Origin of the sequence: Stenotrophomonas sp. FR012 (assembly GCF_047520565.2) — a bacterium.
GTDB classification, from domain to species: domain Bacteria; phylum Pseudomonadota; class Gammaproteobacteria; order Xanthomonadales; family Xanthomonadaceae; genus Stenotrophomonas; species Stenotrophomonas sepilia.
This window is the reverse complement of the sequence record NZ_JAXBQL020000006.1, coordinates 1-52,355: the sequence shown is the minus strand read 5'-3', so window position 1 is coordinate 52,355 and position 52,355 is coordinate 1. Positions and strand designations below refer to the sequence as shown.

Sequence of the window (52,355 nt, the reverse complement as noted above, 5' to 3'; positions counted from 1 at the left end):
GGGGGGGGGGGGGCGGGGGGGCCCCCACACCTCTGCCTGCGGTAGAGCCGAGCCCATGCTCGGCTGCTTGCTGCCGGCCAGCCGAGCATGGGCTCGGCTCTACATGCATTCACAATTTGCTACACCGGCCCCGCTAGGCTGGTTTTCCACCGAGCGCGGCCGGGTGACAAACCCGGCAACTTTCGGCACTGTCGGGGTGTCTGAACACCCTGCAGTCTCCCCCTTGGCAAGGCGCCTTCGAGCACGTCAATGAAATTCAAAGCCCCCGCATTCCTGATGGCCCTGGCGCTGGTCGCGCCGCTGGCGCTGGCGGCCAAGGCCGACTCGCCTGCATTGCCCGCTGCGGCGACTGCCGATCAGGTGACCACCTCCAAGCTGGTGTATGGCCTGTTGTCCGACAGTCGTTACGCCTACCGCCCGCGTGCGCTGGACGAGGCCACCTCCAAGGACGTGTTCAAGCGCTATCTGGAGACGCTGGACGGCGCCAAGCAGTATTTCACCCAGGCCGACGTGGCGCGCTTCGCGCCCTTCGAAGCCAACATCTCCTCGGCCATCCGTGGCGGCGAACTGGAACCGGCGTTCCAGGTGTTCGCGGTCTACAAGCAGCGTGTCGGCGAACGTGTGGCCTTTGCGCGCAAGCTGCTCAAGCAGGAGCCGGACTTCACCACCGACGAGCGCTTCGAGTACGACCGCAAGAAGGTGCCGTGGGCGGCCAGCAGCGCCGAGCTGGATGAGCTGTGGCGCAAGTCGGTGAAGAACGACTGGCTGCGCCTGAAGCTGGCAGGCAAGAAGCCGGACGATATCCGCAAGACGCTGGACAAGCGCTACGCGACGCTGGAAAAGTCGGTCAACGAGCTGAAGGGCGAAGACGTCTTCCAGTTCTTCATGAATTCGTACACCAGCGCGGTTGATCCGCACACCGATTACTTCACCCCGCGCACGGCCGAGAACTTCAACCAGGCGATGTCGCTGTCGCTGGAAGGCATCGGTGCGCAGCTGCAGCGCCAGGACGACGTGGTGGTGATCCGCGAGATCATCGCCGGCGGCCCGGCTGCGGTGGACGGCACGCTGAAGCCGGGTGACCGCATCGTTGGCGTTGGCCAGGGCAAGTCTGGCCAGGTCGAGGACGTGATCGGCTGGCGCATCGACGATGTGGTCGCCAAGATCCGCGGCGCCAAGGACACCCAGGTCAAGCTGGAGTTCATTCCGGCTGCCGAAGGTGCCGATGGCAAGCACCACACCCTGGTGCTGACCCGGCAGAAGGTGCGCCTGGCCGAACAGGCCGCCAAGGGCGAGACCATGACCATTCCGGCCGCCAACGGCGAGCCGGCACGGAAGATTGGTGTGATCAAGCTGCCGACCTTCTACCAGGATTTCGAAGGCCGCCGCCGCAACGCCGCCGACTATGCCTCGGCCACCCGCGACGTGGCCAAGCTGCTGGCTGGTTTCAAGAACGACAAGCTGGACGGCGTGGTGCTGGACCTGCGCAACAACGGCGGCGGTTCGCTGGATGAAGCCATCGAACTGACCGGCCTGTTCATCGAGCAGGGCCCGGTGGTGCAGGTGCGCGAGTCCGGTGGCCGCGTCACCGTCAACAGCGACCGCAACCAGGGCGTGGCGTGGGATGGCCCGCTGGCGGTGCTGATCAACCGCGGTTCGGCTTCGGCCTCGGAGATCTTCGCTGGTGCGATCCAGGATTATGGTCGTGGCCTGGTGATCGGTGAAACCAGCTTCGGCAAGGGCACCGTGCAGAACATCGTCGACCTCGACCGCTGGCCGAGTGGCGAGACCCAGCGCTTCGGCCAGGTCAAGCTGACCATCGCCCAGTTCTTCCGCATCAGCGGCAGCAGCACCCAGCACAAGGGCGTGGTGCCGGACCTGGCCTTCCCGGCCAGCGTCGATGCCACCGAGTTCGGCGAGAGCACCTACGATAACGCCCTGCCGTGGACCCGCATCGCCGCCGTGCCGCACACCCAGTACGGCAACTTCGCGCCGCTGCTGCCGAAGCTGGAGGCCCGCCACGACGCGCGAATCGCCACCGACAAGGAATTCCAGTGGTGGAACGAGGACGTGCAGCAGTTCCGGACCGAGGCGGCGAAGAAGTACATCTCGCTCAACGAGGCCACCCGTCGCGCCGAACGCGAGCGCCAGGACGCCCAGCGCAAGGAACGCCAGCTGCAGCGCAAGGAGCTGGGCCTGGCCCTGGACCCGCTGGCCGATGACAGCAGTGATGATGGCCTGACCGGCAACGAGCGCGACATCGTGAAGGATGCCGCCCGCGAAAAGGCCGCCGAAAAGCGTCCGGACCCGCTGCTGCGCGAGTCGGCCTCGATCCTGGCCGACGCGGTGAACCTGCTGGCCAATGACCGTCCGCTGTCGGCCCAGGTGCTGCCGCAGTCCACCGGCGCGGGGCGTTGGGCGGACTGAGCCGGAGACGGCGCGCGACATTCGCAGGGGCCGGCATTGCCGGCCCCTTCTTGTTTGGGAAGCCCATTCCCGGTCGCGCCGGGCCATGTCCGGACCAGTGAAGTGCCGCAAACGACTTGATCCCCTCCGTCCCCTTTTACGTGCATGAACCGGGAGCAACGTGGGGGGCCATATCGACCTGCCGCACACGGGGGCGGGACTACCCTTGGTGCTTCCGTTCTCGCAGGAGTACCCATGCGGGCCTCCCGTCTTTCCAGCGCTGCCGTGGCGTGCGCCAGCGCCTTGATCCTTTCGGCCTGTGGTGGCCGCGCCGCCGACAGCACCGTGCTGCGCGAGTCTTTCGATTCCGGCGATACCTTCTCGCGCACCGTTGAGGGACGCCCCGGCGAAGCCTGCGAGGCCGCGCGCCGCACGCTGCTCAGCCAAGGCTATGCCATCGCCCGTTCCGATGATGCACAGGTGGAGGGCAGCAAGAACTTCCAGCCGCGCGAGGATGACCATGAGCAGCTGGTGCTGCGCATCTCGTGCGCCCCGCGCGGCAGCCAGACGCTGGTATTCGTCAGTGCCGTGCAGGACCGCTACGCGCTGAAGAAGAGCCCGACCTCGGCCAGTGTCGGCGTGGGTGCGCTGGGCTCGGTGTCGCTGCCGTTCGGCAGCAACGACGACTCGCTGGTGAAGGTGGCCAGCAGCACGGTCACGGATGCCGAGTTCTATCGTCGCTTCTTCCAGCGCCTGCAGCAGTATCTGCCGGCCGCGGCGGGCACGCCATCGCCATCGCCGGCCGCGGCGCCGGAACCCGCACCGGCGGTTACGGACCAGGGCTGAGAGTGCGCGGCAGGTGGCTGATTGCAGCCCTGCTGCTGGCGCCCGCGTGGGTCGTGGCAGCGCCATCCCCGGACTGTACGCAGGGCCTGCTGCAGCGGTTGGGGTGGCGCTTCGAAGAAGCGTCCCTCACCGCGCCGCAGGTGCGCGGTGGTCCCGTATGTACGCGTGCCTCGCTGGCTGATTCACAAGCGGCCGGCGACCTGCAGGTGCGGTGGCCGACGGCGTTGCCCGCTGCTGCTCGGCACGCACTTCTGCAGCAGCTGCTGGATGACCCCGCCACCGTCTGCGCCTATGCCTTTGAGCTGGGGGCGGCCACGCGGCGCGCGACTTCGGCATTGCAGGGCAATCCCACGTTCCGCTTCTCCGGCCCGCAGCTGGGATGGATCGGCTTCGGATTGCAGGGCGCACCGGCACAGGGTTGGCAGCGTACACGCAGTTTCGGTCGTGGCTTCGTGCCCCGCGCGGGCAACAGCCATGCGCTGGAGGCGTTCTACAGCGGTGCCGTGCGTGCCGAATGCGGTGTCGGCCGCCAGGTCGCACAGCTGGCCACCCAGCGCGAGCTGTATGGCGATGCTGCGTTCGACACAGGGTTCGCAGCGGAGGAACTGTCGATCGGCACCTTCCTCGCGCTGCACGACACCGACAGCATCCTGCTCGGCGCGCATGCGGGCGACTTCTTCGCCGATGGCAAGGCGGTGCGCACCTCGGCGATGGGGCGGCAGGCGTTCGTGGGCGTGCCCGGTTTCATCGAACATGTGTACGACAAAGGCACGCTGGACGACCTGAGCAACCAGGCCGAGAACTTCGTGGTGGTCGAGGTGGGCGAGGGCGCTGCGCAGGCGCTGGCACTGCACGCTGGCCTGGCCTGGTACGACCAGCGCAATGCCGAGCTCTGGAAACTGGCGCAGGACATCCCGCGCATCGGCCAGCGCTATTTCGAGCGCCTGCTGTTCGAGCGCGATCCACAGCTGCGCGCGCGCCTGGCACCGCGCTACCACGCGGCTCTGGTGCGCATGGATCAGCTGCTGGACGATCCGTTCTACCAGCAGTTCGTGATCTACGTGCATCCGCGCGGTATACGTCCTATCGGCTACCACATCGTCCGCCTGCTCGATCGCAACCCGAGAACGCCGTTTTCGATCGACCTGGCGGTGCACAATCTGCATACCACGCTCTACCGGCGTTGGCGCGAGGCGCAGCTGCGCCACTGCGCGGCTACCGGCAGGCCAGGCAGCCTGACCCTAGACCCCAACTGAAGGTGAAACAATGGATATTGCAATGATCGGCCTCGGCCGCATGGGCGCCAACATGGCCCAGCGCCTGCATCGCGGCGGCCACCGCGTGGTCGGCTACGACCCGGGCGAAAGTGCGCGCCAGCGTGCTGCAGAGGCCGGCCTGGAGGTGGTTGATTCGCTGGCCGCCGCCGTGGCCGCGCTGCCGGTGCCGCGCGTGGTGTGGCTGATGGTGCCGGCGGGTGAAACCGTCGACCAGACGCTGGGACAGCTGACCCCGCACCTGGCCGAGGGTGACATCGTCATCGACGGCGGCAACTCCAACTACCAGGACTCGATCCGTCGCGCCAAGGCGCTGGCGGAGGACGATCTGGGCTACGTCGACTGTGGCACCAGCGGCGGCGTGTGGGGCCTGCAGGAAGGCTACAGCCTGATGGTCGGTGGCGAAGCGCCGGTGGTGGAGCAGATCGCACCGCTGCTGCGCACGCTGGCACCGGCTGAAGATCGTGGCTGGGCGCGTGTTGGTCCATCCGGCGCCGGCCATTTCACCAAGATGGTCCACAACGGCATCGAGTACGGGATGATGCAGGCCTATGCCGAAGGCTTCGCGCTGATGGAGCGCAAGCAGGAGATGGCGCTGGACCTGGCCCAGGTAGCCGAGGTGTGGCGTCACGGCAGCGTGGTGCGCTCGTGGCTGCTGGACCTGAGCGCCGAAGCCCTCAAGCGCAATCCGTCGCTGGATGGCATCGCGCCATACGTGGAGGATTCCGGCGAAGGCCGCTGGACCGTGGCCGAAGCCATCGCACTGGACGTGCCGGCACCGGTGATCACGTTGTCGCTGCTGGAACGCCTGCGTTCGCGGGAATCCAATTCGTTCACCGACCGCCTGCTGTCGGCGATGCGCAATGAATTCGGCGGCCACGCCATCAAGAAGTCGTAAGCACTGCGGTGGGGTCAGAGCCCTTCGGCGTTGCCGAAGGGATCCGACCCCGGGCAGATCAGGGTGGGATCCCTTTCCGCAGGAAAGGGTTCTGACCCCATACAGCCAGTCGAGCATGGCTCGACTCTACAAAAGCCGTCTCCGATCGTTGCCACGTCATCCACGCATGGCGTGGATCTACTGGTCAGTGCAACGCGATCCGCCGCCCTTCGCGCGCGCTGTCCATGCCGGCCTGCAGCAGCCGCATCAACTGCAATGCCTGCATCGGGCTGACCGTCGCTTCGCCGTCGCCGTGCATCGCCGCTGCGAACTGCGCATACAACCGACGATAGTCGCCGGGCAGGTTGTCGACGGTGCTGCGCAGAACATTGTCTTCTGCATCACAGTGCACCAGTTCGCCATGCCGGGGATCGATGCCCCATCCGGGCGCACCCGGCGCTACGCCGCGGCGCAGCTGGGCCTCCTGCACATCCAGGCCGTACTTGATCCAGCTGGCCTTGCTGCCATGCACGCTGAAGTGCGGGGCAGGGGCAGCCACCAGCGAACCGGCATGCACGATGGCGCGATGCCGTGGGTAGTGCAGTACGGCGTGGAAGTAGTCGATGCCGGCGCCACCTTGGCGCTGCACGGCCAGATCCGCATCGATGGCGTCGGGCCAGCCGAACAGCACCAGCATCTGGTCCAGCAGGTGCGGGCCGAGGTCGTACCACAGGCCACTGCCTGGCCCGTCCTGTTCGCGCCAACGGTCGCGCACCTGCGGCCGGTAGCGGTCGAAATGCGCATGGCATTCGGCCACCTCGCCCAGCGTGCCTTCGGACAGCAGCGCCTGCAGCGTGAGGAAGTCGGCATCGAAGCGCCGGTTCTGGAACACGGTGGCGATGCGGCCGGCGTCGCGTGCTGCGGCCAGTACTGTTTCCGCTTCGGCCACATCCAGCGCAAAGGGTTTGTCGACCAGCACGTGCTTGCCGGCGGCCAGCGCGGCCATCGCCAGCGGCGCGTGCTGTTCGTTCGGCGTGGCGATCACCACCGCATCCACCGCTGGATCGTCGAACACGTCCTGTGGCGTTGCACGCACGTGTACGTTGCTGAACGTGCGCAGCAACGTGTCGCGCTGCGAGCTGACGATGCTGTGCAGGACAAGGCCGGGCGTGTGCTGGATCAGAGGGGCATGGAAGACGCGGCCGGCGAGGCCGTAGCCGATCAGGGCCAGGTGCAGGTCGGGGCGCATGGCAGAGCTCCGGCAGGGGGGAAGGGCAGGGTAAACGACAGATGCGGACAGCCCAAAACTGAACCGTTGCCGTTGGAAACGCTTCGATTCACGGCGGCATGACCACGACGCCACGCCTGCTCCACGTGCGCTTGTCCAGACTGGCAGCACATCCCGAAGGAGAACGACACGATGAGCAATACCACTCGCACGCTGATTGCTTCTGCCCTGACGCTGGGCCTGGCACTGTCCTCCTCGGCCGCATTCGCCAAGGACCCGGCCGCGAAGAGCCCGCCGACCACCAGCGCACATCCGGCTACCCACGCGGATCGCCATGATTCCAACGAACCGGTGACCGACAGCTGGATCACCACCAAGGTGAAGGCGGACCTGCTGACCAGCAGCAACGTCCCGGGCACCGAGATCAAGGTGGAAACGGTGAACGGCGTGGTCAGCCTGAGCGGCACCGTGGCCACCCAGGCCGAGAAGGACAAGGCGGTCACCACCGCCAAGGGCATCAAGGGCGTGACCCGCGTCGATGCCGCCGCATTGAAGGTCAGCGCTGCCGCCAAGCGCTGAACCGGTTGGGCGCCCCGCGTGGGGCGCCCGCTGACCTGTAGACCCGAGCCATGCTCGGCTGGCACTCCAAGGCAGCCGAGCATGGGCTTGGCCCTACAGGTCTGATTGCCAACCCGTTCAGCCGACCGCGCTGGAAATTCCAGAGTTGTGACCGCCTGCGCTATATTGCCGGTTCCGCCGCAACCGGGCTCGACCCGGCCAACGCGTCGCGGCAGAGCTGACGAGGAACTATGGCGCTGGTTTTCAGTGACGACATCTGGGACCGCTGGCGGTTGCCGGCCTTGGCGCTGGCCGCCGCCGCGATCATCGTGGTGCCGTGGTTGACCCTGCGTAAACTGCAGCAGGACAGCGAACAAGCGATGGCCTGGGTCAACCACACCCAGGCCGTGGGCGTGGCACTGCAGCAACTGCAGGCCGATGTGCGCGATGTCGAATCGGCCGCGTTGACCCTGTCCAAGGGCGTGGATGCCCCCGGCCTGCGCGAACGCATGGCCCGGGCCGATGAAATTCCCGGGCGCCTGGCCGAACTGGGCCGGATGACCCGCGACAATCCCGACCAGCTGATCCGCATCGGTCGGATCGAATCGATGCTGGAAGGCCGCATGGCACTTGCCCGCGAGTTGGCCAGGTCCGAACCGAACAGCGACCAGCGCGAGCTGGTGCAGGACCTGAGTACGCGCTATCCCATCCGCGGGCTGGTGGAAGAACTGCAGGCCAGCGAGCAGAAGCTGCTGGCGCTGCGCGCCGAGCAGGCGGCACGCCAGCGCAAGCAGACCGAACTGGTGTCGTGGAGTTCGCTGGTGATCCAGCTGGCGCTGCTCGGCCTGGTGCTGTGGCTGCTGCAGCGGCAGATCGGCCGTCGCCTGCATGCGGAGCGGCAATCGCTGCGCTCGGCTGCACGTGCGGCGTCGGTGCTGCAGACCGTGCGCGAACCGATCGTGCTGCTCGACCGCGACCTGCGCGTGCAGCTGCACAATCCAGCATTCGCTGAGCTGTACGGCCTGCAGGACGAGCGCGCCGACGGCCTGCTGCTGGAAAACGTTGGCGACAACGCATGGCAGGACCCGGTGGTCCGGCAGCGCCTGGCCGACGTACTGTCGCGCGGTCGCGAACTGTGGGACTTCGAGCACGAGCAGCGCACCGCCGACGGCATGGTGCGCTACATGCTGCTCAACGCGCGGCGCATGCCGCTGCCCGACAGCGATGACGAGGTGGTGCTGCTGACCATCAGCGACGTCACCATGCAGCGCGCAGTGCAGCTGCGCGTCGAAGAGCTGAACCGCCAGCTGGAAGGCAAGGTTGCGCAGGTGTCCGAGGTCAACCGCGAGCTGGAGGCCTTCAGCTATTCGGTCTCGCATGACCTGCGTGCACCGCTGCGCCACGTGGCAGGATTCTCCGACAAGCTGTCGCGCCACCTCGGCGACCAGGCTGATGACAAGAGCCGCCACTATCTGGACGTGATTTCCAGTTCGGCCCGGCGCATGGCAGCGTTGATCGACGACCTGCTGGTCTACTCGCGACTTGGCCGTGCGGCGATGCGGCAGCAGGCGGTGGACATGCAGTCGCTGGTGGCCGACACCCGCGCCATGCTCGATTCCAATCTGCAGGCCGAGGCCGAGAACAGCGGCCATGCGCACCAGGTGGAGTGGAGCATCGCGCCGCTGCCGATCGTGGTGGGCGACGAAAACATGATCCGCCAGGTCTGGCTCAACCTGCTCGGCAACGCAGTGAAGTACTCGGGCAACCGCGAACCGGCGAAGATCCGCGTTGACTACCAGCAGCAGCCCGACGGCGGCCATCAGTTCACGGTCAGCGACAATGGTGCAGGCTTTGACATGGCCTACGCCGGCAAGCTGTTCGGTGTGTTCCAGCGCCTGCACAAGGCCAGTGACTACCCGGGGACCGGCATCGGCCTGGCCAGCGTGCGCCGCGTGCTGACCCGCCATGGTGGCCGTATCTGGGCCGAGGCCGAACCGGACGTCGGCGCTGCTTTCCACTTCTACCTGCCCCCCGCGACCGACGCGGACAAACAAGGTCCCTCTGCATGACGACTCTGCGCACCATTCTTCTCGCCGAAGACAGCCCGGCGGATGCCGAAATGGCGATCGACGCCCTGGAAGAAGCGCGTCTGGCCAATCCCATCGTGCACGTCGAGGACGGCGTGGAAGTGATGGACTACCTGCTGCGCCGCGGCGCCTTCGCCAACCGCGAGGAAGGCTTGCCGGCGGTGCTGCTGCTGGACATCAAGATGCCGCGCATGGATGGCCTGGAAGTGCTGCGGCAGATCCGCGAGCACGAAGAACTCAAGCGCCTGCCGGTGGTGATCCTGTCGTCTTCGCGCGAGGAAAGTGACCTGGCCCGCAGCTGGGACATGGGCGTGAACGCCTACGTGGTCAAGCCGGTGGACGTGGACCAGTTCTTCGGCGCGGTGCAGACGCTGGGCAAGTTCTGGGCATTGATCAACCAGGCACCGGAACTCGAGTGAGCCCATGCCCCTGACCGGTCCCGCCCTGGGGGCGCTGCGCATCCTGCTGGTGGAAGACTCACCGGAAGATGCCGAGCTGATGTCCGAACAGATGCTCGACGCGGGCCTGGAGGCCCGCTTCGAGCGTGTGGAGAGCGAGGCGGAACTGCGCCAGGCACTGGCTGTGTTCCAGCCGGACATCGTGCTGTCCGACCTGAGCATGCCGGGGTTCTCCGGTGACGACGCGCTGCGTATCGTGCGCGAGACCTCACCGGAGGTGCCCTTCATCTTCGTCTCCGGCACGATGGGTGAGGAGAATGCGGTAGCGGCGCTGCAGAAGGGCGCCAACGACTACATCATCAAGCACCAGCCTGCGCGCCTGCCTTCGGCGGTCGCGCGTGCGATCCGCGATGCACGCAGTGCGGTCGAGCGCGCACGCGTGGAAACCGAACTGATGCGTGCGCAGCGCCTGGAAAGCCTGTCCCTGCTTGCCGCCGGGCTCAGCCACGACCTGCGCAACATCCTGCAGCCGTTGCTGATCATGCCGGACCTGCTGAAGGCCCGCACCGAGGATCCGCAGCTGCACCACCTGGCCGACGTCATCGCCGAGTGTGGCCGCCGCGGCCATGAGATGGCCGAGTCGATGCTGTCGTTCGTGCGTGGTTCGCGCAAGCCGAGCGAGCGCATCGAGATCGACGGCCTGTTCGACGCGGTGGCGCTGCTGTTGCGCAGCAACGTGCCCGATGCCGTGCGCCTGGAACTGCAGGTGCTGGACGAAGGCCTGGTGGTCGACGCCAACTACACCGAACTGCAGCAGGTAATGCTGAACCTGGCGCTCAACGCGATCCAGGCGATGCCCAACGGTGGCCGCCTGAGCCTGACCGCCAGCCATGCCGGGCAGCGCGATGGTGTGGACTGGATGCAGATCTGCGTGTCCGACGAAGGCATCGGCATGGATGCGGACACGCTGTCGCACCTGTTCAATCCGTTCTTCACCACCAAGGCCGATGGCACCGGCCTGGGTCTGATTTCCTGCAAGCGCATCGTCGAAGGCGCCGGCGGCAGCATCCATGTCAGCAGCCAGCCGGGGCAGGGCACCTGCTTCGAGCTGCGCTTGCCGATGCACGAAGCCAGCGACGGCAGCGAGCCGATCGAGCAGCTGGTGGCCCTGGGCAGTGGCCAGTCGATCCTGGTGGTCGACGGCGAAGCTACGCGCCTGTCGCTGCTCGGCAACGCGCTGTCCAGCCAGGGGTATCAGCTGCAGCTGGCCTCCGATGGCCCGGCGGCGCTGCGCTGGATGCAGCAGGAGGCGATGCCGGCGCTGGTGATTGCAGACGCCGGCTCAAAGCTGCTGCCGGCCAGCCAGCTGCTGGGCGAGATGGCTGCGCTGGGCTATCGCGGCCCGGCGCTGGTGCTGGAGGATGCGGCGGTGGCGGTGCCTGCCGATGCCTTCCCGGCCGGCGTGGACGTCCATGTACTGCGCAAGCCGCTGCAGATGCAACAGGTGTTCCGCGCAGTGGCCGAGGCGCTGGGCTGACAAAGGGTAGTGCCGGCCGCTGGCCGGCATCCCCGTGCGGTGGGATCATTGCGGTTGCCGGCCAGCGGCCTGCACTACCGGTCCAGCGTTTCCCAGGGGAACCGCGGCAGGGCGTCCACCGCCTGTTCCAGGCGCCGTGACCAGTTCTGGTGGATATCGGCGTACAGCGCTGAATCCGCGCCCAGCCGCAGTTGCTGGCCGATGCGCAGTTCACCGTCGCGCAGCAGCGCCAGGTCGATCGGCAGGCCTACCGACAGATTGGAACGGATGGTGGAGTCCAACGAGACGATCGCCGTGCGGGCGGCATCCTCCAGGCGCGTGGCGGGGCTGAGGATGCGGTCGAGGATCGGCTTGCCGTACTTGGATTCACCGATCTGCAGGTAGGGCGTCTCCGGTGAGGCGGCGATGGCGTTGCCGAGCGGGTAGATCATGTACAGCCCAGGCCGCTCACCGGCAATCTGGCCGCCGAAGATCAGCGTGGCCTGGGTATTGACCCCATCGTGGCCATGTTCACTGTGGCTGCTGTGCACCTGGCTGTCCACCAGCAACTGGCCAACGTACGCGGCGGCCTCGAAAAGGTGAGTCATGTCGCGCAGGTTGGGTGAGCGCCGTTCGTCGGCATCGCGCCCCAGGCGCGACACCAGCAACTGGGTGGTGGCCAGGTTGCCAGCCGCCATCAGCACGTAGGCTGCCTGGCCGGGATATTCGAACACGTGCAGCTTGCGATGCACGCGTACATCGTCCAGCGAGGCATTGGTCCGGGTGTCGGCAGCGAAGACCAGGCCCTCGTCCACCTCGATTCCAACGCAATAGGTCATGTCGGTGCCCTATCATGTGCGTCCCGGATTGTAGGCAGGCCGCCGTGACGACGGCATGTCCACGCCCCCATCGCTGCCACCTGAACCGCATGACGACCGTGCTCCTGAGCCTGGGCAGCAATGTCCAGCCCCGCCGCTACCTCCACGCCGCGGTGGCGGCCCTGCGCGAGCGCTTCGGCGCGCTGCAGGTCTCGCCGGCCTACCGTACCGCCGCGGTCGGCTTCGACGGCCCGGCCTTCCTCAACAACGCGGTGGCGATCGAGACGGACTTGCCGCTGCAGGAACTGGACGACTGGCTGCATGCGCTGGAAGACGCGCACGGCCGCGACCGCAGCGGGCCGCGCTTCTCCGACCGCACCCTGGATATCGACGTGGTGTTCTACGGCGACCTGGTGGTGGAAGGTCCCGGCCACCTGCGCATTCCCCGTCCCGAACTGAAGCATGCCTTCGTGCTGAAGCCGCTGGCCGACATCGCGCCAGACTTCATCGATCCGGTCAGCGGGCTGGACCTGGCCACGCTGTGGCGCGCGCACGCGCAGTTTGGCGAGGCGTTCGAGGTGGTTGACCTTGAGTGATGGGGTCAGATCCCTTTTCCCGGCGGGAAAAGGGATCTGACCCTGTTGTGGATCCCGGCAGCGCCTCAACTTACCGTGCGCCCGCCATCCACGCGCAATGTGTGGCCGGTGACGAAGCTGGCTTCGGCCACCAGCCAGTACACCGCTTCGGCAATCTCCTCGACCGTACCGATCCGCGCCAAAGGCGTGCGCGCCAGCAGCGCCTCGCGGGCGAAATCGTCCTTGCCCTGTTCGGGCCACAGGATCGCGCCGGGCGCCACCGCATTGACCCGCACTTTCGGCGCCAGCTCCAGCGCCAACGAACGGGTGGCCATCTCCAGCGCGGCCTTGGCCATCGTGTAGGCGATGTGGTCGCGCATCGGATCGGTGCCGTGCAGGTCGGTCAGGTTGACGATGCAGCCCTGCTGGCGGCGCAGGTAGGGCGCGGCCGCCTGTGACAGCAGCAGTGGCGCGCGCGCATTGACCGCATACAGCTCGTCCATCGCCTCGGCCGTGACCTGGCCGAGCGGGGTGGCATAGAAGTTGGAGGCGTTGTTGACCAGCGCGTCCAGGCGGCCGAAGTGGGTAACGGCCTGTTCCACCAGGTCGGGCAGGGCGTCGGCGTCACGCAGGTCGGCCTGCAGCGCAAGCACGCTGCCCGGCCGCACATTGTCGAAATCGAACGCGGCCTGCTGCAGTTCGGCGCTGGAGGTGTTGGCATGCAGTACCACCGACCAGCCACAGGCGTGGAACTGGCGGGCGATGGCCGCACCGATCCGGCGCGCGCTGCCGGTGATCAGGACCACGGGGTGGGTATCGCTCATCGAGGGTCCTCCAAGGCTCGGCTATCCTGTGCACCATTGTCACCGCATTCGAAGACGCCATGCAGCCCACCTTCCCCCTGCCCGAAGCCGATGCCCTGGCCCACAGCGACCAGCTGGCGGCCGCCCTGCGTGCCGAAATCCTTGCGCAGGGCGGGGCGATGCCGTTCTCGCGCTTCATGGAGCTGTGCCTGTACACCCCCGGCTGGGGCTACTACAGCGCCGGCGCCAGCAAGTTCGGTGGCAGCGGCGACTTCACCACCGCACCCGAGCTCGGCAGCCTGTTCGCCGGCAGCGTGGCCAATGCGCTGGCGCCGGTGTTCGCGCAGCTGGGCGCGCAGGCCCGCATGCTGGAACTGGGGGGCGGTACCGGCGCATTCGCCGAGGCCGTGCTGCTGCGCCTGGCCGAACTGGACGCGCTGCCGTCGCGCTACGCCATCCTCGAACCCAGCGCCGACCTGCGCGAGCGCCAGCAGCAGCGCCTGCAGCAGAACCTGCCGGCCGAGTTGGCCGCGCGCGTGGACTGGATCGACCGCCCGTTCGAGGAGGAGTGGGAGGGCGTGGTGTTCGCCAACGAGGTGATCGACGCGCTGCCGACCCCGCGCTTCCTGATCCGGGACGGCGAGGTCTACGAGGAAACCGTCGAGCTTGATGGCGAAGGCAACTTCATCCGTGGCGCGCAGCCCGCTGACATCCTGCTCAACGGTGCGGTGCGCCACATCGAGCGTTACCTGGAAAAGCCCTTTGCCGACGGTTACCGCTCCGAGGTGCTGCCGCAGCTGCCGTACTGGCTGCAGGCAGTGGCTGGCGGCCTGCAGCGTGGTGCGATGCTGTTTGTCGATTACGGCTACAGCCGCAGCGAGTTCTACCAGCACGACCGCGACGATGGCACGGTCCGCGCGTTCTACCGCCACCACGTGCATAACGACGTGCATCGTTGGCCCGGCCTGCAGGACATCACCGCGTCGGTGGATTTCACCGCGATGGCCGAGGCGGGCATGCACGGTGGTTTCGAATTGGCGGGGTACTGCAGCCAGGCCAGTTTCCTGCTCGGCAACGGCCTGGACCAGGTGCTGCTGCTGGCCGAAGAGCGTACGGATGAGGTCGGCCGCATCCAGCTGCGTGACCAGGTGAAGAAGCTGACCCTGCCGACCGAGATGGGCGAGCGCTTCCAGGCCATCGGCCTGCAGCGTGGTGTCGATTTCGAGCCGGCGTTCGAACTGGGCGACCTGAGCTGGCGCCTGTGAGCAATGCGTTGCCGCTGATCAAGCCGCTGCGGCGGCAGCGGCTGTGGACCGCGCTTTGGACATTGGCGGTGTTGCTGGTGATCGTGGTCTGCCTGATCCCACCACCGCCGATCCCGCTGCCGGAAAACAGCGACAAGGGCGAGCACTTCCTCGCCTACTTCATCCTGGCCGGCAGCGCGGTGCAGCTGTTCCGGCCGGGGCGCCCGCTGCTGTGGGTGGGCGTGGGGCTGGTGCTGATGGGCGTCGGCATCGAGTTCGCGCAGGGTGCGCTGACCAGCAACCGCACTGCTGACCCGATGGATGCGCTGGCCAACACGATCGGCGTGCTGGCCGGCATGGCCACGGCGCTGACCCCGTTGCGCGATCTGCTGATGCGCTGGCGGGGCTGAGGTTCCTGTAGAGCCGAGCCCGTGCTCGGCTCCCTCCCGAAAGGCAGCCGAGCATGGGCTCGGCTCTACAGTAGATCCACGCCATGCGTGGATGGATTGCGCCAGGACAGGCTTGCGGTTACTTCTTCAGCGTGACCTCATCCAGCACCCACATCGCCGGGCGCGTATCGCCGGTGAAGTTGATGCACAGGTCACCCGTGCCCTGCGTGCCCTTCGGCAGCGCCGCACGCAGGGTCACGAAGCCACCGGCATCGGGCGTGGCCGGCAGCGGTACCTGAGCCAGCACCTTGCCCGTGCAATCACCGCGGCGGATCAGCATTTCGCCATGTGCGCTCCGGGCCTTTTCGAAGCGACGCTTGGGTTCATCGTGGGCCAGCTGGAAGTAGTACGGAATGCGGCCCGCGCGGACCTCCACGCTGCCGATGCCGTCCAGCTGCGCCTGCGGCCAGCGCCAGCATGGCTGGAAGATGTCGACGTTGAACACCGCACGCGTTCCCTCGCGCGGGCCGTCGTCTTCCAGGCGCAGCACCAGCCCCTTCTTGCCCACGCAGCTGAGCAGCGCATCGCTGCGGCGGCTGAGCAGCGACTGCGCGGTGAACGTGGCGATGGTCGGCTTCGCGGCCAGCATCTGGCCCTGGTAGAACGCGGCGGCCTGCACGGTGGTCGGCAGCGTCGCGGTCAGCGGCTGCTGGTACAACGGCGACTGCCCGGTCACCGGCTGGCCATCGGTGCTGTAGCGCACTTCATAGCCCAGCGGGTTGGCCAGCGATAGGGTCACGGAGTTTTTCGCGCGATCATCGGTGTAGTCCACGCCCACTTCGAACGGGGTCTGCGCGTAGGCCAGGCCCCAGGCACGGTAGCGCTGCAGCTGCGCGGGCAGGCGCGCGAGGAAATCGCGGAAGTCGCGATGTTCCGGCGTACTCCAGCCGGTCTCGGCCACGGCGGCCAGGCGCGGGAACAGGTTGTGCTGCAGGCGCGCGTAGGTGCGCGTGTGCTCGGTAAACATGTTGGCCTGCAGGCCGAGAATGTGCTGGCGCTTGTCGGCCGCCAGCTCGGCCGGCACCGGCTCGAAGTTGTACAGCTTGCCGAGGTTGACCTGGGTCGGGCGGCCCGGCGGTTCATTCGGCGAGGCCGTCTGCAGGTAATCCAGGTACAGGTACCCCACCGGCGACATGACCACGTCATGGCCGGCACTGGCTGCAGCCAGGCCACCTTCGGTGCCCTGCCACGACATCACCGTGGCCTGCGGTGGTAGGCCGCCTTCGAGGATTTCGTCCCAGCCGATCAGGCGCCGGTCGTGCTGCTCCAGGAAGGTCTCCAGGCGCTTGATGATGTGGCTCTGCATGGCCATTTCATCCTTGATGCCCAGCGCACGCATGCGCTGCTGCACCTGTTTCGAGGCTTCCCACTGGTCCTTGACCGCCTCGTCGCCGCCGACGTGCACGTACTTCGCAGGGAACAGCGCGATCACTTCTTCCAGTACGTTCTCGAGGAAGGTGACGGTGCTGTCCTCCACGTTGAACAGGTTCGGGAACACGCCCCATTCGCTGATCGGCTTCAGCGGGGTGTTGATCGAACCCAGTTCCGGGTACGCGGCGATCGCCGCGGTGGCATGGCCGGGCACATCGATTTCTGGAATCACCTGGATATGCAGCCTGGCGGCATAGGCGATCACTTCGCGGATCTGCTCCTGCGTGTAGAAGCCGCAGTAAGGATGCTCCTTGCCACTGGCCAGATCGATGCCACTGTCGCCGGCCGGCAGGCGGCAGCTGCCCACCTCGGTCAGCTTCGGGTAGCGCTTGATCTCCATGCGCCAGCCCTGGTCATCGGTGAGGTGCCAATGGAAGGTATTGAGCTTGTGCGCGGCCATGGCATCGAGCACATGCTTGATCTCGTCCAGGCTCTGGAAGTGCCGCGCCGAGTCGAGCATGAAACCGCGCCAGCCGAAGCGCGGCGCGTCCTGGATCTGCACCGCCGGCAGCACGCCGTTGCTGCCACCCGTGGCCAGCTGGGCAAGCGTGGTTGCGCCGTAGAACAGGCCGGTTTCGTTGCCGGCCTGCACCAGCACGCCCTGCGCGGTGCTTTCCAGCGTGTAGCTCTCACCACTGTCGCGGAAGGTCGGGATGATCTGGAAGCGGATGCTGCCCGACGTGCCTGCCGCCTTGCCTTGGGCCGGCGTAAGGCGCGGACCGCCGCTGCGGGCCAGCAGGTCGGCGAACTGGGTGGCGACGCGCTGCGCGGCTTCGCCTTCGGCGTGCAGCGCGGTATCGGCGCGTACGGTGATGCCGCTACCCAGGCCGGGCTGCACCGTGGCCGGGGCGGGAATCAGCATCAGGCTGCCGGCACGCAGCTGCGGACCCGGTGCTTCAGCGGCCGGCGTGGGATCGGCGGCGAGTGCGGGCAGTGCCGGCAACAGGGCGAGCAGGCTGCCCAGCAGCACTGCGCTGCGCATCCGGGCGCGGGAAGGCTTGACCATCGGAACGACTCCTTGGAACGGTGCGATGAACGCTATACATGAAAAACGCCGGGCCCGGAATGACCCAGGCCCGGCGTGCGTGCACGACTCGGCGATGTTGCTGCCGCTGGATCAGTACTTGAAGCGGAAGTTGAGGTAGTACTGGCGACCGTTGCTGTAGAACGAGGTCGGGATGGCCGCGGTCTGGTAGTACTTGTAGGTCGGGTTGTTGAGGTTCAGGCCATCCAGGCTGATGCTCAGCCAATCGGTGGCCTTGTAGCTCAGCGATGCCGACAGCGTGCCGAAATCATCCTGGTAATACGGGTTGGTGCCCGACAGGCTGATCAGGAACGAGGAACGGCGGGTGTAGCTGACCCGGGCGCCAAAACGCTCGTTCTCGAAGTAGGCACCCACGTTGTAGGTGTTCTTCGAGGTGCCCAGCAGGTTGTGCGAACCATCCGACCAGGTGTGCGAGGTGGTGCCGTTGGCGTAGGTGTAGTTGGCATTGATGCCGAAGTACTCGCCGATCGGCTGCTCGTAGGCCACTTCCACGCCGGTGACCTTGCCGTCGGCATTGATCGGGGTGGAGATCTGGTAGGTCTCAAGCTGGTTGGTCAGTTCGCTGTAGAGCTGGCGCGAGACCACGTCGAAGGCGATGTAGTCCTTCAGCTTCATGTGGTACGCACCCACCGACAGCAGGCCGCGCGGCATGAAGTACCACTCCAGGTTGGCATCCAGGTTGGTCGACAGGGTCGGCTTGAGGTTCGGATTGCCGCCGCCGCCGGTGCGGTTCAGGTCCGAGCCGTACGAGGACGCGCCCAGTGCCGAGTAGTCCGGCAGGGTCTGGGTCTGCGAGGCGGCGACACGCAGCACCAGCGAGTCGTCCAGGTCGAACTTGATGTTGGCGCTGGGCAGGACACGGTTGCGCTTGTTCTGGAAGGCCAGGCGCTCCCACATGCCGAACAGGCTGCTGACATCGGCATCGGCGGCCTTGCTGACGGCGTTGTAGGTGTCGATGTCCTGCTTGATGTTGACGTAGCGCAGGCCGACGTTGCCGCTCCACCAGTCGCCGCGGAAATTGGCCTGCACGTAGCCGGCGAAGTTCTTTTCCTTCACCTTCCACTCGGCGCCATAGTTGTGGCGACCGGTCGGGCCATCATTGCCGGCCAGCCAGGTGGAATTGTTGGTCACCGCGTCCTTCAGCGCGCCCGGGGTGAAGTACCAGAGGTTGCGCGGGAAGGTGCCGCCGATGTCGCCGGCAAAGCCGCTGGGGTAGTTGGCCGTGGCACCGTTCTTCAGCGCGCTCCAGATGTCACCCGGGGTTGCACCTTCCGGCGACAGCGCTTCGCGCTTGTGGTCGGCGAAACGCAGGCCGAAGTCGATCGAGCTCAGTACGCCGCCATCGTTGAAGTACTGGTTGAAGTCGAGCGTGGCCCACTTCTCCTTGTCTTCGGCGGTGACCTGCTGGTTGCCCCAGGTGCCGAAGCTGGTCACGCCGTTGGGCGAGAGGTCGCCGCCGACGTTCCAGTCGATCGGCGAGCCATTGCCGTGGGTGGCCCAGCTGGCGCCGCCGCCGTTGGCCAGGGTGACCTCGGCGATGTACTGGCGCGGCGTCTCACCGGTGCCCTTGGTGCTGCCGGCCTGGAACGTGGCGGTCAGGCTGTCGCTGATCTGCCAGTCGGCATCGAAGGTGACATAGCTCGACTTGGCCTTCGACTCGCGGTAGATCATGTCGTACACCGCATAGTCGGTGCCCGGCACGCCCCTGTAGCTGGCGTTGGTCAGCACGCCGTCCTTGACCACATAGCCCGGATCCGGCGCCTGCGACTTGGCGAAGCTGTTGCCGAACATCATGAAGTTGCGGTTGTAGTTGTTGGCCTTCAGCTCGGAGCTGAAACCATTCAGGCCCAGGGTGAGGCTGTCGCTCGGCTTGAACTGCAACGAGACCAGGCCGCCCTTGCGCTCGCGGGTCTGCTCAAACAGGGTCGAACCCAGCAGGCCCGGCACATTGACGCCGATCAGGTCCGGATTGGTCTTGGCGACCGGATCGCCGGCGCCGATCTTGAAGAAGCCGCCCGGGATTTCCTGTGCTTCACGGCGCAGCTCGCGCTTCTGGCTGAAGCCCTGCACCATCACGCCGAAGGTGCCTTCCTCGTTCTTGTAGTTGAACAGTGCCGAGTACTGCGGGTCGTTCGACTTGGCCTGGTCCGAGCGCACCATGCCGATCGAGCCTTCCGCGGTGAACGGCTTGGAGAACTCCAGCGGCTTGCGGGTGATGATGTTGACGGTACCGGTGGTACCGCCGTCCTGCAGCTTGGCCTGCGAGGACTTGTTCACTTCCACCGAGCTGACCAGTTCCGACGGCAGCAGCGAGTAGCTGACGCTGCGGCCGACGTTGTTGCCCTGGCTGAGCACGAACCAGTCGGCCGAGCCGACGGTGTGGCCGTTGATCAGGGTCTGGGTCAGGCTCGGGCTGGTGCCGCGCAGGCTGACACGGTCGGCTTCATCGAAGCCACCTTCGTCGGCGCTGGACGAGCTGATGTTCACGCCGGGCAGGCGCTGCAGGGTATCGGCAACGTTGTGCGCGGGCAGCTTGCCCACGTCTTCGGCGGTGACCACTTCCACGCGCGCATTGGCTTCGCGCTTGGTGTCCAGCGACTTCTCCATCGAGCCACGGATGCCGGTAACGGTCACGGTGTCCAGATCGGTGGCGGTCGGGGCCGCCTGCTGCGCGTGCGCACTGAAGGCGATGCAGCTGACGATGGCGGCCGAAAGCAGGGTCTTGCGGGTGTTCATGATGTCTCTCCTCATCACTCGATTGGGTGCCGGCGGCGGTGTTCGGTTACGGTTGCGATGACATGCGCGGGGCGGCGGCGAAGTCCCGTGCGTTGGCGTGCCACGTACTGCGTGCTGCGATTGCGTTGAAGCCTGTTGCGGTGTCAGGCGGCCGACTGCTGCAGGTACCAGCTGGCAGCGCCAACCACGCCCAGCTGGCCGTGCTCGACGACCTTTACCGGGATGCGTGCCAGCGCTTCGCCCATCGGCCCCTTCTGCAGGTAGCGTTCGACGAAGGTGCTGGCGTGCAGGTATTCGCGGATCTGCGGCAGGATGCCGCCGGCCAGGTAGACACCACCGTGGGCGCCGTAGAACAGCGCCATGTCGCCGATGGTGCTGCCGAGCAGGCCACAGAACACATCCAGCGCCTGGCGCGCATGCGCATCGGTATCGGCCATGGCCGCAGCGGTGACTGCGTCGGGGCTTGCCAGGGTCGGCGCCTGCCCCTGCAGCGCGCACACCGCACGGTACAGGTTCATCAGGCCGGGGCCGGAGATCGCATGCTCGATCGACACGTGCGCGCGGTCGCGCTGCATGTGGCGGACGATGGCCATTTCCAGTTCGGTGCTGGCCGCCAGGGTCGGCTGGCCGGCTTCGGTGGGCAGGACCACCGGGCCGTGCGCGGTGGGGATCCACAGCGCTGCACCGAGGCCGGTGCCGGGGCCGACCACCAGGGTCGGGCCACGCGCGGCGGTCTCCGGCCCGCACAGGTGCAACACGCCACTGGCGTCCACCTGCGCGGCGGCGTAGGCCACCGCTTCGAAATCGTTGACGATGTAGACCCGCTGCAGGCCGACCTCGGCTTCCACCTGGCGCGCCGACAGCGGCCACGGCAGGTTGGCGGTGATCACCGTGCCGTCTTCGCGGGCATAGCCGGCGCTGGCGACCACGCAATGCGTGGGCCGCGGGCCTTCGCCCAGGAAGTCGGACAGGATCGCGCTGAGGCCGGCATGGTCGGCATTGCGGTACTTGCGGTACTCCAGCACCTGCACCGGATGGGTGGCGTCACCGCTGGCCTGGACCCGGGCCACGCGCACATGGGTGCCACCGACGTCGGCGGCCAGGAACGAGGGCGCGACGCGGGACAGGACATGCGACGGGGCGGGGTGGCTGGCGATCACGCGGGCTCCTGCTGCAGGTGGGCCGGCCCGGGGATCGGGGGCGGCGATTGGGGCGGAGTCTGTAACCGCGCTGACAACGATGTCAACGAGTTCGTGACACTTTCGTTGCTGCGTCGCAACGAATGCGGCGCGCAGTAAACGTTTACACGGTGTGAGTGCGGGTTTCACGTGGGAACCATTGGTGCACGGGGCTCTAGGCCTGCCGCGCATTCAGCGGGGCGTACCGCGGCGGACTTGCGCAGTGCAGCACGAGGTTCAGGCAGGCGTGCATGGAAGTTGACAAACCGCCGTTGTCCATCGAAAGAATGTGACAACGTTGTTCCCAGCCACTCTCCGACGCCGCGTTCTGCGGCCGTCGCCGCAGGAGCCCTCCTGATGTCCGCCGTCCCCGCTGCAAGCGCGCGCCCGAACGTGGCCACCTCCATCGCCATCGTTGGCGTGTTGTTCTTCCTGATCGGCTTCTTCACCTGGCTCAACGGCCCGCTGATCACCTTCGTCAAGTTGGCCTTCGAACTCAGCGAGGTCGGTGCCTTCCTGGTGCTGATGGTGTTCTACCTGTCCTATTTCTTCCTGGCCCTGCCGGCGTCCTGGATCCTTCGCCGCACCGGCATGAAGAAGGGCCTGAGCCTGAGCCTGCTGGTGATGGCCGGGGGGGCCGCGCTGTTCGGTGAATTCGCCACCCAGCGCTGGTACCCGGGCGCGCTCGGCGGTCTGTTCGTGATCGGCAGCGGCCTCGCCCTGCTGCAGACCGCGATCAACCCCTACATCTCGATCCTCGGCCCGATTGAAACGGCGGCACGCCGCATCGCGCTGATGGGCATCTGCAACAAGATCGCCGGCATGCTGGCGCCGGTGCTGATCGGCACCCTGGTGCTGCACGGCATCGGCGATCTGGACAAGCAGGTGCAGGCCGCCGACGCGGTCACCAAGGTCGCGCTGCTCAACGAATTCGCCGCCAAGATCCATGCGCCGTACCTGGCGATGGCCGCGCTGCTGGTGGTGCTGGCGGTGGCCGTGCTGTTCTCGCCTCTGCCGGAGATCAAGTCCTCCGAAGCCAATGCAACGCCGTCAGGTGCACCGGGAACGGCCGAGCGCCGCAGCATCTTCCAGTTCCCGCATCTGTGGCTGGGCGTGCTGTGCCTGTTCGTGTACGTAGGCGTGGAAGTCATGGCCGGTGATGCGATCGGAACCTACGGTCACGGTTTCGGCTTGCCGCTGGACCAGACCAAGATGTTCACCTCGCTGACGCTGGGTGCGATGTTGGCCGGCTACGTGGTCGGCCTGCTGGCGATCCCCGGCCTGGTCTCGCAGTCGCGCTACCTGACCATTTCGGCAGTGATGGGCGTGGTGTTCTGCCTGGGCGCCTGGGCCACCCACGGCTACGTCTCGGTGGCCTTCGTGGCCCTGCTGGGCTTCGCCAACGCCATGATGTGGCCGGCCATCTTCCCGCTGGCGATCCGCGGCCTGGGCCGCTTCACCGAGACCGGCTCGGCCCTGCTGGTGATGGGCATCGCCGGCGGCGCGATCATTCCGCAGCTGTTCGCCGTGCTCAAGCAGCACATCGACTTCCAGCTGGTGTTCGTGCTGCTGATGGTGCCGTGCTACCTGTACATCCTGTTCTACTCGGTGATCGGCCATCGTGCCGGCCTGCCGCAGGACAAGGCCTGATCGGCGATGATGGACTGTAGCCAACCCCAGGGAAAACCCATGCGCAGAGCGACCATCAAGGACGTTGCGGAGAAGGCCAAGGTCTCGCTGAAGACGGTCTCGCGGGTGATCAACAATGAGCCCTCGGTGATGCAGGCCACCCGTGCGCGGGTGCTGCGTGCCATCGCCGAGCTCGACTACGAGCCCGATCCGTCCGCGCGCAACCTGCGCAGCGGCACTACCTTCGTGATCGGGCTGGTCTACGACAACCCGAACCCGTACCACATCATCGGCGTGCAGAACGGCGTGCTGGCCGCGTGCCGCGAGACCGGTTTCGGCCTGCAGATCCATCCCTGTGATTCGAGCTCGCCGTTGCTGGCCGATGAACTGGCCGACTGGGTGCAGCGCTCGCGGCTGGCCGGGCTGGTGTTGACCGCACCGATGTCCGAGCGCCGAGACCTGATCCAGGCGCTGACCGCGCGTGGCATCAAGCTGGTGCGCATCATCGCCGCCACCGAAGACCCGGCCGACGGCGCCTGCGTGTTCGTCGACGACCGCGAGGCGGCCTACGAGATCACCGAGCACCTGATCCAGCTCGGTCACCAGCGCATCGGTTTCCTCTGGGGCGGCAGCTCGCACCGCTCCTCGGGCGAACGCTATGCCGGCTACGAAGCGGCGCTGAAGGACTACGGCATGACCGTGGACAAGCACCTGGTGGTGCAGGGCGATTACACCTTCGACGATGGTTTCCGTGGGGCGCGCCGCCTGCTGGCGCTGCGCGAACCGCCCACCGCCATCTTCGGTTCCAACGACGAAATCGCTGCCGGCGTGCTGGCCGCCGCCAAGTCGGCCGGCATGAACGTGCCCTACGACCTGTCCATCGCCGGTTTCGAGGACAGCCCGTTCTCGCGCCAGTCGTGGCCACCGCTGACCACCGCCAAGCAGGCCACCGAGGACATCGCCCGCCACGCCGCGCGCCTGCTGATCGCACAACTGCGCAGCGACGCCTACGACGATGCGCCGGCACCGCTGCACAACCAGGGCTTCGTGCCGCAGCTGGTGGTGCGCGGCTCGACCGCGCCGATGCGCCCGGCCGGCGCACGCCCCCTTCCTTCCGATCCTGCCTGAGCCCGCCATGTCGCTGTCAGACCCCACGTCCACCCTGATGTTCGCCGAGGCCGCCGAAGCGGCCGACGTGGTTGCCCGCCAGTTCTCGCGCAACCACGCCACCCTGGAAACCCTGGCCGCCAGCCTGCGCGCGGCGCCGCCGCCGTTCGTGGTCACCTGTGCACGCGGCAGCTCCGACCATGCCGCCACCTACGGCAAGTACCTGCTGGAAACCCAGCTGGGCCTGGTGGTTGCGTCGGCCTCGCCGTCGGTGGGGTCGGTCTATGCCGCACCGCTGCAGCTGCGCGGTGCGCTGTTCATCGTCATTTCGCAGTCGGGCAAGAGCCCGGACCTGCTGCGCAACGCCGAGGCGGCCAAGGCCGCTGGCGCACGCGTGATCGCGCTGGTCAACGTCGAGGATTCGCCGCTGGCGCAGCTGGCCGACACGGTCATTCCGCTGCATGCCGGTGCCGAAAAGAGCGTGGCGGCGACCAAGAGCTACCTGGCCTCGCTGGCTGCACTGCTGCAGCTGGCCGCCTACTGGAAGCAGGACAGCAGCCTGCGCAACGCGCTGGACCTGCTGCCGGACGCGATGCGTGAAGCCTGGCAGTGCGACTGGAGTGCGGTGACCGAAGGCCTGGTCGAGGCCACCAACCTGTTCGTGCTCGGCCGTGGCCTGGGCTTGGGCGCGGCGCAGGAAGCGGCGCTGAAGTTCAAGGAAACCTGCAGCCTGCACGCCGAAGCCTACAGCTCGGCCGAAGTGAAGCATGGCCCGATGGCGCTGGTCGACCGCGGCTTCCCGGTGCTGGCCTTCGCCCAGCCCGACGAAACCGGCGCCGGCACCCGCGCGGTGGTCGAGGAATTTTCTGCACGGGGCGCGCAGGTGTGGCTGGCCGGGGCCGGCGGCAACCTGCCGGTGGCGGCCGCACCGCACCCGCTGTGCGCACCGCTGCTGACCGTGCAGAGCTTCTACCGCGCGATCAATGCGCTGGCGCTGCGTCGTGGCTTCAACCCGGATCTGCCGCCGCATCTGAACAAGGTTACGGAGACGGTGTGATGGCAACGGTGCTGCGCAACGCCCGCATTCTCGCCGGCGATGATTTCCGCGATGACCTGGCGGTGGTGATCGAAAACGGGCAGATCACCGCTCTGTTGCCCGACGCCGCACCACAGCTTGGCCATGCTGCCGAGCAGGTGGACCTGGGCGGCGGCTGGCTGCTGCCCGGCTTCATCGACGTGCAGGTCAATGGCGGTGGCGGCGCGTTGTTCAACAACACGCCCGATGTTGCCTCGCTGCGTACCATCGCGCAGGCTCACCGCCGCTTCGGTACCACCGCGATGCTGCCCACGCTGATCAGCGATGACGTGGCGGTGATGCGCGAAGCCATCGGTGCGATGCGCGAGGCGATCGCGCAGGGCGTGCCGGGCGTGATCGGCATCCATCTCGAAGGGCCCTACATCGCGCCGACGCGCAAGGGCACGCACGATGCCAGCAAGTTCCGCGTGCCGGACGAAGAAGAGATCGCGCTGGCCGCGTCGCTGGACAACGGGGTGACCCTGCTGACCCTGGCACCGGAGCGCGTGCCGCTGGAGACCATCCGCGCGCTGGTCGAACGTGGCGTGATCGTGGCCGCCGGCCACACCGCAGGCACCTACGAAGAGATCCGCGCCGGCCTGGATGCCGGCGTGCGTGGCTTCACCCACCTGTACAACGCGATGTCACCGCTGCAGGGCCGCGAGCCTGGCGCGGTGGGCGCTGCGCTGGAAGACCGCGACAGCTGGATCGGCATCATCGTCGATGGCGTGCATGTGCATCCGGCCAGCCTGCGGGTGGCGCTGGCGGCCAAGCCGCGCGGTCGCCTGCTGCTGGTGACCGATGCGATGCCGCCGGTCGGTGCCGACGATCCCAGCTACGTGCTGTACGGCGAAACCATCACCGCCATCGACGGCGTGGTGCGCAATGCCGCCGGTTCGCTGGCGGGCTCGGCGCTGGACATGGCCACGGCGGTGCGCAACACCGTGCAGCTGCTCGGCCAGCCGCTGGCCGAAGCCGCGCGCATGGCTTCGACCTACCCGGCGCAGTTCCTCAATGTCGACGACCGCCTGGGCCACATCGCCGAGGGCTACCAGGCCGACCTGGTGCTGCTGGATGACGCCCTGCAGGTACGTGGCACCTGGATTGCCGGACAGTACGAGGCCGCCTGATGAACAGTACGCCGCCACGCCGTCTGGGCTCGATCGATGCCCTGCGCGGCATCACCGTGGCGGCGATGCTGCTGGTCAACAATCCAGGCGACTGGAGTGCAGTGTTCGCGCCGCTGCGCCATTCGGAATGGCATGGCTGCACGCCTACCGATCTGGTGTTCCCGTTCTTCCTGTTCCTGGTGGGCGTGTCGATGGCCTTCAGCGTGGCACCGCGCGCGCTGGATGCCGCTGCGCGTCCTGCACTGGCGCGCGGTGTGCTGGAGCGCGCGCTGCGCATCCTGGTGGCCGGTGCGCTGCTGCACCTGCTGATCTGGTGGGCGTTGGATACCCATCACTTCCGCATCTGGGGCGTGCTGCAACGCATCGCGGTGTGTGCGGCGTTGGTGGGCGTGCTGGCGGTCTACGCGCGGCCGCGCGTGCAGGCCGGCATGCTTGTTGGACTGTTGGTGGGGTACACGGTGCTGCTGCTGGGCGTCGGTGACCTGGCGCCGTGGACCAACCCGGCCAGCCGCCTGGACACCACGCTGTTCGCACCGTGGATCTATCAATGGCATGCCGATACCCGCCTCGGCCATGACCCGGAAGGATTGCTGAGCACGCTGGGTGCACTGGCCAGTACCGTGCTCGGCCTGTTGGCCGGTGGCCTGCTGCGCAGCGGGCGTTCGACGGCACTGGCCGGGCTGGCCGTGGCGACCGCCGTGCTGGGCCTGTTGCTGGCCGGGGTGCTGCCGTTGAACAAGCAGCTGTGGACGCCCAGTTACGTGCTGTGGACCGGTGGCCTGGCCGCGCTGGCGCTGTGGCTGGGCCACGTGCTGATAGACCTGAAGGGATGGCCGGCGCTGGGCCGGCGCTTCGGCGTCAATGCGATCACCGCGTATCTGGGGGCCTCGGTGATGTCGGTGGCGTTGATGGCCAGCGGTGCCTGGAGCTGGATCTGGCAGCAGCTGGCCGCCCCGATGCCGCAGGCGCTCGAGCTGGCATCGATGCTGCAGGCGCTGGCGTTCGTCGCACTCTGGTGGGGCGTGGCATGGTGGCTGGACCGGCGGAAGATCTACCTGAAGATCTGACCCCATCCGCCAACGCCATCCACGCATGGCGTGGATCTACCAGGTGCCACGATTGAATCGATTGGCGATGCAGGATCAGTAGATCCACGCCATGCGTGGATGCTTTGCGCGTGATTCCGGATGCCGGAAAAATGAACGATTTCAGCCACATCACATTGGCGTGAGGGCCCGGCGATTTCACATCCGAAATGTGATTTCCCGCACGCAAGTTCACCTATCGAAACGGTTCACATCACGCCAGACTGCACACGCAGCAGTGTGCATTTGCAGTTCCTGATTCCCTGTCCAGGAGAACTGTATGACCCGTGCCGTCCCGCGCGCTTTCCGTCCGCGCCGCCTCACCGTTTCCGTGCTTCAGGCACTGGCTGTCCCGTCCATGGTGCTGTTGACCGCCAGCGCCGCCTGGGCTGGCTGCAGCACCGTCGCGCCGGTCACCGGCCAGACGGTCACCTGCGATGCCAACGCGCCGAATCCGCAGACGGTGCCTATCACAGCCAGCGGCGAAGCGGGCATCACCGTCAACGTCGCCAGCGGTGCCCAGTTGCAGCAGAGCGGTGGTGGCAGTGCGATTTCGCTGGTCGGGGCCGGCGGGCACCTGCTGTCCAACCTCGGCACGATCAGTTCGGTGGGGGGTGTGGCGGTCCAGCTCGGTGGCGGCAGCCGTGTCGAGAATTCGGGCAGCATCAGCACCGGCAACAACATCGCGCTGCAGTTCGTTGGCGCCGGCGACAGCGTGTTGGTCAACCGTGGAACGATCAGCGGGCGCACTGGCGTACAGTTCGATTCGGGCAACGACCGCCTCGAGATGCAGGCCGGCAGCATCAGCGGCGGCGTCCTGCAAGGAGATGGCAACGACGTGCTGCTGCTGGGCAATGGCACCATCGACAGCGTCGACCAGGGCAGTGGCGATGACCAGATGACCGTCACCGGCGGCACCGTCACCGGCCTGGTAGCGCAGGGCAGTGGCCGCGATGATTTCGTCATGAGTGGCGGCACGATCGGCGCGCTGCAGCAGGGCGACAACATCGATACCTTCCGCATGAGCGGTGGTCGCATCATCGGCGCGTTCGAGGATGGCGACCAAGCCTGGATGACCGCTGGCCGCATCGGCCGCGTCAACATGAAGCTGGACAAGAACCTGTGGGACCAGTCCGGCGGCACCGTGGATGGCAACGTGGTGACCGGCTTCGACACCGACACCATCATCATTTCGGGCACGGCCTACATCGGCGGCAACATCAGCGTCAGCGGCGGCAACGACAGCGTGACCATCACCGACGGCACCGTGCGAGGGCAGGTACTGCTCAGCACCGGCGATGACACCTTCAACTGGAACGGCGGTGGCATCGTCTACGGTGCGATCGACATGGGCCCGGACAACGACGTGGCCAACCTCAGCAACCTCAACCAGGGCAACCTGGGTGCGGTGCCGCTGTTCGACGGGGGCAGTGGCATCGACCAGCTCAACCTGAGCAACGTCAAGACCGCAGGCGTGGGCCGCTTCCAGAACTGGGAGGCGATCAGCCTGGCCAACAGCACGGAGCTGAGCTTCGATGGCGACCTGGTGCTGGGCGACAGCGCAACCGGCACCGGTACGCTCACGGTGGACGACACCAGCACCGTCTACGCGGGCAGTGGCGGCCATGCCATCCGCCCGTTCAACAGTGCTGTACTGGTGGAGATGGTCAATGCCGGGCGCATCGACCTGACCGGTACCGGCGCCGGCGACGTGTTCATCGTGCGTGGCAACTACCGCGGTGACGGTGGTGGCCTGTACCTGCGCACCGTGCTGGGCGCGGACAACTCACCCAGCGATCGCTTGGTGATCGATGGCGGTACCGCCACCGGAACCACCGGCATCGGCGTGCTGAATGCCGGTGGCAGCGGCGCGGCCACGCTGGCCGATGGCATCCTGGTGGTGCAGGCCTTGAATGGTGGCCGCACCGCGCCGGGCGCGTTCTCGCTGTTCGCACCGGTCGCGGCCGGTGCCTACGAGTACTTCCTGTTCAAGGGCGGTGTCAGTGCCGGTACCAGCGAGAACTGGTACCTGCGTTCGACGCTGGTGAGCGGGCCGACGCCGGCACCCAACGGTGGTGGCAGTGCCACCCCGCCGCCGCCGACGCCGCCGGTGGCACCACCGCCTCCCATTACCCCGGCGCCGCCACCGCCGCCCGAAGGCGCCACCGATCCGGACCTGACCGCGGGCGAGACCGCGCCGCCACCACCGCCACCGGAACCCGCGCCGGTGGCGCCACCCAGCGATCCGGCCGTGCCGGATGTGCCCATGGCCGGCGGTGCATTGCCCGGTACCGGTGCACCGCCGACGCCGGGTGCACGCCCGGCCGAAGGCGCGGTGGTACCGCTGTACCGCGTGGAGACCGCCGCCTACGCGGTGGTGCCGCCGCTGCTGCGCGAGACCTCGCTGGCCAGCCTCGGTACCTTCCACGAGCGGCAGGGCGAACAGCGCCTGCTGTACAACCAGGGCGCATTCCGCACCGCCTGGGGTCGCCTGGTGGGGCAGAGCAGCGAGATCCATTGGAAGGGCGATGCACAGCCCGGCTTTGATGGCGACGTGATGGGCCTGCAGGCCGGCCTCGACGTATGGGCTGCGGCGTCGGACAACCACCGCAACCAGATCGGCGTGTTCGTCGGCCGCACCCGCGCGCAGGGCAAGACCACCGGCCTGGCACTGGGCTGGGAGAACGTACAGGTGGGCCAGAACCGCCTGGACGACAAGCACGTGGGCCTGTACTGGACGTTCACCGACAGCAGCGGTGCCTACATCGACGCCGTGGCGATGCAGAGCCGCTACGACGGCCGCGCGCGTTCCTCGCGCGGGCTCGGCTTCGGCCTGAGCGGCGACGGCACCAGTGTGTCGGTGGAGGCTGGCAAGCCGCTGCTGCACTTCGGGCAGTCCGCATGGTGGCTGGAACCGCAGGTGCAGGTGATCTGGCAACGCACTTCGCTGGATGACCGTCGCGATGAAATATCGAGCGTGCGCTTCGACAACGACAACGCCTGGACCGGCCGTGTGGGCCTGCGTTTGGCCGGCGATTACCAGCTGGCCGACAACGGCTGGCAACCGTATTTCAAGCTGAATTACTGGCATGGTCGTTCCGGCGAGGATCGCATCCGCTTCGACGACGACGTGATCATCAATTCGCAGCGTTCACGCGCGCTGGAAGCCGGCGTGGGTGTGGTCGGGCGCTTCAACCGCACCATCAGTGCGTACGCCGTGGCCGACTACACGCGCGAGCTGGGCGGCGACCGCAACGAGAAGCGCCGCATCATCGAAGGCAACATCGGGCTGCGCGCGGACTGGTAGCGCCCTTGCGCTCGGGGGACCCTGCTCTGGTAGGTGCCGACCTTGGTCGGCACTGAACCTACCGACGCCACGAGCACAGTGCAGCCGAGCATAGGCTCGGCTCTACGACAACGGCGCGCACGCATCCGGCTCCACCAACGCCCCGGCATGATCGGCCAACACCACCACCGCATGCAGCAACCCTTCCTCCACCTGTGGCGGACACTGCACCTGCGCATCATCCATCTCGCGCGCCGACTGCGCCGCCAGCAACACACCGCCGCAGGCGGACAATGCGGCAAGACAGCGCGTCGCCTCGGCCAGTTCCCGGCCGCGCGCCTCGCTGAGTTGCCGCTCGCGCCACGCCTGGCCGTCGGCTCCGTGGCTGTGTGCGATGCCGCGCAACCGGGCGAAGAACGCCGACTGCGGCGCCTGTTCGTCGGCTTCGGTGAGCGCATCTTCCAGCGCTTCGGCTGCCGTAGTGGACAGCTGCAGGTCGGGCAATGCAGCACCGAGCAGTGCCTGCAGGCGCGGATAGGTGGGGTAGGGCGTGTTCATGGCAGCAACCTCACAAGGCAAGGCCACCTGCGGGATGCAAGGTGGCGGGCGGTGCGGGTTGGCGTGCCGGTGAAGCTCTTCACGAGGAATGACGCCGGCGGATCCGGGGATCCCCACGCACCGCCCGCCGCAGAACGACGGACGGTGCATTGTTCGGGCCGGCAACGACGTTGCAAGCCCGCTCGTGAAAAGCTTCATTCAGGACGCCAATCCCGGTCAGCGCAGGACGCGCCGACGGAGGCCACCTTGGCGCGTTGTGCGCCGCGATGACATGGGCAAAGTTGCAATGTGGTGACTGCACGCAAGCCGCCTTGCTGCAACCCGCGACCGGGCCGGATACGACAGTTCGCGCGTGGCGCAAGCGATCATGCCCCGGTTATGCTGCGGTCCTGACTCAACGACAAGGAAGCGTCGCATGCAGGTTCGCAAGGGAGTGCGTCGCATCGGCGCGCTGATGTTCGTGTTGCTGGCGACCGGCGGCATGGCCGATACGCCAAGCACGGTCGAGGTGCCCTCGCCGGAGGCCCTGGCCGAGATCCTCAGCCTGCTTGAACGCCAGGCGCTGTATCGCGATCGGGTGGACTGGCCCGCCATCCGCATCCGCCTGCAATCGGCGCAGGGCGACCCCGCGCAACGGCTGGCCGTTCTGCGCGAAGCCATTGCGCTCAGCACCGGCCACCATGGTGCATGGACCACGACCCAGCGCCAGCGTGAATCCCTTGCGCGCGCGCAGCAGGCCGGTGCCGCCGCCGTGGACCAGGCCAAGGCCGTCGATGCGGTGGATGCGCGCATCGGCTGGGTGGTCATCGAGGGCTATGCCCCTATGCCCGGCGCGACGCCGCAGGAGAAATTCCGCCAGGACATCCAGCGCGCCGCGCGGTGGCAGCAGGTAATCCGTAGCAAGGACGACGGCATGCGCTGTGGCTGGATCGTCGACCTGCGTGACAACAGCGGTGGCAACATGTGGCCGATGCTGCTGGGCATGGCACCGTTGCTGCGCACCTCGGTGGTGAACAACGAAGATGTGGGAGCGTTCGAAGCCGCACAGGGGCCGGAGCGCTGGACGTTGACCGCGACCGCTGTACAGCGTGCAGGCAAGTCGGTGCTGGACTTCGGCCAGTCCGGCTATGTGCTGCGGCAGCCCGGCGCGCCGGTGGCGGTGCTGTTCGGGCCGCGCACCGGCAGTTCGGGCGAGGCCTCGGTGCTGGCGTGGCGTGGTCGTCCGCAGACGCGGAGTTTCGGTCAGCCTACTGCGGGTGTCTCCACTGGCAATGTCGTGCACACGCTTGCCGATGGCAGTCGCCTGCTGCTGACCACCAGCGTGATGCGGGACCGCAATGATCGTGGTGATGGCTTGAAGATCGAGCCCGACCAGCGCGTCGACGGGGACGCCGCCACCGTGGCCGCCGCCCAAGCCTGGCTGCTGGCCCAGCCCGCCTGCCAAGGCACCCGGTCATGATCCTGATCGGTCAACAGGAACGGGTGCTGATCGTCGGCCCCACCGAAGCCCACCACTGCCTGCGCTGCCAGACCGAAACCGAATTCGCCCCGCAGCTGCGCTACAAAATGGCGCGCATCTACCTGCTGTTCGGCTTCACCTACCAGCGCCGCTACGAACTGGCCTGTACCCGTTGCGAGCACGGCTGGGTGCTGGATACCGAGACCATGGACCAGCAGCTGGGTGGGGTGCCGATCCCGTGGCGGCACCGCTTCGGCCTGCCGTTGATGCTGTTAGGGGGCGCCGCGCTGGCGGTGGCCGGATGGATGTGGCGGCACGGATACATCGGCCGCTGATGGAGATGACACGGTTGCTTACATCCCAAATTGGGACTAGGATATCCGAATGAAAGTGGTTGCTTTGGCGACGCTGAAACGATTCTGGGAACGTCACCCTGATTCGGAAGCAGCGCTGAGGTCCTGGTATGACGAAGTGAGGCACGCCGTCTGGGACACACCGCATGACGTACGCCAACGTTACGCAAGCGCAAGTTTCGTGGCGAATAGTCGTGTGGTGTTCAACATAAAAGGCAACAGCTACCGGCTCATCGTCGCTGTGGGTTACAGGTTTCAAGTGGTCTACATCAAGTTCATTGGCACCCACGCCGAGTACGACCGGATCGACGCCGACACTGTGGAGCTTCTATGAACATCCATCCCATCCGTACGGAAAGCGACTACGAAAACGCGCTGCGCATGATTTCGGCCTATGTCGACAACGAGCCGGAGCCGGGCAGCGAAGATGGCGATCGATTTGAAATTCTCGTAACGCTGGTTGAAGCCTACGAAGCGAAGCACTACCCGATCGAGCCGCCAGATCCTATCGATGCAATCCGCTTCCGCATGGAGCAGGGCGGTCTGACCGTGAAGGATCTGGTGCCCTCCATCGGCCAGCTCAACCGTGTCTATGAAGTGTTGAATCGCAAGCGCGGTCTGACTCTTGAAATGATCCGGAAGCTTCACCGCAACCTGGGCATTCCCGCAGAAAGTCTCATCGGCCGCTGAAGCCCCTACCGATACGCTGCCGTGCCTCACTCCCGGCCTGTTAAAGTTGCAGCCTGCAACCACGTACCGGAACCGACCATGGACCACGACACCCCGTTCGAACCCCTCAACGACCTCGAGGTGCGCCTGCTGCAGGCCCAGGACGGTACGCTGACCGCAGCGCAGTTCCTCGACGGCCTGCTGACTTCGACGGCGTTCGTGCTGCTGGACAAGGCCATTGGTGAGGATGGCGCCTGGGACGAAAGCATCTCGCCGCTGGTGCTGACCAGCGAGAGCGGCGAGCCGATGTTCGCGGTGTTCACTGCCCCCGAGCGCGCGGGCCTGTGGCACGAGCAGCTGCCGCAGTTTGCGCATGCCATGCCGATCGCGGTGCACGCGCTGCTGGCCGGTATCGGCGACGGCGTCGGCCTGGTCCTGAACCCGGGCCTGGACGTGGGCATGGAGATGATTCCCGATGCCGTGGCCCAGCTGAAGCAGCGTGCGGCGGCGATTACCCGCGGCATGGCGCACTGAATCCAGCGATTGCGTGGTTGCCGGCCAACGGCCGGCACTACCCGTGGTGCAGGACGGCTGCGATGGCTTGCAAGCGCGTCCTGTTCAATGGGGAGGAGCATCGTGGGCAAGCGTTCTAACCGATCGCTGTGGGTCTATGAGATCGGCCTTCTTGTGGGTTTGACTCTGGCAGCTGCGTTCATCACCCGGTTCAATCCGGTGGAGACGCTCCGGCTGGGTGGATGGCTGTTCCTCTTGATGCAACCCATCATGTTGGGTGCTCATGCTGTCGACCATTTCTCGCGGAAGCGCCGTCGTTAGACGGGCGATGTGAAGGTGCCGGCCAGCAGCCGGCATCACCAGATGCTTCAGCGGGCAGCGGCGATGGCTTTCACCCGGGCCTTGGCGAGTGCCTCACCGATGGCCGGGCCCTTCAGATGCGTGGTATCCAGATCCCGCGCCTGCACTGACAGCGCTGCCCGGTGCAGGCGCTTGAGCGTTTCGCCCTGCGGGTAGTCGGCATCCTCGAAACCGAGCCGGCCGCGCTTGTCGGCCTCGCAGCACAACGCGATGCGGGCCACGCGTTCCGGCCGGCGCAGCGCATCACAGCGGCCCAGCAGTTCCAGCACGGTGGCATCGCGTAGTTCGTCGATGCGGTGCACGTTCAAGTGCTCGCGGCACACCGCTTCAGCCAGCTGCTGGTGCTCGGCTGGAATCTTCAACCGCGCACACAGTGCCTTCAACGGCTTGATGCCGCGCTGCTCGTGCATGATGTGGCGCGGCCATTCCTCCGGCGGGGTCAGGCCCTTGCCGAGATCGTGGGTGAGGGCAGCGAAGCCGACCAGGTCATCGCCGGGGGCGAGCTTCGCGGCCATGTCGCTGACCATTTCCTGGTGGATGCCGGTGTCGACTTCCGGGTGGAATTCGGCACGCTGCGGTACGCCGTACAGTGCTTCCAGTTCGGGCAGGATCGGGCCCAGTGCCTGCGCATCGTGCAGCGTGCGCAGGAAGGCGGAGGGCCGTTCACTGACCAGCGCCTTGCGCAGTTCCTGCCAGACGCGTTCCGGCACCAGTGCGTCCAGTTCACCGCTGGCGGCGACCTCGCGCATCAGTGCCATGGTCTCTTCGGCGACGCTGAAGCCCAGTGGTGCAAAACGGGCCATGAAGCGCGCCGCGCGCAGCACGCGCAGCGGATCCTCGACGAAGGCCGGCCCGACATGGCGCAGCACGCGCTGTTCCAGGTCACGGACACCGCCATAGGGATCGACCAGCGTGCCGGTGTCTTCGTCACAGGCAATCGCATTGATGGTGAAGTCGCGGCGCTGCAGGTCTTCTTCCAGCGTCACCGCCGGATCAGCATCGACCACGAAGCCGCGATAGCCGCGGCCGGATTTGCGCTCGGTGCGCGCCAGTGCGTATTCCTCACCGGTCTTCGGGTGCAGGAACACCGGGAAATCACGGCCGACTGCGGTGTAGCCCTGTGCTTCCATCTGCGCGGGCGTGGCGCCGACCACCACCCAGTCGCGGTCGCCGGCAGGGCGCTGCAGCAGGCGGTCGCGTACGGCGCCGCCGACAAGATAGATCTTCATGGGGGGATGATCGCATGGCCGGCGCAGATGTTCCGGCACGACCGATGCTGAGGCCTCACGGCAGGCCGCGCCACTCCGGCACGAACAGGCCGGCCAGGAACCATAGGCAGTAGACGATCCACAGGCAGAGGACGTACAGCTTGATCTGGGCTTCGTCCCACAGGCTGCCCCAGCTGTCGACGAAGGCCAGCGACTTCCAGCCTTCCATCCAGGCCGCGCCACCCCAGCGCAGTACCCAGGTGGCGAACAGGCTCCAGGCGGCGAATATCCCGATCCAGGCCAACAGGCTCATTGCGTTCCCCTCCCCGGGAAATGGCTACCAGGTCGTGCCAGCCAGAAGCCGGCACGACCGCAGTGCGATCAATCGCCACCTTGCTCAGCGTCGGCCGCGCAGCTGAATTTCTTGCGCTTGTCCACCAGGCGGCCCATCAGGCGGTCGCTCAGCGGCAGCGCATCACCATTGAGGCGCCAGTCGTAGATCACGCTGAAGGCCAGCACGCGGGCGACGTACTCGCGGGTTTCCTTGTAGCTGATGGTCTCGATCCACAGGTCCGGATCGAAGCCCGGGCGCTGGCCCTGCCAGCGTGCGGTCGGGGTCGGGCCGGCGTTGTAGGCGGCGATGGTCACGTACGGCAGACCGTCGTACTTGTTCATCAGCTGGCGCAGGTAGGCGGTGCCGATGGCAATGTTGGTGTCCGGGTCGTACAGGCTGTCGGCGCCGCCGTAGCCGGTCAGGCCGATCGACTTGGCCACGCTGGCACCGGTGGCCGGCAGCACCTGCATCAGGCCCATGGCATTGGCAGGCGAGCGCGCACGGGGAGTGAAGGTACTCTCGGCGCGGATCTCCGCGGCCACCCAGGCCGGGTCGATCGCGTTGCGTGCCGATTCGCGGCGGATGGTGGCGTCGTGATGCAGCGGGAAGCGCAGGTCGTACAGGCGCTGTTCCTGCGGCTGCTTGCCGAGCGCGAACACGGCGCGGTCGAACCAGCCATTGTCCTGCGCCACGCGCACGGCGAGGCGGCGCTGGGTGTCATCGAAGCGCGACAGCGCGCTGTTCCATTCGGCCACGGCCCAGCCAGCGCGGTCGATCTGGTACAGCGCCATCGCGCGCTGGATGGCCGGGTCGCGCGCGATCGCCGCCTGTGCCTGTGCGCTGTCGTTCGGCTTCCACGGGCACAGGGTGTAGCCCTGCTGCAGCTTGTCGGCGGCGAGGAAGCCGTGGAAGGTCGGCGCGCGCGCGGCCTCGCGGAACAGCGGCTGCGCCTGCTGGGCCTGGCCGGTCTTCTCCAGCATGCGGCCTTCGAAGTAGCGCCAGCGCGGGTCGCTGCGCTGCTTGCTGCCCATCTTGCGAATGGCGGTCAGCGCCGCCGGCCAGTCGCCGCGCGACATCGCTTCGCGCACGCGCCACTCGTGCAGGCGTTCGTCATAGGCCGACTCCGGCACCGCGTTGAGGCGGCGTGCCGAATCGGGCAGATAGGAGGCCACTGTCCACAGCGCGATCTGGTACAGCACCTGGCCCTGCTGGTCGGCACTCAGGCCGAGCGTCTGGGCGTACTGCGGCAGCTGCTGCTCGGTGGCGCCGGGGTCGGCCTTGGCCAGCTTGGCCAGGCCATCGGTGGCGATGCGCCGGCTGCGCTCGTTGCGTGGCCAGTTCAGGGCGCTGGCATTGGGCTTGTCGACAAAGGCGGCGTAATTGTTCGCCAGCGCCAGGTCGGCGGCAGGCAGGCCGCGTGCAGCGCTGCGCATCACCGCCGGTTGCTGGGCATCGGCGGCGGCATCGATGCGTTCCCAGCGCAGGGCGTCGCTCAGGCCACCCTGTGCCTGCAGCACGGCAAAAACGGCATCACAGCCGTCCGGCAGCGACTTGCCGTTCTTGCGCCACAGATCCTGCGCTTCACTGATCCACTGCGGATCGACCTTGCCCGTCACCTGGCGCGCGGTCAGCTGCGCACAGCGCAGGCCGGTGTTTTCGGTGGGCGCCCAGTTTGCCAGCAGGGTCGGCCAGTCCTGGCGGCGTGCGAGCGAGGGCAGCCACACGCTGCGGAAGGTGGTGGCCACGGCCTGGCCGTCGTAGCGCTTGAGGAAGGCCTGCGCCTGCGCGGTATCGACGGTATCGATGTTGCGGCGCAGGTTGGCGTACTCCAGCCAGCCATAGGCCGGGTGACGGCTGAGCGCAGCGGCCTGGCCAGGATCGAACTGGCCGCGTTCGGCGGCTGCGATCGCGGCTTTCAGCTGCGCATTCTGGGCATCGAGGGACTGGGCATTGGCGCAGCCGATCAGCAGCGTGGTGGCCAAGGGCAGCAGGGACAGGGCGGTCGAAGTGCGTCGGGTCATGGCGGGCAGCATAGCGGGCAATGGCTGAATTCAGTTTCGCATTGCGTGCACGCCGGGCGTCGGCAACGACAGCTGAATGAATCCGCGCAGGCCCTGCCGCACGGGGTTGCAGGCGTCGTAACGTCGGCCTTGGGCGAACGGCCCGGCTGCAGGGAGCGGCACATGGCGTTCAGTAGCGCAGGAAGAAGCGGCCCGCTGGCGGACATCAATGTCACGCCACTGGTGGATGTGATGCTGGTGCTGTTGATCATCTTCATTGTGACCGCGCCCATCGTGGCCCGGCCGATTGCGGTGCAGTTGCCGCAGGCCACCGATCGGGTGGTCGACCGTCCCGAACCGCCGCCTCCGATCGAGCTGCGCCTGGATGCCTCGAACCAGCTGAGCTGGGATGGCCAGCCGATGGTCATCGACGATCTGCAGGCGCGCCTGCAGGCGCAGGTGGACGAAAATGTCGGCAACCTGCCGGAGCTGCGCATCGCCACCGATCCGTCGGCCGAGTACGAAGGCATGGCGAGGATTCTGGCCGCGGCCGAGGCGACCGGTATGGAGCGGATTGCCTTCGTGCGATAGAGCGTTGCCTCACTGCCGCTCATGCGGTGATTGCTGCATGAGCGGCGCTTGCCCTGCTGACAGTGTCGCGTCCAGGATCCGCAGAAAAGCCATCTCAATCTGCGCCGGAACCGGGGTCGGATGTGCTCGCCACCTTCCGATCTCAGGGTCATGTTCAACGTCGAAAGCGGTCAACTCGGCTCTCTCGAAATCCACCACAACCGTCAACCCCTCTCCTGAGGCCGAGGCCGCATCGCTGGGAGAGAGGCAGTTGTTGCACTCGATCACGCCGCTTGCCCTCGATTCACCTGCCAGAGGAAGAAGCAGCGTGATCACCATCATGACGCTCGGCACGGCAGTTAGTGCTTTCATGATCGATCCTCTCGCGAATGGCTGGAGATGCGAGTCTGCACCGGGTCGATCAACCGGGCCTTCTGAATGAAGGAATTTCAAACTATTCCTGAAATGGTTCGGCAAAGGCACTTTCATGCGCGCGGCAGTTTCCAGCGCGCGCTGTCGCGGCCAGCATCAAAGCGAAGGCGGAGGAACATTACCGTCCGGTTCTAAACGGCACTCATCTGACGTAAATGTCATGCAATTGCGTCAATTTCGCGTGAAAGAGTGTCGATCGTCACGCCGTGATTTTTACCGCTTGTTTACAAAGGAGACGCTGCCGCCATGCAGGGGGGGGGCGGCAGCCCATGTCCCGACATTCCTTTGGAGAGAGAGCGAATGAATCACCTGCACCACCGCCCTTTGGCGGTTGCCGTCGCGCTGTGCGTGATGACCCTGGCACCGTTGGGTGCCGCTGCACAATCCACCACCAACCTGGATGCGGTGGAAGTCACCGGTACCCGCATCAAGCGCGCTGAGGTGGAGGGCCAGGTGCCGATCCAGACGCTGACGCGCGGCGATATCGAACGCACCGGCCTGACCTCGATCGGCGAAGTGCTGCAGCAGCTCACCGGTTCCGGTTCGGCGCTCAACGCCAAGTTCAACTCATCCGGCAACTTCGGTTTCCCGCCCGATGGCAGTGGCGTGGGTGCCGGTTCGGCGCAGGTCGATCTGCGCCACCTGGGTGCCAAGCGCGTGCTGGTGCTGGTTGACGGCATCCGCTGGGTCAACGAGTCGTCCGCATCGGGTGTCGGTGCGGCCACCGACCTCAACACCATTCCGCTGGCCATCGTCGAACGCATCGAGGTGCTGGAAGACGGCGCGTCGTCGCTGTACGGCTCCGATGCCATCGCCGGCGTGGTCAACATCATCACCCGCCGCGACTTCGATGGCGGGCAGGTGACCCTGAACTATGGTGAGTACAGCAAGGGCGACGGCACCCAGAAGGGCGTGGACCTGGCGTGGGGCAAGAGCGGCGACCGCTTCAGCCTGTTCCTGGGCGCCAGCTGGACCAAGCAGGACCCGGTATTCGCCAAGGATCGCGAGCAGTCGCGCTTCCCGATTCCGGGCACCGGCCTGGCCTTCGGCAGCGGCGGCATTCCACAGGGCCGCTTCGCCTTCGTCGACCCCAACACCGGTGCCGAGCAGGACATCGTGCCCAACAGCGGCGTGCCCAACCCGCGTTACGACGGCAGCGCCGGCTGCAACCGCAGCGATGACTACCACTGCTTCACCAGCGCCGACCGCTTCAACTTCGCCGAATACAACATGGTGCTCACGCCGTCCGAGCGCAAAGGCCTGTTCGGTCAGTTCCGCTTCGACATCACTGACAACGTGCAGTGGTACATCAAGGCACTGGGCAACCGCCGCGAGTCGACCAACCAGGCCGGCCCCGAGCCGCTGTTCTTTGGTCCCGATGGCGCCACCGGCAATCCGTTGGCCGACAACATCGTGGTCTCGCGCCTGAATCCGTACAACCCGTTCGGCTTCGACCTGGTGTCCTCGGGCAACATGAGCCTGATCGGCCGTCGCCCGGTGGAAGGCGGTGCGCGCGTGTTCAAGCAGGAGGTCAACACGACCTACGTGGCCACCGGCCTGGTCGGCAACTTCCAGGCCGCCGACCGTAGCTGGTATTGGGACGTCAACGGCATGTACAGCAAGAACAAGGCCGAACAGACCAACTACGGCAGCTACAACATCTACAACGTCAACATGGCGCTGGGTGACCCGGCGGTGTGCGCGGCAACCCCGGGCTGCGTGCCGTTGAACATCTTCGGTGGCGTCGGTTCGATCACGCCGGACATGCTGAAGTGGATCCAGCCGGTGGTGCACGACCGCAGCCAGAACGAGCTGAGCCTGTTCACCGCCAACCTGTCCAGCGAGCTGTTCTCGCTGCCGGCCGGCCCGGTGTCCTTCGCCACCGGTTTCGAGTACCGCAAGTACGAGGGCTGGTACCAGCCGGATCCGCTGACGGTGATCGGCCACTACAACGGCGTGCCGTCGCAGCCGACCTCCGGTTCCTACGACGTCAACGAGGCCTACCTGGAGTTGAGCGTGCCGATCTTCGCCGACTCCTCGTTCGGCAAGAAGCTGGACCTGAGCCTGGCCGGCCGCTATTCGGACTACTCCACTTTCGGTGGCGAGTTCACGCCCAAGTACGGCCTGCGCTGGCAGGTGACCGATGACTTCGTGCTGCGCACCACGTACGCCGAGGGTTTCCGCGCACCGTCCATTGGCGAACTGTACGGCTCGGCCGCACGTGCCGACCTGCAGCTGTTCGATCCGTGCTCGGTGGGCCTGGGCGGTACGCCGCCGCGTGGCAGTGCCGCCAATTGTGCCGCGCTGGGCGTGCCGGCCGGCTTCCAGCAGGCCAACTCGCAGATCTCGGTGACCACCGGCGGCAATCGTGATCTGGAACCGGAGCGCTCGCGCAGCTTCAGCACCGGCTTCGTGTGGAGCCCGTGGTTCGGCAACAACGCGTCGTGGTCGGAGCGCTTCGATGTGGAGGTGACCTTCTACCGCCACGCCATCGATGGTGCGATCCAGGCCATCAACGCGCAGACCCAGCTGGACCTGTGCGTGGACACGCTTGACCCGGTGTACTGCGATGGCATCACCCGCGCCAGCACGGGTGCGGTCAGCAGCTTCAACAACCGCCTGACCAATCTGGGCTCGATCAAGACCGACGGCTGGGACGTGGACCTGTTCTGGACGTTGCCGCAGACCTCCTTCGGCCAGTTCAAGCTGGCCTGGAAGAACACGTTCGTCGGTCGTTACGAAGCCACCGGCGCGGCCGGGCAGAAGCAGCCGCAGAAGCCGGGCGTGGAAGTGGCCGACAGCTCCATTCCGGAGTGGACCAGCAACGCCAGCATCGCCTGGACGATGGATCGCTGGAGTGCGAACTGGACGGTGCGGCACATCTCCGAACTGACCGAGAACTGCGGCGATGCCGTGGCATTCCCGGTGTGCAGCAACCAGGCAGCCGGCACCAACACGCTCTCGGCCACCACCTTCCACGACATGCAGGTGGGCTACAAGATCGACTGGATGAAGGGGCTGCAGCTGACCGCGGGCCTGAACAATGTGTTCGACAAGGATCCGCCGATCTGCCTGTCGTGCTCGTTGAACGGGTATGACGCTTCGACCTACGACATCCCGCGCGGTCGTTACTGGTACCTGCGCGCGGACCTGCGGTTCTGATGTGAGGGGGGGCAGCGCCGGTCAGTTCCGGCGCTGCCTTGCGGATGTAGCGCCGAGTCCGCGCTCGGCTGATTCTCTGAGCCGAGCATGGGCTCGGCTCTACAGGTGCGGGGCGGTCGTACCCCGCGTCTGATCAGAACGCCCAGGTGAACGTCAGCGAGCCATTGCGGCCATCGCCGTAGGCACCGTAGCCGGTGATCTGCGAGTAGTACTTCTTGTCCAGCAGATTGTTGAGGTTGGCCTGCACGCTCCATTCCGGCGACAGGCGGTAACGCACGAAGGCGCTGACCAGGGCGTAGCCGCTCTGTTCGATGCGGCCGTAAGCCGGCACCGCGTAGTAGATGCGGTTCTGCCAGTTGGCGCCGCCGCCGACGGTCAGTGCCTGCAGCGACTGCGGGGTGTAGCTGGTGAACAGTTTCAGCGCGGTCTGCGGCAGGTTGGTGTTGATGTCGGCGCCGTTGATGTCCTTGGCCACGTAGCGCGAAGCACCGAAGGTAGCGTTCCAGCCGGGCGTCAGTTCGCCGTTCACTTCGAACTCGAAGCCACGGCTGACGGTGCCGCGCGCGGCCACGTAGGCCGTTTCGCCGCCGGTGCCGCCGATGACCGGCTCGCCGGTGGACTGGCCGACGTTGTCCTGCTCGATGCGGAACACCGCCACCGAGGCATTCAGTCGGTTGTCGAACCAGGCACCCTTCACGCCCACTTCGTAGCTCTTGCCATCGACCGGATCGAGGTAGCTGCCGTTGCGGTCCTTCAGCGTCTGCGGCTGGAAGATTTCGGTGTAGCTGGCGTAGGTCGAGTACGTGCCGTTGATGTCGAACACCAGCCCGGCGTACGGCGTGGTGACCTTGTGCGTGCGGTCGGCGCCTTCGCCCTCGCTCTTCCAGTCGGTGTAGCGGGCGCCGATGATCAGCTTCAGCGGATCGGCCAGCGACAGGCGCGCGGCCGCGTAGCCGGCCTTCTGGGTGATGGTGCCCTCGCTGGCCAGTGCCAGCGGGTTCCAGTTCGGCTCGCTGATGTTGCCGGTCCAGTTCAGATAGCTTGCGAACGGATCCCAGGTCTGGCCGGCACCGCCGACCTGGTAGTCGCCGTAGTTGGCGTACTCGCGCTTGTTGTAGCTCAGGCCTGCCATGAACTGGTGCTCGCGGCCGAACAGCTGGAACGGACCATCAACGTAGCCATCGACGCCGGTGACCTTGCGCTCGGTGTTGTAGAAGCCCGCGGACGGCGAGATGCCCGCGCCGGTGGTCTTGTCGAAGTTCGATGCGCCCGTGGTCCAGTCGTTGTAGGCCGGGTAGAACAGCTTGTCGTCAGCCTTGGTCTCATCGTGCGTGGCACCGACCTTGAACTTCCAGCCATTGCTGAAGGCGTGCTGCAGGGTGGCGAAGGCGCGTTTGCTGGTGGTGTCCCAGTAGGTCCACTTCGGGCTCGCGTTGAACGATTCGTCGTAGCCCGTGCGCGAGCCATCGGAGTACAGCATCGGGAAGCCACCCCAGGTCGCGCCATTGGCGCGCTTCTGCTGGTAGTCGTAGCCCACGCTCAGCTGGGTGTCCGGGGTCAGGTCGGCGTCGATGACGGCGTAGCCCAGCGTCTTGCGCTGGTTATAGCGGTCCATCTGGCCGTCGGTGTCCAGATAGCTGCCGATCACGCGGCCGCGCACGGTGCCGCTGGCGTTGAGTGCGCTGCCCACGTCCACCGTGGTGCGGGTGCGGCCCCAGCTGCCCACGTTCACCGACACGCTGCCGGCCAGCTCGGCGCTGTCGGCGTGCTTGCGGATCAGGTTGACCGATGCGGACGGATTGCCGGCGCCGCTGAGCAGGCCGGTGGCGCCGCGCACCACTTCCACGCGGTCGTACAGCGCCAGGTCCAGGCCGGAATCACCATAGCTCCAGTTTTGCACCATCTGCGTGGGCAGGCCATCGAACTGGTAGGCATCGATGTAGAACCCGCGCGCGTAGAACTCGGTGCGCTCGCTGTCGGACTGGGTGCTGGTCACGCCGGTGGTGTTGGCCAGCACGTCGATGATGTCGTCCAGGTTCTGATCTTCGATGCGCTGGTGGCTGATGATGCTGATCGACTGAGGGATCTCGCGCGGCGCCAGGTCGAAGCGGGTGCCGGCCGAGGTGCGGCGCACCGAATAGCCTTCGGCGCGTTCGCCCTTGACCACCACCTTGTCGAGGGTGGTCGGATCGGCGGCGGTGTCGGCGAAGGCGGCCGGGGCCACGGCGCAGAGAACGGCGAGCACGGCAACGAACAGCCGTTGCGGCTGCGGGGTACGGAAGGCGGAACGGGTCATGGGGGTCCTGGACGAGCACGCGCGCTCGGCCGGCATCCAGAAGGCGAGGCGCTACGGGTAGGGGGAGGGCGGGCAGGCCGTCCTGGCGCCACCGGAAACGAAAGAAATCGTAATACGAACTATTCCTATTTACAAATAATGAACGAATCGATCCGATGATCCGGGTGTGGGCTGGGTCAGCGCAGCAGCGGGAGTGGATCGCGCGCGCCGTCGGTGCCGTAGATGCCCCAGTGCAGGTGCGGCGGCGTGCCCTTGGCATTGCCGCTGTCGCCGACGTGGCCAAGCAGGTCGCCGGCCTGGACCACCTGGCCGCGCGCCAGGCCCTCGGCCCAGTCGTCCAGATGGGCGTAGTAGTAGCGCTCACGCCCGGGCCCGATCACCCACACCTGGCGGCCACCGAGGCCGCGGTCGCTGACATCCACGACGACGCCGGCGGTGGCACTGCGCACCGGGGTACCGCGCCTGGCGAAGATGTCGATGCCGGCGTGGGAGCGGTCACGGCCGCGTGGGGCGCCGAAGGTATCGGCGATCTGGCGGGGCCGCACACCTTCCACCGGCACCGGAAGCTCGGTGGCCGGAGGCATCCGCGAGAGTGTCCACAGCAGTTTCGGTGCAGCGGCCCATGGGCTGTTCCACAGTGCCATGGCGGCAACGATCGCGATGACCAGCCACAGGCCGCGCAGCAGCCAGCGGCGCAGGCGACGGGCGGGGGAGGGCGATGTGTTCATGGTCTCCGACTGTAGCGCCCAGCCATGCTCGGCGGCTGTTGCTTTGCGGTCAAAGCGCAGTCGAGCATGGCTCAGCGCTACAGAACCGGGTCCAGTGGCACTTCGAAACTGCGCTTCAACGTTCCCAGTGCAACCGAGGTGCGGAAGCGCTCGATGTTGTCATCGCCACCGAACAGCCGCTCGGTGATCGCCTCGTACTCTTCCATCGACGCGGCCGACACCAGCAGCAGGAAATCGCCGTCGCCGGTGATCGAGTAGCACTGCTGCACCGCCGGGTCGTCCTGCACGCGGCGCTTGAACGGCGCCACGCGTTCGCGCTGCTCGCTGACCACGCGCACCTCGACGATGATGGTCAGCGGTCGCCCGACCTTGGCTGCGGCGACTACCGCCACGTTGGCCGCGATCACACCGCTGTCCTGCAGGCGTTTGATGCGGCGCTGCACGGCTGGGGTGGACAGGTGCACGTCCTCGGCGATCTCGCGCTGCGGCAGGGTGTTGTCCCGCTGCAGCAGGCCGAGGATGGCGCGGTCGAAGCTGTCGAGCACGGGGGCGGTAGCCATGGTGAGCAGAAGTTGCACGAACGGGCTGTCAATTGAGCCAAGTGCTCGGCGCGGGCGCAATAGACTTTGCCCATGCAGACCTCACGACTCGCGCCGATGTTGCCGGCGCTGGCGGTGCTTGGCTCGGTCACCTCGCTGGCCATCGGCACCTCCTACGCAAAACACCTGTTCCCGCTGATCGGCGCCCAGGGCACCAGCGCGCTGCGCGTGGGCTTCTCGGCGCTGTTGCTGCTGCTGTTCTGGCGGCCGTGGCGCTGGAAGACCGGCCGCGCGGATGCGATCACCCTCCTGCGCTACGGGCTCACCCTGGGCCTGATGAACCTGCTGTTCTACATGGCCCTGCGCACGATTCCCTTCGGCATCGCGGTGGCCATCGAGTTCACCGGGCCGCTGACGGTGGCGATGCTGTCATCACGGCGCCCGATCGATTTCCTCTGGGTGGGCTGCGCGGCGGTGGGGCTGTTGCTGCTGCTGCCGCTGGGCGGCGGCCGGGCGCTGGATCCGACCGGCGTGCTGTATGCGATGGGCGCAGCGGCGTGTTGGGGGCTTTACATCGTATTCGGCAAGCGTGCCGGACACCTGCACGCCGGGCATTCGGTGTCGCTGGGGCTGCTGGCGGCTTCGCTGGTGGTGGTGCCGGTGGGCGTGGTGCATGCCGGTGCCGCGCTGCTCGACCCGAAGATCCTGGCAGCCGGGCTGCTGGTGGCGCTGGTGTCCAGCGCGATCCCGATGTCACTGGAGATGATGGCGCTCAAGCGCCTGCCAAAGGAGACCTTCGGCATCCTGATCAGCATGGAGCCGGCGGTGGCCGCGCTGTGGGCGATGCTGCTGCTGCACGAACACCTGCACGGGCTGCAGTGGCTGGCGATCGGCTGCACGGTGCTGGCTTCGGTGGGCAGCACGATGACCGCGCGGCGATTGAAGGTGCCGGTGGTCCAGGCCGGGTAGCGGCAGAGAGCGTGCGGACCAACGGTCCGCACCCACCAGGGGGGCGGTTCAGCGCAGGGCGTCGGCCGGGACGTCGATCTGCATCGCCAGGGCGAGGTGATCGGAGAACGCGGCCGGCACGGCTTCCACGGTGCGGGTCTGCAGGCCACTGCTGACCAGGATGTGGTCGATGGCGCGGTCGGGGCGCCAGCTGGGGAAGGTCGGCACGATGCAGCCGGGCGGTTGCAGTCGGGTCTTCTGGTACAGCACCTGCATTTCCGGGCGTTCGGCCAGACAGTTGAAGTCGCCCATCAGCACCGCGTTGGGGTGGTCGGACAGCAGCTCGGCGATGAAGCCCAGCTGCGACATCCGCGATCCCGCGCCCAATGACAGATGGGCCACCGCCACCGCCAGGCCGTCGGCACCATCGCCGAACTTGGCCAGCAGCACGCCGCGCCCGCCGATGCGGCCGGGCAGGGCGTGGTCCTGCACTTCCACCGGTTCCAGCTTGCTCAGCAGGCCATTGGCGCTGGAGGCGACCCCGCCCATGCGCCGGTTCGGCTGGTGGCTCCAGTAGTTGAAGCCGGCGCGCTGGGCCAGGTAATGGGTCTGGTTGGTGAAGCCCGAGCGCAGGCTGCCCGGGTCGGCCTCCTGCAGGCCGACGATGTCATGTTCGCGCGCCAGGGTGGCGATCGCGTCCAGGCTGCTGCGCTTGCGACCCGCCGGCAGCGCATGTGACCAGCTGCGGGTCACATAGTCGCTGTAACGGCGGGTACTTGAGCCGGCCTGGATGTTGGCCGTCAGCAAGCGCAGGGTCCGTGTACGGGGGGAATTCACGGCCGGGAAATGCTTCTCTTGGATCAGTGAGCCTGGGCCGCACCGCGTTCGCGGGCGATCAGGTGGTCGGCGATGCGCAGCATGTCCGGGAAGCTCTTGCCCTTAACCAGGTACTTGCCGTTGACGATGATCGACGGGGTGCCGCTGATCTGGCTGCGCTGGGCGAACTGCTTGGCCGAGTTGGTCTTGGCGTTCACCGCGAAGCTGCCCATGGTGGCCGCGAACTGCTTCGGATCGACGCCGTAGGCGGCGTAGAACTTGGCGATGTCTTCCACCGAGTCACGGCCGCGCTCGCCCTTCAGGGTCTTCTGCGAGTGGATGGCGGCGTACAGCGCTTCGTGGGTCTTCTCCTGCACGCCCAGGGTCTGCGCGGCGTAGAAGGCACGGGCGTAGTCATCCCAGGTGCCGCCGAACATGGCCGGCACGTAGACGAAGTTCACGTCGCTGGGCAGGCCGGCCTTCCACGGGCCGACCAGCGGCTGGAACGCGGCGCAGGCCGGGCAGACGTAGCCGAAGATCTCGGTCACTTCGATCTTGCCGGCGGCCGGCTGGAACGGCTGGCCGTTCGGGATCACCTGGTAGTCGGCACCTTCCACCGGAGCCGGGCCGGTCAGTGCGGCGGTGGTCGGGGCCGGCGCGGCGGCCGGAGTTGCTTCGGCCGGAGTCTTCTCGCCTTCAGCGGCAGCCGGCGCGGCGCCTTCGCTGCCCGCCGCCGGTGCGGCAGCCGGTTCGGTGGTCGTGGCCGGGGTTGCTGCCGGTTCGGCGGGGGCCGCGGTGGTGTTGGTGCTGCCGTCGTCGGCCTTGCAGGCGGCCAGGATCGGCAGCAGCGCTGCGAGGGCGAGGGCGTAACGGATCTTCATGGAAACGTCTCCAGCATCTGGAAAGGTGGGGCCGGCGGCAGGCGCCGGCCAAGGGGAAATGATGACACGCGGCGGCGACAACGCCGTGTCGGTGGTGGGTGTTGGTTCAGCGGCCGCGGGCGGCGCGCGCCTGCGCGATCAGCGCCGAGGCAATGCGCAGCTGGTCGTCGAAGCTGTTGCCGCGCACCAGGTACTGGCCATTGATGATGATGGCCGGGGTGCCCGGAATCTTGGTGCGCTGGGCGAACGCGCGCGCGGCCTCGACCTTCTTCTGCACGGCATCGCCGCGCAGGGCCTGGATGTAGCGGTCCGGGGTCACGCCGTAGGCCTTGTAGAAGGTGGCGAGCTCATCGGCGGAGACGTTCTGCATCGGCAGCGAACCCTGCTCGTGCAGGGCCTTGAACACGGCGGCATGGCTGCGCTTGGCCACGCCGACTTCGTCGGCGGCGTAGTAGGCCAGTGCCCAGGCATCCCAGGCACCGCCGAAGGCCGCCGGGACCGGGGTGAAGCGCACGTCGGCCGGCAGCTTGGCCGCCCAGGCTTCCAGCTGCGGTTCGAAATGGGCGCAGTGCGGGCAGGTGTAGCCGAAGACTTCGACCACCTCGATCTTGCCGGCCAGCGGCTGGAACGGGCCCGGCTGGGCGATGCGCTCGTAGTCTTTGCCCTCGACCAGCGGGGCATTGGCGGGGGTGGCGGCGCAGGCTGCCAGCGGCAGCAGCACCAGCACGGACAACAGCAGGCGGGAAATCAACCTCATCGACACGCATCTCCGTTGAAAAAAGCAACGCCGGCGCAGCCGCCGGCGTGAAGGAAACATACCGCAGCCGTAGGCCGGCGTCGCGGCCCGGGCCGACCAGTGGTGGTCAGGGGGCGGCAGCCGGTTGTGTTGGCGTGGCCGTGGTGGCCACATCGTCGGCCTTGTTGTGCAGGCCCTGCAGGTAGCTCGACAGCGCCTGCACCTCCTGCTCGCTGAGCTTCTGCGCGACCGTGGCCATGATCTGGAAGTGCGCCTTGTCGGTCTCGTTGGTCTGGCCGGCCTGGTACTCCAGCAGGCGGCGCGCGACATAGCTGGCGTGCTGGCCACCGAGATGCGGATAGGCCGGGCCGGGATTGCCGGCACCGCTGGGGCCATGGCAGGCCATGCAGGCCGGCAGGCCACGCTTGGCATCGCCGCCGCGGTACAGCTGCTGGCCGATCTCGTAGAACTTCATGCCCTTGTAGGGGCCGTCGGCGACCGCCGTGTCATCGGCGATGCCGGCGTTGGCCTTCTGCGTGGCGAAGTAGGCGCCGATATCACGCATGTCCTGCGGGGTGAGGTTCTGCACGAACGGCACCATCGCCACCGCCGCGCCGGAACTGCGCTGGCCGTTGGCGATCAGGGCCATCTGCTGGGCCACGTAGCGTTCGCTCTGGCCGGCAATGGACGGGTACATCTCCACCGTGGAATTGCCGTCGGCACCGTGGCAGGCCGCGCAGGCCGTCGCCTTGGTCTGCCCGGCCTTCGCATCGCCCCAGTGGGTCTTGCTGAAATCCACCTCCAGCGAGGCGGTATTGATCGGCCCATTGTCGGGCAGCGGGGTCAACGTGGTCTGCGCGAACGCAGCAGCGGCAACGACTACAGCAGTGGCAAGGGCGGATACGGCAAGAACGCGAGCGTGGCGCATGCTGAAGCTCCGTATGGACCGGGCCGGGCGGTGGCGGCCGGCATCGCCCGGATTATCAACGCCGTTTCCGCGCACGGTCAACGCAGCAGTGCAGCAAAATGCCCGCAAAGGCCGCCGGCACGGGCGCGCGGCGCCGCAACATGCGATCCTAGGCACATGTCATTGCTCATCGAACGCGCCCGTTACCACCTTTCGGCCCATAACGTGCGGCAGCTGCCGCCCGACGAAGGGGCCGAAGTGGCCTTCGCCGGCCGCTCCAACGCCGGCAAGTCCAGTGCGCTCAACGCGCTGACCCGCCAGAACGCCCTGGCGCGTGTCTCCAAGACCCCCGGCCGTACCCAGCAGCTGGTGTTCTTCCAGGTCACCCCGGAGGCGCATCTGGTCGACCTGCCCGGTTACGGCTACGCCAAGGTGCCGCTGGACCTGCAGGCGCACTGGCAGGCCTTCATCGACAAGTACTTCCGCACCCGCGAGGCCCTGAAGGGGCTGGTGGTGGTGATGGACATCCGTCATCCGCTGAAGGACTACGACCGGCAGATGCTGTCCTATGCCGTGCAGCGTGGCCTGCCGGCGCATGCCCTGCTGACCAAGGCCGACAAGCTCAGCCGCAGCCAGCAGATGCAGTCCTTGCAGAAGGTGCGCAAGGAGCTGCAATCGGCCTACGGTGACAGCGTCAGCGTGCAGGTGTTCTCGGGCGAAGACCGTACCGGCGTGGACGAAGCCCGCGCCGTGATCGGCGGCTGGCTGGGGCTGGAATAAGGTATTGCCGGTCGCCCGGCTGGCAGCCGGGCGCTACCCGATCGGGTGGGTGCCGACCTTGGTCGGCACACCCTCACAACGGCGAATACTCCGCCGGGACCCACGCATAGGCCTGGCCTTCACTGCGGACGTGGCCCAGGCCCGGGAACGGCAGGTGCGCACCGGCCACCCACCAGCCGTTGGCGGTGGCCTGCTGCAGCAGCCCGCGACGGCTGGCGATGGCCGCCTTGCGGTCCGAATCGGCCTCGAACGCGGCCTCCGGGTGCGCGAACTGCACCGCATGGAAGTGCAGCACGTCGCCCCACACCAGCAGTGACTGGCCTTGGCTGTCGAACCGGTAGGAGACGTGGCCGGGGGTATGGCCATGGGTGTCCATCGCCACCGCGCCGCCGGGCAGGGCATCGCCGGGGTTGAACGTGCGCAGGTGGCCACTGGCCTGGTACGGTGCCACCGCGTTGCGCGCCAGCGGGAAGGCGAAGCGCACACCCTTCGGCGCGGAAGCCTCGCTGGCCGGGTTGAGCCAGTAGTCGGCATCGGCCCTGGACAGCCACACCGTGGCATTCGGGTAGGCCGGCTTGCCCTGTGCATCGAGCACCCCGCACAGGTGGTCCGGATGGGCGTGGGTCAGCAGCACCTCGTCCACCTCGGCCGGGTCCACGCCGGAGGCGCGCAGGTTGCCCAGCACCTGGCCCAGGCCGGGGCCGAAGCACTGCGCGGTGCCGGTATCGACCAGGGTCAGGTGGTTGCCCTGGCGCACCAGGAACGCGTTGATTGCGGTCTGCAGGCCCTTCTTGTCTTCCGGTACGTAGCGGCCTTCCAACAGGCGGCTGACCAGTGTCGGCGGCACGTCGACCACTTCCTGCCGGCCCAGCGCGACCACGCCGTCGAACAGGGCGGTGACCTGCAGCGCGCCGACGCGCTGGTGGTAGACGCCGGGCACCTGCTGGGTGGGAGCGGGCGAGGTGGCTTCGGCCAACGCGGCCAGCGGCAGGGAGGACAGGGCCAGCAGCAGGGCGGTGCGTAGGGGCAGATGGCGCAGGGTCATGAGGGTTCTCGGTGGATGATGGGCGGTTCCGTTGGCCTAGCGTGCCGTGACTGGCGTGCGCACGGCGCTCAAACCACTGCGTGGAATGCTCAGGGAAGGGGGTGTTGTCTGCAGGGCTGCGCCCTGCACCCGCTACGAGCCAGAGCAACGGCCCAAGCAACAGCAACAGCAACAGCAACAGCGATCTATCCGTGGGATGGCGGGGTGGGTCCGGTTGCGGGAGACGCCGTAAACCCATCCATGGGGGCTTGGCCGCGGCATCCATGCCGCGGACACTCCC

At 67.0% G+C, this 52,355-nt stretch carries 45 protein-coding genes; 26 read left to right on the top strand and 19 right to left on the bottom strand.

Annotation, left to right across the window (positions count from 1 at the left end; genetic code table 11):
- Positions 1–249 precede the first annotated feature (249 nt).
- The 4 genes from ACM0O9_RS11655 (at position 250) to gnd (ending at position 5,424) form a co-directional block, all read left to right on the top strand.
- A complete protein-coding gene (locus ACM0O9_RS11655; RefSeq protein ID WP_005419368.1) occupies positions 250–2,427 on the top strand; it encodes a carboxy terminal-processing peptidase in 2,178 nt (725 codons plus the stop codon).
- Positions 2,428–2,661: 234 nt separating this feature from the next.
- Positions 2,662–3,252: a DUF2242 domain-containing protein gene (locus tag ACM0O9_RS11650; protein ID WP_164230294.1), complete on the top strand. Its 591-nt coding sequence runs from the start codon at positions 2,662–2,664 to the stop codon at positions 3,250–3,252.
- 17 nt (positions 3,253–3,269) lie between these two features.
- Complete coding sequence (locus ACM0O9_RS11645) at positions 3,270–4,508, top strand: hypothetical protein (RefSeq protein WP_134955848.1); 1,239 nt, start codon at positions 3,270–3,272, stop codon at positions 4,506–4,508.
- A 10-nt stretch (positions 4,509–4,518) separates the two neighbouring features.
- Complete coding sequence (gene gnd, locus ACM0O9_RS11640) at positions 4,519–5,424, top strand: phosphogluconate dehydrogenase (NAD(+)-dependent, decarboxylating) (RefSeq protein ID WP_164230296.1); 906 nt, start codon at positions 4,519–4,521, stop codon at positions 5,422–5,424.
- A gap of 184 nt (positions 5,425–5,608) precedes the next feature.
- On the opposite strand, the gene ACM0O9_RS11635 is transcribed toward gnd, so the two are convergent.
- The gene (locus ACM0O9_RS11635; RefSeq protein WP_065196480.1) at positions 5,609–6,652 is read right to left on the bottom strand and encodes an oxidoreductase; all 1,044 of its coding nucleotides are present in this window, start codon (positions 6,650–6,652) and stop codon (positions 5,609–5,611) included.
- A gap of 171 nt (positions 6,653–6,823) precedes the next feature.
- Here ACM0O9_RS11635 and ACM0O9_RS11630 point away from each other — a divergent pair, with 171 nt between their 5' ends.
- From ACM0O9_RS11630 to ACM0O9_RS11615, 4 genes are all read left to right on the top strand, one after another.
- A complete protein-coding gene (locus ACM0O9_RS11630) occupies positions 6,824–7,210 on the top strand; it encodes a BON domain-containing protein (RefSeq protein ID WP_053498227.1) in 387 nt (128 codons plus the stop codon).
- A 230-nt stretch (positions 7,211–7,440) separates the two neighbouring features.
- Positions 7,441–9,258 (top strand): sensor histidine kinase, encoded by a 1,818-nt coding sequence (locus ACM0O9_RS11625; protein ID WP_005419357.1) that lies wholly within the window; start codon positions 7,441–7,443, stop codon positions 9,256–9,258.
- Positions 9,255–9,695, top strand: a complete 441-nt coding sequence (locus tag ACM0O9_RS11620; RefSeq protein ID WP_005411057.1) for a response regulator — start codon at positions 9,255–9,257, stop codon at positions 9,693–9,695. Before ACM0O9_RS11625 ends, ACM0O9_RS11620 begins: the two co-directional genes overlap by 4 nt.
- 4 nt (positions 9,696–9,699) lie before the next feature.
- On the top strand, positions 9,700–11,211 hold the full coding sequence (locus ACM0O9_RS11615; protein WP_005419354.1) for an ATP-binding response regulator: 1,512 nt from the start codon (positions 9,700–9,702) through the stop codon (positions 11,209–11,211).
- A gap of 74 nt (positions 11,212–11,285) precedes the next feature.
- Here ACM0O9_RS11615 and ACM0O9_RS11610 read toward each other — a convergent pair whose 3' ends face one another.
- A complete protein-coding gene (locus ACM0O9_RS11610; protein ID WP_065178043.1) occupies positions 11,286–12,029 on the bottom strand; it encodes a proteasome-type protease in 744 nt (247 codons plus the stop codon).
- 89 nt (positions 12,030–12,118) lie between these two features.
- Between ACM0O9_RS11610 and folK the strand changes: the two genes are divergently transcribed.
- Positions 12,119–12,604, top strand: a complete 486-nt coding sequence (folK, locus tag ACM0O9_RS11605; protein WP_005419350.1) for a 2-amino-4-hydroxy-6-hydroxymethyldihydropteridine diphosphokinase — start codon at positions 12,119–12,121, stop codon at positions 12,602–12,604.
- A gap of 65 nt (positions 12,605–12,669) precedes the next feature.
- Here folK and ACM0O9_RS11600 read toward each other — a convergent pair whose 3' ends face one another.
- Positions 12,670–13,407, bottom strand: coding sequence for a pteridine reductase (locus tag ACM0O9_RS11600; protein WP_005419347.1), 738 nt, complete (start codon positions 13,405–13,407; stop codon positions 12,670–12,672).
- A gap of 59 nt (positions 13,408–13,466) precedes the next feature.
- On the opposite strand from ACM0O9_RS11600, the gene ACM0O9_RS11595 reads away from it, so the two are divergent.
- Both ACM0O9_RS11595 and ACM0O9_RS11590 read left to right on the top strand, forming a co-directional pair.
- A complete protein-coding gene (locus ACM0O9_RS11595; RefSeq protein ID WP_005419345.1) occupies positions 13,467–14,651 on the top strand; it encodes a class I SAM-dependent methyltransferase in 1,185 nt (394 codons plus the stop codon).
- A complete protein-coding gene (locus ACM0O9_RS11590) occupies positions 14,648–15,040 on the top strand; it encodes a VanZ family protein (protein WP_065178046.1) in 393 nt (130 codons plus the stop codon). Before ACM0O9_RS11595 ends, ACM0O9_RS11590 begins: the two co-directional genes overlap by 4 nt.
- A gap of 118 nt (positions 15,041–15,158) precedes the next feature.
- Here ACM0O9_RS11590 and ACM0O9_RS11585 read toward each other — a convergent pair whose 3' ends face one another.
- The 3 genes from ACM0O9_RS11585 to ACM0O9_RS11575 all read right to left on the bottom strand — a co-directional run bounded on the left by ACM0O9_RS11585 (position 15,159) and on the right by ACM0O9_RS11575 (position 21,451).
- The gene (locus ACM0O9_RS11585) at positions 15,159–17,516 is read right to left on the bottom strand and encodes a family 20 glycosylhydrolase (RefSeq protein ID WP_139727674.1); all 2,358 of its coding nucleotides are present in this window, start codon (positions 17,514–17,516) and stop codon (positions 15,159–15,161) included.
- A 111-nt stretch (positions 17,517–17,627) separates the two neighbouring features.
- A complete protein-coding gene (locus tag ACM0O9_RS11580) occupies positions 17,628–20,291 on the bottom strand; it encodes a TonB-dependent receptor (protein ID WP_134956066.1) in 2,664 nt (887 codons plus the stop codon).
- A gap of 143 nt (positions 20,292–20,434) precedes the next feature.
- On the bottom strand, positions 20,435–21,451 hold the full coding sequence (locus ACM0O9_RS11575) for a glucokinase family protein (protein ID WP_139727670.1): 1,017 nt from the start codon (positions 21,449–21,451) through the stop codon (positions 20,435–20,437).
- A gap of 375 nt (positions 21,452–21,826) precedes the next feature.
- Here ACM0O9_RS11575 and ACM0O9_RS11570 point away from each other — a divergent pair, with 375 nt between their 5' ends.
- The 6 genes from ACM0O9_RS11570 to ACM0O9_RS11545 all read left to right on the top strand — a co-directional run bounded on the left by ACM0O9_RS11570 (position 21,827) and on the right by ACM0O9_RS11545 (position 30,802).
- Positions 21,827–23,119 (top strand): sugar MFS transporter, encoded by a 1,293-nt coding sequence (locus ACM0O9_RS11570; protein WP_005419333.1) that lies wholly within the window; start codon positions 21,827–21,829, stop codon positions 23,117–23,119.
- 39 nt (positions 23,120–23,158) lie between these two features.
- Positions 23,159–24,226 carry a LacI family DNA-binding transcriptional regulator gene (locus ACM0O9_RS11565; RefSeq protein ID WP_005411045.1) on the top strand — a complete coding sequence of 356 codons (1,068 nt, stop codon included), beginning with the start codon at positions 23,159–23,161 and terminating at the stop codon, positions 24,224–24,226.
- Positions 24,227–24,233: 7 nt separating this feature from the next.
- Positions 24,234–25,262, top strand: coding sequence for an SIS domain-containing protein (locus ACM0O9_RS11560; RefSeq protein ID WP_005419331.1), 1,029 nt, complete (start codon positions 24,234–24,236; stop codon positions 25,260–25,262).
- A complete protein-coding gene (nagA, locus tag ACM0O9_RS11555; protein WP_134956164.1) occupies positions 25,262–26,410 on the top strand; it encodes an N-acetylglucosamine-6-phosphate deacetylase in 1,149 nt (382 codons plus the stop codon). Before ACM0O9_RS11560 ends, nagA begins: the two co-directional genes overlap by 1 nt.
- The gene (locus tag ACM0O9_RS11550) at positions 26,410–27,477 is read left to right on the top strand and encodes an acyltransferase family protein (RefSeq protein ID WP_414603815.1); all 1,068 of its coding nucleotides are present in this window, start codon (positions 26,410–26,412) and stop codon (positions 27,475–27,477) included. Before nagA ends, ACM0O9_RS11550 begins: the two co-directional genes overlap by 1 nt.
- A 298-nt stretch (positions 27,478–27,775) precedes the next feature.
- The gene (locus tag ACM0O9_RS11545) at positions 27,776–30,802 is read left to right on the top strand and encodes an autotransporter family protein (RefSeq protein ID WP_414603814.1); all 3,027 of its coding nucleotides are present in this window, start codon (positions 27,776–27,778) and stop codon (positions 30,800–30,802) included.
- A 102-nt stretch (positions 30,803–30,904) separates the two neighbouring features.
- On the opposite strand, the gene ACM0O9_RS11540 is transcribed toward ACM0O9_RS11545, so the two are convergent.
- Complete coding sequence (locus ACM0O9_RS11540; RefSeq protein ID WP_072167168.1) at positions 30,905–31,339, bottom strand: hypothetical protein; 435 nt, start codon at positions 31,337–31,339, stop codon at positions 30,905–30,907.
- Positions 31,340–31,754: 415 nt separating this feature from the next.
- Between ACM0O9_RS11540 and ACM0O9_RS11535 the strand changes: the two genes are divergently transcribed.
- The 5 genes from ACM0O9_RS11535 to ACM0O9_RS11515 all read left to right on the top strand — a co-directional run bounded on the left by ACM0O9_RS11535 (position 31,755) and on the right by ACM0O9_RS11515 (position 34,354).
- Positions 31,755–32,798, top strand: a complete 1,044-nt coding sequence (locus ACM0O9_RS11535; protein ID WP_414603813.1) for a S41 family peptidase — start codon at positions 31,755–31,757, stop codon at positions 32,796–32,798.
- Positions 32,795–33,133 carry a hypothetical protein gene (locus tag ACM0O9_RS11530; RefSeq protein WP_414603812.1) on the top strand — a complete coding sequence of 113 codons (339 nt, stop codon included), beginning with the start codon at positions 32,795–32,797 and terminating at the stop codon, positions 33,131–33,133. The genes ACM0O9_RS11535 and ACM0O9_RS11530 overlap by 4 nt, the downstream gene beginning before the upstream one ends.
- A 49-nt stretch (positions 33,134–33,182) precedes the next feature.
- On the top strand, positions 33,183–33,485 hold the full coding sequence (locus ACM0O9_RS11525; protein WP_065178056.1) for a type II toxin-antitoxin system HigB family toxin: 303 nt from the start codon (positions 33,183–33,185) through the stop codon (positions 33,483–33,485).
- A complete protein-coding gene (locus tag ACM0O9_RS11520; RefSeq protein ID WP_069139190.1) occupies positions 33,482–33,841 on the top strand; it encodes a helix-turn-helix domain-containing protein in 360 nt (119 codons plus the stop codon). The genes ACM0O9_RS11525 and ACM0O9_RS11520 overlap by 4 nt, the downstream gene beginning before the upstream one ends.
- Before the next feature lie 78 nt (positions 33,842–33,919).
- The gene (locus ACM0O9_RS11515) at positions 33,920–34,354 is read left to right on the top strand and encodes an SseB family protein (protein ID WP_005419309.1); all 435 of its coding nucleotides are present in this window, start codon (positions 33,920–33,922) and stop codon (positions 34,352–34,354) included.
- A 347-nt stretch (positions 34,355–34,701) separates the two neighbouring features.
- Here ACM0O9_RS11515 and ACM0O9_RS11510 read toward each other — a convergent pair whose 3' ends face one another.
- From ACM0O9_RS11510 to ACM0O9_RS11500, 3 genes are all read right to left on the bottom strand, one after another.
- Positions 34,702–35,922, bottom strand: a complete 1,221-nt coding sequence (locus ACM0O9_RS11510; RefSeq protein WP_065185393.1) for a multifunctional CCA addition/repair protein — start codon at positions 35,920–35,922, stop codon at positions 34,702–34,704.
- Between the two features lie 55 nt (positions 35,923–35,977).
- On the bottom strand, positions 35,978–36,214 hold the full coding sequence (locus ACM0O9_RS11505; RefSeq protein ID WP_065178058.1) for a hypothetical protein: 237 nt from the start codon (positions 36,212–36,214) through the stop codon (positions 35,978–35,980).
- A gap of 68 nt (positions 36,215–36,282) precedes the next feature.
- Positions 36,283–38,268 carry a transglycosylase SLT domain-containing protein gene (locus tag ACM0O9_RS11500; RefSeq protein WP_414603825.1) on the bottom strand — a complete coding sequence of 662 codons (1,986 nt, stop codon included), beginning with the start codon at positions 38,266–38,268 and terminating at the stop codon, positions 36,283–36,285.
- Positions 38,269–38,418: 150 nt separating this feature from the next.
- On the opposite strand from ACM0O9_RS11500, the gene ACM0O9_RS11495 reads away from it, so the two are divergent.
- Positions 38,419–38,826: an ExbD/TolR family protein gene (locus ACM0O9_RS11495; protein ID WP_065178060.1), complete on the top strand. Its 408-nt coding sequence runs from the start codon at positions 38,419–38,421 to the stop codon at positions 38,824–38,826.
- 9 nt (positions 38,827–38,835) lie between these two features.
- Here ACM0O9_RS11495 and ACM0O9_RS11490 read toward each other — a convergent pair whose 3' ends face one another.
- Positions 38,836–39,294, bottom strand: coding sequence for a hypothetical protein (locus ACM0O9_RS11490; protein ID WP_414603811.1), 459 nt, complete (start codon positions 39,292–39,294; stop codon positions 38,836–38,838).
- A 294-nt stretch (positions 39,295–39,588) separates the two neighbouring features.
- On the opposite strand from ACM0O9_RS11490, the gene ACM0O9_RS11485 reads away from it, so the two are divergent.
- The gene (locus ACM0O9_RS11485; protein ID WP_414603824.1) at positions 39,589–42,399 is read left to right on the top strand and encodes a TonB-dependent receptor; all 2,811 of its coding nucleotides are present in this window, start codon (positions 39,589–39,591) and stop codon (positions 42,397–42,399) included.
- A gap of 133 nt (positions 42,400–42,532) precedes the next feature.
- Here ACM0O9_RS11485 and fhuE read toward each other — a convergent pair whose 3' ends face one another.
- From fhuE to ACM0O9_RS11470, 3 genes are all read right to left on the bottom strand, one after another.
- Entirely contained in the window at positions 42,533–44,695 is a 2,163-nt protein-coding gene (gene fhuE / locus ACM0O9_RS11480; RefSeq protein WP_065185390.1) for a ferric-rhodotorulic acid/ferric-coprogen receptor FhuE, read from the bottom strand.
- Between the two features lie 176 nt (positions 44,696–44,871).
- On the bottom strand, positions 44,872–45,423 hold the full coding sequence (locus tag ACM0O9_RS11475; protein ID WP_065185389.1) for a M23 family metallopeptidase: 552 nt from the start codon (positions 45,421–45,423) through the stop codon (positions 44,872–44,874).
- A 77-nt stretch (positions 45,424–45,500) separates the two neighbouring features.
- The gene (locus ACM0O9_RS11470) at positions 45,501–45,983 is read right to left on the bottom strand and encodes an Lrp/AsnC family transcriptional regulator (protein WP_065185388.1); all 483 of its coding nucleotides are present in this window, start codon (positions 45,981–45,983) and stop codon (positions 45,501–45,503) included.
- Between the two features lie 72 nt (positions 45,984–46,055).
- Between ACM0O9_RS11470 and ACM0O9_RS11465 the strand changes: the two genes are divergently transcribed.
- Positions 46,056–46,931 carry an EamA family transporter gene (locus tag ACM0O9_RS11465; RefSeq protein WP_065185387.1) on the top strand — a complete coding sequence of 292 codons (876 nt, stop codon included), beginning with the start codon at positions 46,056–46,058 and terminating at the stop codon, positions 46,929–46,931.
- A gap of 48 nt (positions 46,932–46,979) precedes the next feature.
- Here the strand turns inward: ACM0O9_RS11465 and ACM0O9_RS11460 are convergent, their stop codons facing one another.
- From ACM0O9_RS11460 to ACM0O9_RS11445, 4 genes are all read right to left on the bottom strand, one after another.
- A complete protein-coding gene (locus ACM0O9_RS11460) occupies positions 46,980–47,717 on the bottom strand; it encodes an endonuclease/exonuclease/phosphatase family protein (RefSeq protein ID WP_005419292.1) in 738 nt (245 codons plus the stop codon).
- A 53-nt stretch (positions 47,718–47,770) separates the two neighbouring features.
- Positions 47,771–48,607, bottom strand: a complete 837-nt coding sequence (locus ACM0O9_RS11455; RefSeq protein ID WP_053500287.1) for a thiol:disulfide interchange protein DsbA/DsbL — start codon at positions 48,605–48,607, stop codon at positions 47,771–47,773.
- A gap of 106 nt (positions 48,608–48,713) precedes the next feature.
- Positions 48,714–49,364, bottom strand: a complete 651-nt coding sequence (locus ACM0O9_RS11450) for a thiol:disulfide interchange protein DsbA/DsbL (RefSeq protein WP_005419285.1) — start codon at positions 49,362–49,364, stop codon at positions 48,714–48,716.
- A gap of 106 nt (positions 49,365–49,470) precedes the next feature.
- Positions 49,471–50,271, bottom strand: coding sequence for a c-type cytochrome (locus tag ACM0O9_RS11445; protein ID WP_164230440.1), 801 nt, complete (start codon positions 50,269–50,271; stop codon positions 49,471–49,473).
- Positions 50,272–50,427: 156 nt separating this feature from the next.
- On the opposite strand from ACM0O9_RS11445, the gene yihA reads away from it, so the two are divergent.
- A complete protein-coding gene (gene yihA, locus ACM0O9_RS11440) occupies positions 50,428–51,030 on the top strand; it encodes a ribosome biogenesis GTP-binding protein YihA/YsxC (RefSeq protein WP_049414655.1) in 603 nt (200 codons plus the stop codon).
- A 73-nt stretch (positions 51,031–51,103) separates the two neighbouring features.
- Here the strand turns inward: yihA and ACM0O9_RS11435 are convergent, their stop codons facing one another.
- Positions 51,104–52,075, bottom strand: coding sequence for an MBL fold metallo-hydrolase (locus ACM0O9_RS11435; protein WP_164093298.1), 972 nt, complete (start codon positions 52,073–52,075; stop codon positions 51,104–51,106).
- Positions 52,076–52,355 lie beyond the last annotated feature (280 nt).

Excerpts from the sequence above, each read along its gene's own strand:
- ACM0O9_RS11500 (WP_414603825.1), bottom strand. The coding sequence starts at position 38,268 with ATGCTGCCCGCCATGACCCGACGCACTTCGACCGCCCTGTCCCTGCTG.
- ACM0O9_RS11635 (WP_065196480.1), bottom strand. The coding sequence starts at position 6,652 with ATGCGCCCCGACCTGCACCTGGCCCTGATCGGCTACGGCCTCGCCGGC.
- folK (WP_005419350.1), top strand. The coding sequence starts at position 12,119 with ATGACGACCGTGCTCCTGAGCCTGGGCAGCAATGTCCAGCCCCGCCGC.
- ACM0O9_RS11585 (WP_139727674.1), bottom strand. The coding sequence starts at position 17,516 with ATGGTCAAGCCTTCCCGCGCCCGGATGCGCAGCGCAGTGCTGCTGGGC.
- ACM0O9_RS11565 (WP_005411045.1), top strand. The coding sequence starts at position 23,159 with ATGCGCAGAGCGACCATCAAGGACGTTGCGGAGAAGGCCAAGGTCTCG.
- ACM0O9_RS11550 (WP_414603815.1), top strand. The coding sequence starts at position 26,410 with ATGAACAGTACGCCGCCACGCCGTCTGGGCTCGATCGATGCCCTGCGC.
- ACM0O9_RS11650 (WP_164230294.1), top strand. The coding sequence starts at position 2,662 with ATGCGGGCCTCCCGTCTTTCCAGCGCTGCCGTGGCGTGCGCCAGCGCC.
- ACM0O9_RS11535 (WP_414603813.1), top strand. The coding sequence starts at position 31,755 with ATGCAGGTTCGCAAGGGAGTGCGTCGCATCGGCGCGCTGATGTTCGTG.
- ACM0O9_RS11525 (WP_065178056.1), top strand. The coding sequence starts at position 33,183 with ATGAAAGTGGTTGCTTTGGCGACGCTGAAACGATTCTGGGAACGTCAC.
- ACM0O9_RS11465 (WP_065185387.1), top strand. The coding sequence starts at position 46,056 with ATGCAGACCTCACGACTCGCGCCGATGTTGCCGGCGCTGGCGGTGCTT.
- ACM0O9_RS11505 (WP_065178058.1), bottom strand. The coding sequence starts at position 36,214 with ATGAGCCTGTTGGCCTGGATCGGGATATTCGCCGCCTGGAGCCTGTTC.
- ACM0O9_RS11630 (WP_053498227.1), top strand. The coding sequence starts at position 6,824 with ATGAGCAATACCACTCGCACGCTGATTGCTTCTGCCCTGACGCTGGGC.
- ACM0O9_RS11615 (WP_005419354.1), top strand. The coding sequence starts at position 9,700 with ATGCCCCTGACCGGTCCCGCCCTGGGGGCGCTGCGCATCCTGCTGGTG.
- gnd (WP_164230296.1), top strand. The coding sequence starts at position 4,519 with ATGGATATTGCAATGATCGGCCTCGGCCGCATGGGCGCCAACATGGCC.
- ACM0O9_RS11530 (WP_414603812.1), top strand. The coding sequence starts at position 32,795 with ATGATCCTGATCGGTCAACAGGAACGGGTGCTGATCGTCGGCCCCACC.
- ACM0O9_RS11600 (WP_005419347.1), bottom strand. The coding sequence starts at position 13,407 with ATGAGCGATACCCACCCCGTGGTCCTGATCACCGGCAGCGCGCGCCGG.
- yihA (WP_049414655.1), top strand. The coding sequence starts at position 50,428 with ATGTCATTGCTCATCGAACGCGCCCGTTACCACCTTTCGGCCCATAAC.
- ACM0O9_RS11495 (WP_065178060.1), top strand. The coding sequence starts at position 38,419 with ATGGCGTTCAGTAGCGCAGGAAGAAGCGGCCCGCTGGCGGACATCAAT.
- ACM0O9_RS11475 (WP_065185389.1), bottom strand. The coding sequence starts at position 45,423 with ATGAACACATCGCCCTCCCCCGCCCGTCGCCTGCGCCGCTGGCTGCTG.
- ACM0O9_RS11540 (WP_072167168.1), bottom strand. The coding sequence starts at position 31,339 with ATGAACACGCCCTACCCCACCTATCCGCGCCTGCAGGCACTGCTCGGT.
- ACM0O9_RS11485 (WP_414603824.1), top strand. The coding sequence starts at position 39,589 with ATGACCCTGGCACCGTTGGGTGCCGCTGCACAATCCACCACCAACCTG.
- ACM0O9_RS11470 (WP_065185388.1), bottom strand. The coding sequence starts at position 45,983 with ATGGCTACCGCCCCCGTGCTCGACAGCTTCGACCGCGCCATCCTCGGC.
- ACM0O9_RS11610 (WP_065178043.1), bottom strand. The coding sequence starts at position 12,029 with ATGACCTATTGCGTTGGAATCGAGGTGGACGAGGGCCTGGTCTTCGCT.
- ACM0O9_RS11655 (WP_005419368.1), top strand. The coding sequence starts at position 250 with ATGAAATTCAAAGCCCCCGCATTCCTGATGGCCCTGGCGCTGGTCGCG.
- fhuE (WP_065185390.1), bottom strand. The coding sequence starts at position 44,695 with ATGACCCGTTCCGCCTTCCGTACCCCGCAGCCGCAACGGCTGTTCGTT.
- ACM0O9_RS11515 (WP_005419309.1), top strand. The coding sequence starts at position 33,920 with ATGGACCACGACACCCCGTTCGAACCCCTCAACGACCTCGAGGTGCGC.
- ACM0O9_RS11620 (WP_005411057.1), top strand. The coding sequence starts at position 9,255 with ATGACGACTCTGCGCACCATTCTTCTCGCCGAAGACAGCCCGGCGGAT.
- ACM0O9_RS11625 (WP_005419357.1), top strand. The coding sequence starts at position 7,441 with ATGGCGCTGGTTTTCAGTGACGACATCTGGGACCGCTGGCGGTTGCCG.
- ACM0O9_RS11570 (WP_005419333.1), top strand. The coding sequence starts at position 21,827 with ATGTCCGCCGTCCCCGCTGCAAGCGCGCGCCCGAACGTGGCCACCTCC.
- ACM0O9_RS11580 (WP_134956066.1), bottom strand. The coding sequence starts at position 20,291 with ATGAACACCCGCAAGACCCTGCTTTCGGCCGCCATCGTCAGCTGCATC.
- nagA (WP_134956164.1), top strand. The coding sequence starts at position 25,262 with ATGGCAACGGTGCTGCGCAACGCCCGCATTCTCGCCGGCGATGATTTC.
- ACM0O9_RS11490 (WP_414603811.1), bottom strand. The coding sequence starts at position 39,294 with ATGAAAGTGCCTTTGCCGAACCATTTCAGGAATAGTTTGAAATTCCTT.
- ACM0O9_RS11435 (WP_164093298.1), bottom strand. The coding sequence starts at position 52,075 with ATGACCCTGCGCCATCTGCCCCTACGCACCGCCCTGCTGCTGGCCCTG.
- ACM0O9_RS11520 (WP_069139190.1), top strand. The coding sequence starts at position 33,482 with ATGAACATCCATCCCATCCGTACGGAAAGCGACTACGAAAACGCGCTG.
- ACM0O9_RS11450 (WP_005419285.1), bottom strand. The coding sequence starts at position 49,364 with ATGAGGTTGATTTCCCGCCTGCTGTTGTCCGTGCTGGTGCTGCTGCCG.
- ACM0O9_RS11510 (WP_065185393.1), bottom strand. The coding sequence starts at position 35,922 with ATGAAGATCTATCTTGTCGGCGGCGCCGTACGCGACCGCCTGCTGCAG.
- ACM0O9_RS11545 (WP_414603814.1), top strand. The coding sequence starts at position 27,776 with ATGACCCGTGCCGTCCCGCGCGCTTTCCGTCCGCGCCGCCTCACCGTT.
- ACM0O9_RS11560 (WP_005419331.1), top strand. The coding sequence starts at position 24,234 with ATGTCGCTGTCAGACCCCACGTCCACCCTGATGTTCGCCGAGGCCGCC.
- ACM0O9_RS11455 (WP_053500287.1), bottom strand. The coding sequence starts at position 48,607 with ATGAAGATCCGTTACGCCCTCGCCCTCGCAGCGCTGCTGCCGATCCTG.
- ACM0O9_RS11595 (WP_005419345.1), top strand. The coding sequence starts at position 13,467 with ATGCAGCCCACCTTCCCCCTGCCCGAAGCCGATGCCCTGGCCCACAGC.
- ACM0O9_RS11445 (WP_164230440.1), bottom strand. The coding sequence starts at position 50,271 with ATGCGCCACGCTCGCGTTCTTGCCGTATCCGCCCTTGCCACTGCTGTA.